The organism is Rhizobium sp. 05L419, assembly GCF_056397845.1.
Genome location: NZ_JBFTOF010000018.1, coordinates 1 through 57671, shown reverse-complemented (window position 1 = coordinate 57671; position 57671 = coordinate 1). Strand labels below are relative to the sequence as shown.

Sequence of the window (57671 nt, the reverse complement as noted above, 5' to 3'; positions counted from 1 at the left end):
CGCTTGTCATCTGTTTCGTCTGGACGGCCGGATTGCCGCTGGAAGCCAACGCCTCGCAGCGGCAGTCTCGTCAGGCGATGACCAGATCGACATGAATGTTGCCACGCGTGGCCTTCGAATAGGGGCAAATCTGGTGAGCGTCTTCCACAATCGAGCGCGCCAGATCCGGTGCAATGCCGGGCAGATTGATCGTGAGGCGCGCCTGCAGGAAATAGGCCCCGGCGGTGGCCCCAAGGTCGACTTCGGCATCAACCGAGAGGTCGGCAGGCAGCTCCACCTTCCGCGTCGCCGCCGCCTTGCCCATCGCTCCGATGAAGCAAGCCGACCATCCGGCCGCGAAAAGCTGCTCCGGATTTGTGCCGGCGCGATTGCTTCCGGGAGGCGTAAGCTTGATGTCGAGCTGACCGTCGGCACTGCGAGAAAAGCCGTCGCGGCCGCCGGTGGTGCGGGTCTTGCCGGTATAGAGAACCTTGTCGATACTTGTCATCGCAAACACTCCTTTGTTGCGTCGCTCAACGCGACATGACGGAGTGTGGTTTGCCCGGCTGAGGTATCCGGCATGTTTTCGAAACGGACAGAACTGTAACAAAACGTAGCCTCGCGCGGCAAAGACACCGTGCCGTACAAATATCGGTCAGCGAATGACGACCTCAGCGGCCAGGCCTCCGCCGGCGCGGTTGTAGAGCCTTATCGAGCCCCCGAGCGCCGCAGTCAGCTGCTGTGCGATGGCAAGCCCGAGGCCCGACCCGCCGGTCTCCCGGTTGCGGGATTGCTCGAGCCGGAAGAACGGCTGCATGGCGGCTTCCAGCTGCTCTTGCGGGATCCCAGGCCCACGGTCCAGCACCGTAATGACGACTGCGCTCTCGCCGTTGCGCTCGACGCTGATCTCGGCAGCGCCGGCGAACTTGAGTGCGTTGTCGACAAGGTTTGAGAGAATGCGACGAAGCGCGTACGGCTTGGTCGAAACCGTCCCCTGCACGACACCGACGACGGTCACGGCTTTTCCCGTGTCCTGATAGTCGTAGGAGAGACTTTCGATGAAGGAGGCAAGATCGATGCGGGAGAGCTTTTCGCCGTTGCCGTGAGCGCTTCTTGCATAGGCAATTCCGTCCTGCACCAACCGCTCGATTTCACCAAGGTCGTGCAACAGCTTGTCTTTCTCAGGACTGTCCTCGGACATGTCGGCGCGCAAACGCATCCGGGTGATAGGCGTCTGGAGATCATGCGAGATCGCCGCCAGAATCTGAACGCGCTCTTCGAGGTAATGAGCAATCCTGTCGCGCATCGCGTTGAAAGCCTTGGCCGCATGAGAGACTTCGCTCGGCCCGGCCTCGTTCATGATCGGCCCCTTGCTGCTCACATCAAGCGCATCGGCCGCAGCCGCAAGGTCGCCGAGCGGCCGGATTGCCTGCCGCACGGCAAACCACGCGCAGAGGACGAGAAGCAACATCTGGACGACGAAGACATAGGGAAGCCAGCCCGCGACCGGCATGACGCCGCGCGGCGTGATGTCGATCGTCAGCGGGCTTCCGTCACTCAATGTCAGATGCGCCTGCAACCTGGCAATGTCACCAGGTATCGCCTCGATGCGCAATGGAAAGCGATGACCGACCGCGTCTTCTATCATGGCGGCAATCTCCACGCCCCGGCTGGACGTGTCGGGAACGCCGAGCAGACCCGGCCCAAGGATGAAGCGGTAGTTGCCACGGCTGAGCCGGTCGAGCAGGCTTTCGCGGTCGCCCGCTGGCAGCCGGTCGAGAACCGCAATCGATGTCGCAATATCGTTTTCCAGAGTACCGAGCATGACGGCTTTGGCCGACATGTAGCGCTCCAGGTAGAGGACCCCGAAGGAAAGCCCGTAGGCGATTGCCAGCCCTGCGAGAAGGATCAGGAAGATCCGCGCGCGCAGGGTTTGTGGCCATAGCCGGCTGGGACGAAACTGATGCGCCGCATTCACGGGCGAAGCTCCGTTATTTCAACCGGCACGGAGAAGACATAGCCCTCACTGCGCACGGTCTTGATGTAGGTCGGCTCGCGCGCATCGTCACCGAGCCGCTGGCGAACGCGGCTTACGAGAAGATCGATCGAGCGGTCGAAGAGATCCGCATCGCGCCCCTGCGTCAGGTTCAACAGCTGGTCTCGATTGAGCACGCGCTGCGGATGATCGACGAAGACGCGCAGCAGCCGGTATTCGGCGCCGCTCAAGGCGATCGCTGTCCCCTGGCTATCGATAAGGTGGCGTGCGACCGTGTCCAGTTGCCAGTCGCCGAAGCTCAGCAATTGGCCGGCTTCGCTGATCTGAAGATTGGGGGGCAGCATGCGTGTGCGACGCAGCACCGCCTTGATGCGCGCCAGCAGTTCGCGTGCCGCAAAAGGCTTCGACAGATAGTCGTCTGCCCCCATCTCAAGTCCGAGAACCCGGTCGAGCTCATCGTTGCGGGCCGTCAGCATCAGGATCGGCGTTGCCTTGTGTTTGCCGGCCCTCAGCTCCCGGCACAGGACCAACCCGTCATCGCCAGGCATCATGACGTCGAGCACGATGAGATCGACGGCATTGCCCTCCAGGAAGCTCCGCATCTGGCGTCCATCGGCTGCAACGGTCGTCCTCAAGCCGTTCTTCGTGAGATAGCTCGAGATCAGTTCGCGGATTTCGCGGTCATCGTCGACAACCAGGATATGGTCGATGTGCTCCATTCGGGCTTCCAGTTTCTGTTTCGCAAGGGCGATTTGATCAACTACTCTTCCTTAGCCCCTGATCCAGCCGTCGCGAAGGGGGCAAATTTCCACCTTTCGGCGTTCTTGAAACTACAGCCGGTCGACGTCCAGGATCGCTTGCGCGAAGGCTTCCGGCGCCTCCTGCGGCAGGTTGTGGCCGATCCCGCCGTTGATCGTGCGATGCTCGTATCGCCCGGAGAATTTGCCGGCGTAGGCAGAAGGCTCGGGATGCGGTGCTCCGTTTTTGTCGCCTTCCATCGTGATCGTCGGAATGGTGATTATCGGCCCTTTTGCCAGGCGTTCTTCGAAAGCATCGTACTTTGCCTCGCCATCGACCAAGCCCAGGCGCCAGCGGTAGTTGTGGACGACAATATCGACGTGATCCGGATTGTCGAATGCCGCGGCCGAACGGTCGAACGTCGCATCGTCGAAATCCCAGGTCGGTGATGCCGTTTGCCAGATGAGCTTTGCAAAGTCGTGGCGATTGGCGGCGTAGCCCAAGCGCCCACGCTCGGTGGCGAAATAGAACTGATACCACCAGGCCTGCTCGGCCTTTGGCGGCAGGGGCTTCCTGTTGGCCTCCTGGCTGCCGATCAGGTATCCGCTGACCGACACCATCGCCTTGCAGCGCTCCGGCCAGAGGGCGGCCATGATATTGACGGTGCGAGCACCCCAATCATAGCCGGCGACGATCGCTTTCTCGATGCCCAATGCGTCCAGAAGGGCGATCATGTCGGCCGCAAGCGCCGACTGCTGGCCGCTTCGAGGCGTATCCTTGGATAGAAACCTGGTCGTGCCGTAGCCCCTCAGATAGGGGACGATCACGCGATAGCCGGCCGACGCAAGCATCGGCGCAACGTCGACGAAGCTATAGATGTCATAGGGCCAGCCGTGGAGCAGCAGAACCGGCGGGCCGTTTGCCGGGCCTGCCTCGGCATATCCGATATCAAGCACGCCTGCCTTGATCTGTTTGAACGCTTCGAAGGAGGCGTTCGGCCGCGTCTTGACGGCCGGTCGCTTTGCCGTGGGCGGCTGTGGCGCCTGGGCGCCGGCAGTGGTGGTGGCGCCCAGTTCGACCGCCGCAACGGCCATGGCGGCAACACCAAACAAACGGCGGCGTTGGTGGTTGATTTCCTCAGTCATCTCTGTCTCCAGTCAAATCGATCATGATCCCAAAGAGACCCGTCGCATGTATCCCGGATGTGTCCGGGGGGCTCGCATTTGCGTGACGATGTAGCTTCCGGCCAGTTGGATACATTGCGATACAAATACCCTGCCAAAGGCGACCATCAATCAGCTGAACCGAATTTCACGGGCTTTCCATCGGTTACGGGCGCTTTGTGCCACATTCCAGCGACCCCCCGGCCCCAATCCTACAATTCGGTACATTTGCCCTGGGAACCGGACACATCCGAGATACGTCACGCCGGCTAGATGCACCTCGCTTGCCCGGCAATCGCCGTCCAGAGCCTTCTCAATCGCTTTCAAAGGAAACGATGATGACGCTTCTTATCATTGCCTATCTAGGGGGTGCGCTGACGATCCTCAGCCCGTGCATCCTCCCCATCCTCCCCTTCGTCTTTGCGCGTGCCGGCCAGCCGTTCGTCAGAAGCACGCTGCCCATGCTCGTGGGCATGGCCGCCACTTTCGCGGTTGTCGCCACGCTCGCCGCAGTTGGCGGCAGCTGGGCTATCCGCGCCAACGAGTATGGCCGCATCTTTGCGATCGTCCTGCTTGCACTCTTCGGGCTAAGCCTTCTTGTCCCCCGCATCGCAAGCCTGCTTGCGCAGCCGAGCGTATCCTTCGGCAACAATCTTCTCAATGCCACGGGCGATCCGCGCAACGCGCCCACCGCAAGGAGCTCGCTTGTTCTCGGCATCGCGACCGGGCTGCTCTGGGCTCCCTGCGCCGGCCCGATCCTCGGCCTGGTGCTGACGGGTGCCGCGCTGCAGGGGGCCAATCTGCAAACCACATTCCTGCTGCTTGCCTATGCCGCCGGTGCTGCGACCTCGCTTGCCGTCGCCTTGCTTGTCGGTGCAAAGGTCATGACCCGCATGAAGGGGTTCATGGGTGCCAGCGAGCGCGTCCGGCAGTTTCTCGGCGCTGCGGTTCTGGCAGGCGTCGCCGTCATCGCGCTTGGCCTGGATACCGGTCTTTTGGCTCGGTTCTCCTATGCAAGCAGCACGTCCTTCGAGCAGGCGGTGCTGGACAGGTTTCAGGCAAAGCCAGCAGGGGCTGCACCGTCAGAGGTCGCCAGCAACGACGGCATCGTCACGGTCGACGCGAAGCTGCCGTTCCGCAGCGACCTTCCAGTGGAAGGCCGTGCGCCTTCGCTCGACGGAGCAGTCGAATGGCTGAACTCGGCACCGCTCACCACAGAGCAGCTCCGCGGGAAAGTGGTGCTCATCGATTTCTGGACCTATTCATGCATCAACTGCATCCGAACCACTCCCTACGTTCGCGCCTGGGCTGAAAAATACAGGGATCAGGGGCTTATCGTGATCGGCGTGCACTCCCCTGAGTTCGCCTTCGAGAAGAAGATCGACAATGTCAGGCAAGCGGTCGGCGAGTTCAAGATCGGCTATCCGGTCGCGATTGACAACGATTACCGCATCTGGCGGGCGTTCGACAACAGTTACTGGCCAGCCCACTACCTGATCGATGCCGAGGGGCAGATCCGCTACCACCACTTTGGCGAGGGAAACTACCCACAGACCGAGCAGGCTATCCAGGACCTTCTACGCGAGGCGGGCAGCAAGATGCCCGCAACCGCACCGACCATACCGGATGCAAAGGGAGTGGAAGCAGGTCCAGATCTCAGCAGCATCAGATCTGGAGAAACCTATCTCGGCTATCAGCAGGCCTCCAATTTCGCATCCCCTGAAAGGCTGCGGGCAGATGCCGCGCGCAACTATTCGATCCCCAATCTCAGCCTCAACGAATGGGGATTGTCAGGTACCTGGGTCGTCGGTCCTGAACAGGCCACGCTCGATCAACCAGGCGGCGGCATCGCCTACCGGTTCAGCGCCCGCGACCTGCATCTCGTTCTCGGCCCCGGCAGCAACGGCAAACCGATCCGCTTTCAAGTGACGATCGACGGCAAGGCGCCTGGAGCAGACCACGGTTCCGACACCGACACCGATGGGAAAGGCACGGTGACCACCACGAAGCTCTACCAGCTCGTTCGGCAGTCGAACGATGTCGCAGAACACAGCTTCGAAATCCGGTTCCTCGACCCCGGTGTGCAAGCCTACGCCTTCACATTCGGATGAGCTTTCCACCCGACACCATCGGAGGCCGTTGCCCGTGATCGAAAGGCGGCCGATAGGTTCAGGGTCAGCTGCTCCGGCGCCCTGCCCCGCCGGCCTTTAGCCGCGGGGCCGATCATTCGATTTTCTGCGGGATCACACGTGATGACCAGCGAGCGCCAGGCCAAGCCCGATGAGGATGGTGCCGCAGGTCTTCGGCACCACCGATCCCGGACCCCGTCCATCAGGCGCACAAGAGCCAGGGAGACGACGCCGACCGACGCTATGTCGGCCACGGAAAAGACGAGGTTGACGAAGAATCCCAAGAGCAGAAACTGCGCCCAGAGCGGCATGGCGGCCGCGGGGTCCACGAACTGGGGCAGAAAGGTCACGAAGAACAGCACCGTCTTCGGATTGAGAATTTCGACGACGATGCTGTCGCGCAAGCTGGTCGATCCCCGCTGGCCAGCTTCGTCGGAGTAGGCCTGGCTTGAGGACGAAGAAATACGACATGTGCCGTATTCGAGTGAGGCTTTCGTTGCGATAACCTTTTGATGGTTATAGAAATATTGCCTGGGCTTGCCGGCGGCGGCCCCGATTGGAAAACCGCCAGGACTGGTTGGCCAATTTTTTACAGCCGAGGTATTCGGTGGTGCCGAGGCCGCCGTTGCAGCACAGCATATGCAACCATTTGCAGTGACGAACTGGACCGTCAATGGTCATAGGCCAAAAATGCCCCAAACGTGGAAACTGAGGTACTCGCGCGCTTGACAAAATATCTGCGCCTGTATTTTATGCAGGCCTGCGGATTAGGCAATTCGCAATCACATGACTTTGATAGTCGCTGGGCAGTTTCGCCTCATGACGTCCCCATCCACGATGGGACAGCGTCGTGGGGTTTTTTGTTTTTAGGTTTCGCATGGACGATGCACTGAAGATCGGTATTCTGTTCTCGACCTCAGGACCCTATGCTTCCATGGGTCGTGATGCGCGCGACGGCGCGGAATTTGCGCTGGCGGAATTCGCTGAGGCAAGCGGGCGCACGATCGAGCCCGTCTTCTTCGATCCGCATGCGGATCTTTCGGCCTATCTCGAAGGCGCGCGCCACCTGTTGCGCTCGGGATGTCGCCATATCGTCGGGACGATCACGTCGGCTGCCCGCAAGGAGGTCATTCCGCTCGTTGAAAAACATGACGGTTTGCTCTGGTACATGTGTCCATATGAAGGATTCGAGGCCAATGAGAATGTCATCTATGTCGGCGGTTGCCCGAACCAGCATCTCATTCCGCTCTTCGACCATCTGATTCCCCGCTTCGGCGCCCGGCCCTATCTGGTGGGCGCCAATTATGTCTGGGGCTGGGAAATGAACCGGCTCGCGCGCGAACTCGTCAACAATGCGGGCGGCGAGGTACTCGGGGAGCGCTATCTGCCGCTCGAAGAGACGGCTGTCGATCGTATCGTCACCGATATCGAACAGCGACGTCCGAGTTTCATTCTGAACAATCTGATCGGCCCTTCGAGCTACGCCTTCCTGGGAGCGGTCAAGAAGCTTGGCGAGCGTGACCCCGCCTTCCGCGCCGACAACTGCCCTGTGGTCAGCTGCGACCTTATGGAATGCGAGCTCGACGATATCGCCGCTGGCGCGGCTCTCGGGCAGCTATGCGCCGCCTCTTACTTCGACAATCTCGACACGCCTGACAACCATGCTTTCAAGGCCCGCGTTGCTTCCCGTTTTGGCAGCGACCGGCGGGTATCCAGCGTTTTCGCCGGTGCCTACACGGCCGCGAAGCTTTGCGCCGATGCCATCGTTGCCGCCGCCGACGACGATCCCGTTGCGGTGCGTCAGTCGCTTTATAGTTCCGAGTGGCCGACGCTGTTTGGTCCCTTGTCGATCGATCGCGAAACCAATCACGCGGCGTTGCCGTTCCATCTCGGCCGGATCAATTCCGAAAACGGCTTCGATGTCGTCACCTCCCGTCCTCCGCTTGCCGCGGATCCCTATCTGACCGGGCGCAACAAGCCGGCTTCGCCGAGACTGCGGGTCGTGTCATGAGAGAGACCCCGAATTTTACCGGCTGGGACGCAACGGTCATCCACCGCGAGGACGGCAACACAGAAAAACTGATCCGCCAGCTTCGCCTTCTCGGCGTGCGCGCAAGGCTGCAGTGGGCGCCGCTTTCCGCCGCGGGCCTGCCCGACCTTGTGATCGTCGATGCCGATCAGGGCTTCGATGATCTTCTGCCTTGGCGTGACGCGCTACCGGCCTGTCCGGTCGTCGCCATGCTCGGCTCCGAAGCGCCGGGGCGCATCGCCTGGGCACTGGATCAGGGCGCGGGCGCGATCATTGCCAAGCCGATCGCCGCCTCCGCTGTCTATCCCGCTCTCGTCATGGCGGTCTCGATCCATCAGGAACGAAAGACCGTTGCTGAGCGATTGATGTTTCTGGAAGAGCGCGTACGACTTCGCCCGCTCGTCCACGCGGCCGTGGAGAGGCTGATGAATGTTCACAGCGTCAGCGAGGAGCGCGCCTACACGATCCTTCGCGATTGCGCCATGCGTCGCCGTCTGCCGATGGAGCAGCTTGCTGCGTTCATTCTCGGAGGGGCCGAGCCCCTGCCGGAGGCCGGCTGATGCGCGTGCTGAAAACCATGCTGCGCCAGCCTGCGGCCCTGTTGGGGCTTTCGGTCGTGATCCTCGTCATCGTTCTGGCAATCGCCGCACCGTGGATCGCCCCCTTCAATCCCGATGAGCAGATGTTCGATGGGCTTTCGCTTGAAGGAGCGCCGCTGCCACCGGGCGGCGAGTTCCTGCTGGGTACAGATACGCTCGGCCGCGATCTCCTCTCCCGCCTGCTCTTCGGGGCGAGAACATCGCTGGTCATTGGCCTGGTGGCAAACGGCATCGCCGTTACGATCGGCCTGTTCATCGGGATCGTGGCCGGTTACATGCGCGGTATCGCCAGCAGCGTGCTGATGCGCTTCACGGATCTGATGATGGCGTTTCCGGCACTTTTGCTCGCGATCGTCCTTGCCGCACTGTTGAAGCCCAGCCTTTGGATCGTGGCCATGGTGATCGCGCTCGTCAACTGGGTGCAGGTCGCCCGTATCGTTTACACCGAAACCCGTGGTCTCTCGGAGCGCGATTTCATCATGGCCGAACGCTCTTTGGGCGCCGGGCATCTGCGCGTGCTCTTCCTGCACATCCTGCCGCATCTGATCCCGACCGCGATCGTCTGGGGTACGCTCGGCATCGCGACGACAGTTCTTCTGGAGGCCACGCTCTCCTTTCTCGGCATAGGCGTCCAACCGCCACAGCCGTCCTGGGGCAATATCATCTTCGAAAGCCAGAGCTACTTTCAGGCAGCTCCATGGCTTGTCTTCTTCCCGGGCGCCATTATCCTGCTGACGGCCTTGTCGTTCAATCTGGTCGGCGATGCGCTGCGCGACCTCCTCGATCCGACGCAGCGAGGACGAGGCTGATGTTTCTCGTTCTCCGCCGCGTCGTTCAGGCTGCCCTCATCCTCCTCGGGGTTGCGGCCATTACTTTCGTGCTGCTCTATGCGCTGCCCGCCGATCCGGCCCGCATGATTGCCGGGCGCAGCGCCACGGCGCAGACGGTCGCCAATATCCGCCACGAACTCGGCCTCGACCAGCCGCTTCTGGTGCAGTTCTGGACATATCTGCACAATCTGCTGTCCGGCAATCTCGGCCGGTCCTATGCGCAGAAGACCGAGGTCTGGACGCTGATCGTCGCGCGCCTCCCAGCAACCCTCACACTGATGCTCGCCGGCATCCTCGTCGAGGTGCTGCTTGGCCTAACGCTCGGCACGATTGCTGCCGTGCGCCGCGGCGGCCTTATGGATCGCGTCGTCATGATGGCGTCCTTTGTGGGCGTCTCCGCCCCGCAATTCGTCGTTGCGCTCCTTCTGCTTTATGTCTTCGCCGTGACGCTCGGCTGGTTTCCGATGAGCGGTTACGGCACCCTTGCCCATGTCGTGCTGCCAGCAACCACCCTCGGCGTCCTTGGCGCCGGCTGGTATGCACGCATGGTGCGATCAGCGATGATCGATGTCCTCAATCAGGACTATGTCCGCACCGCCCGCGCCAAGGGCCTCTCCTCCAGACGCATCATATTCCGGCATGCCCTGCCCAACGCCATCCTGCCCATCATCGCCATGATCGGCATCGATATCGGCCAGTTCATGGGCGGCGTTGTCGTCGTCGAGGCCGTCTACGGCTGGCCTGGCATCGGTCAGCTTGCCTGGCAGGCGATCCAGCAAGTCGACATCCCGATCATCATGGGCGTCACGCTGGTGTCGGCACTTGCCATCGTCATCGGCAACCTGCTTGCAGACCTCATCGCACCGCTTATCGATCCGCGCATCCGCACACATTGACAGCAACCAAAGAAGGGGAACCTAGAATGTTCAAACGCTGGCTCCAACACACAACCATGGCAACGATGGTGGCGCTTGCGCCGCTATCGGTCATGGCGCAGGAAACGCCGAAGCAGGGCGGCGACATCGTCGTCACCTACAAGGACGATATCACCACGCTAGACCCGGCCATCGGCTACGACTGGGTCAACTGGTCGATGATCAAGAGCCTCTATTCGCGCCTGATGGACTACACGCCGGGCACGCCGGATCTTGTGCCGTCGCTCGCCGAGAGCTTCACCGTTTCGCCGGATGGCCTCACCTATACCTTCAAGCTCCGCAAGGGCGTAAAGTTTTCGCACGGCCGCGAAATTGTCGCCTCCGACGTCAAGTATTCGATCGAGCGCGCCGTCGATCCGAAAACGCAAGGTCCCGGCGCCGGCTTCTTCGGTGCCATCAAAGGCTTCGAAGATGTAACCGGCGGCAAGACAACATCTCTTGCCGGCATCGAGATGCCTGATGCTTCGACCGTCGTCTTCAACCTTTCCCGTCCGGACGCCACCTTCCTCCACGTTCTCGCCATCAACTTCGCCTCCGTCGTGCCGAAGGAAGCCGTCGAGGCAGCCGGCGGCGACTTTGGCAAGAAGCCCATCGGCTCCGGCCCGTTCATCCTGAAGGACTGGACAATCGGCCAGCAGCTCGTTTTCGAGCGCAACAAGGACTACTTCGTAAAGGACGTTCCGCACATCGACAGCTTCAAGGTCGAAGTCGGCCAGGAACCGCTTGTCGCTCTGCTTCGTCTGCAGAAGGGTGAAGTCGACATTGCCGGCGACGGCATTCCGCCGGCGAAGTTCCTCGAGATCAAGAACTCGGCCGATGGTGCGAAGATGATCGTCGATGGCGCGCAGTTGCACACCGGCTACATCACGCTCAACACCAAGATCAAGCCGTTCGACAACGTCAAGGTTCGCCAGGCGATGAACATGGCGATCAACAAGGATCGCGTCACCCGCATCCTGAACGGTCGCGCGACCCCTGCAAACCAACCGCTGCCGCCGCTGATGCCGGGCTACGACACGTCCTTTACCGGCTATGCCTATGATGTCGCCAAGGCCAAAGCCCTGCTTGCTGAAGCCGGTTATGCCGACGGTTTCGAGACCGTGCTCTATTCGACCAACACCGATCCGCAGCCGCGCATCGCCCAGGCGATCCAGCAGGATCTCGCGGCAATCGGCGTCAAGGCTGAAATCCGCGCGCTGGCGCAGGCAAATGTCATCGCCGCCGGCGGTACCGACGGCGAAGCGCCGATGATCTGGTCGGGCGGCATGGCCTGGATCGCCGATTTCCCGGATCCGTCCAACTTCTACGGTCCGATCCTCGGATGCTCGGGTGCGGTCGCGGGGGGCTGGAACTGGTCGTGGTATTGCAACGCCGATCTCGATAAGCGTGCCGTTGCCGCCGACTCCATGTCCGATCCGGCAAAAGCCGCAGAACGCACCGTCGCATGGGGCAAGGTCTTCACCGACATCATGGCCGATGCACCATGGGTTCCCGTGATCAACGAACGCCGCGTCGTGGCCAAGTCGCTGCGCATGGGCGGTTCCGACAACATCTACATCGATCCGACGCGCGTCATCAATTACGACGCGATCTACGTCAACCAATAAGCTCGACAGTAGCGAAGCCTTCCCGGCCAGTCCGGGAAGGCGAGAAAAGTCCAGGGAGATTTCCACATGTGCGTTGCCTGCACCCATACCATTCACCGCGCCCAGCACAATTTCGGCTGGAACAAGGATTTTGCCCCGGCCGTCGTTGCGAAGCCCGGAGAGACGATCCGTTTCGAATGCCTTGACTCGTCCGGCGGCCAGCTCGGGCGCGACGCGACGCTTGAAACGCTGAACAATCTCGATTTCGGCAAGATCAACCCGGTCTCCGGCCCGGTCTATGTCGAGGGGGCACAGCCGGGCGACGCGCTGAAGGTCACGATCCGCCGCTTCGAGCCATCGGGCCACGGCTGGACGGCCAATATTCCGGGCTTCGGCCTGCTTGCAGACCAGTTCAAGGATCCGGCGCTGCACGTCTGGTCGTACGATCCAAACAGTATGGCCCCTGCCCTCTACGGCCCGGGCGGCCGCGTGCCGCTGAAGCCCTTCGCCGGCACGATCGGTGTCGCACCCGCCGAGCCGGGCACCCATTCCGTGGTTCCCCCGCGCCGCGTCGGCGGCAACATGGATATCCGCGACCTGACATCAGGCGTGACGCTCTACCTCCCTGTCGAAGTCGAAGGTGCGCTCTTCTCGATCGGCGACACCCATGCCGCCCAGGGCGACGGGGAGGTTTGCGGCACGGCGATCGAAAGCCAGATGAACGTCGAGGCGACGATCGAGCTCGTCAAGGATGCCCGCCTGCAGACCCCGCGCTTCACGACAACCGAGCCCGTCACCCGCCACCTCGACGGCGCCGGCTATGAAGTCACGACGGGCATCGGCCCCGACCTTATGACCGGCGCCCGCGAAAGCCTGATGCGCATGATCGACCTACTTGGCGCCGAGCATGGCATGAGCGCAGTCGATGCGTATCTGCTCTGTTCGGTCTGCGGCGATCTCAGGATCAGCGAAATCGTCGATCAGCCGAACTGGGTGGTATCCTTCTACTTCCCGAGGATCGTATTCGCGTGACATTGTCTTCCGTCGCAACGCCAGTTCTTTCCATCGGCGACCTCAACGTCGACGCCTTGACGCCCGAGGGCCTCAAGCCGGTCCTGCGAGACGTGGGCTTCGCGCTGGCCAGCGGCGAGACGCTCTGCATTGCCGGGGAATCGGGCTCTGGAAAATCGGTGACCTCGCTCGCAATCATGGGCCTGCTGCCGAAGGCGTCATTGCGCGTCACCTCGGGCAACATTCTGCTTGGAGAACGCGATCTCCTGCAGCTTTCCAACCGTCAGATGCGCAGCGTACGCGGCGGCGATGTCGCAATGGTGTTTCAGGAGCCGATGACCTCGCTCAATCCTGTGATGTCGATCGGCGCACAGCTGACCGAGGCGATCCGCGAGCATCAGGGCGGCGAGAATGCCGACGCAGTCGCACTTCGGATGCTTGATGCAGTACAGATCACCGATCCCGCGGGCCGCCTCAAGCAGTTTCCGCACGAGCTTTCCGGCGGCATGCGCCAACGCGTGATGATTGCCATGGCATTGTCCTGCCGCCCGAAGGTGCTGATCGCCGACGAACCGACGACGGCACTCGACGTGACGGTTCAGGCACAGATCCTCAAGCTCATGCGTGAGTTGAAGGCGGAATTCGGGACCTCGATCATCCTCATCACGCATGACATGGGCGTGGTCGCCGAAATGGCCGACCGCGTGCTGATCATGCAGAGCGGCCGGATCATCGAAGAGGGACCCTCGCTCGAAATCTTCAATCGACCGCGAGAGAGCTATACCAGGCAATTGCTGGCAGCGGTTCCGAGACTGGGGGCGTTCGCGGGAACCGATGGTCCACCTCGCGTCACGCCAGGTGAGGCTAAGGCTCAAAAGCCGGGCCTTGTACCCGTTATGAACGTGCGCGACCTCAACGTCAGCTACGGCGCCCGGGCAAGCCGCTTCTTCAAGGGCAACCCGCCGGTTCATGCAGTCAGCGATGTCTCCTTCGAGATCAAACCCGGCCAGACCCTGGGTCTTGTCGGCGAAAGCGGATCGGGCAAATCGACGACCGGCAAGGCCGTGCTGGGCCTGATCCCATTTGCCGGCAGCGTTCTTATCGACGGGCAGGATATCGGCGGGCTCAGCCAGCGGGAGATGCGTCCGGTCCGCCGCTCTGCGCAGATGATCTTCCAGGACCCCTATGCATCCCYCGACAGCCGAATGGCGGTTGGTGCGGCGATTGGCGAACCGATGGTGATACATGGCATCGGGAGCAAGAGCGAACGGCAGGATCGCGTTGCCGAGCTGCTGCGTCGTGTCGGGCTGACACCGGACGCGGCAAGCCGCTACCCGCACGAGTTTTCGGGAGGCCAGCGCCAGCGCATCTGCATCGCACGGGCACTGGCCGTCGAGCCGAAGCTGATCGTTGCGGATGAAAGCGTCGCCGCTCTCGATGTCTCCGTGCGGGCCCGTGTTCTTGATCTCATGCTCGAGCTGCAGGAAACCATGGGCATCGCCTATCTCTTCATCTCGCATGACATGGCCGTTGTCGAACGCATGTCACACCACGTCGCAGTGATGCGCGGGGGCCGGATCATGGAGACGGGAACACGCCGGGAGATCTTTGAGAACCCGACCAGCGACTATACAAGGGCGCTGATCGCCGCAGTGCCGGTTCCCGATCCTGCTGCCCAGCGGGAACGGGTACATCGCATCGCCTGAGGGTGCGGAGCACCCGGCGCGCCTCCTTGTTCCAAATTGCACCAAGCAAATCCAGGCCTGCGCATCGGACACCAGCAAATTTCGCTGCCTGCGTGGATCAGCGGGACCCTGCCGCCATGATCATATCTGCGGCCTTCTCCGCGATCATGATGACCGGCGAATTGGTGTTACCGGAGACGATCGTCGGCATGATGGACGCATCGACGACGCGCAATCCAGCCAGACCGTGCACTCGCAGTGCCGCATCGACGACCGCGTGATTGTCGCTACCCATCTTACAGGTTCCGACAGGATGGAAGATCGTGGTCGCGATGTCACCGGCGCGGCCGATCAGCTCCTCGTCGCTCTGGAACGCCGTACCCGGCAACATTTCCTGCGGGTTGAATTTCGAGATCGCTTCGGTCTGCATCAGACTACGGGCATGGCGAATGGACTTTGCGGCGAGGATTCGATCCCCCGCCGTCGAGAGGTAGTTTGGCCTGATCTCGGGGGCTGCGGACAGGTCCGGACCCGTAACGTGGACCGTGCCCCTGCTTTCCGGCCGCAGGTTGCAGACGGAGACGGTGACCGCCGGATAGCGGTGAAGCGGTTCGCCCAGCTTGTCGGTGCTGAGTGGTTGCACATGATATTCGAGATCGGCCGTGGCAACCGCCGGATCGCTTTTTGCAAAGATGCCGAGCTGGCTCGGTGCCATCGAGAGCGGGCCTGAGCGGTGCAGTGCGTATTCAAGGCCCATGCCGGCGCGCGCAAAGAGATTGTGGTAAAGCTGGTTCAGCGTCTTTGCGCCCTCGATACGGAAGACGGTGCGGATCTGCAGGTGGTCCTGCAGGTTCTCGCCAACCCCCCGAAGTTCATGGACGACATCGATGCCAGCGGCCGACAGAAGGTCGTGCCGCCCGATACCCGAGAGTTCGAGAACCTTCGGCGAATTGATCGCGCCGGCCGAGAGGATGACCTCGCGGCCTGCATGGGCAACATGCGGCTGGCCGTTCAGTCGAAAGTGGACGCCGGTTGCGCGTCGTCCCTCAAATTGCAGCCGTTCCGTTTCCGCACCGGTCAGGACGCGCAGGTTGGATCGCTTCATTGCAGGGCGCAGGAACGCCTTGGTGGTGTTCCAGCGCACGCCGCCGCGCTGATTGACTTCGAAGTAGCCCGATCCCTCGTTGTCGCCGTCGTTGAAATCGTCTGTCTTGGGAATGCCGAGCTCTTCGGCTGCATCGCGAAACGCATCGAGGACCGGCCAGGAGAGCCGCTGCCGTTCCACTCGCCACTCGCCGCCTGCTCCGTGCATGCCGGACTTGCCGCGATAATTGTCCTCGGATTTGATGAAGTAGGGCAGCACCTCGTCCCAACCCCAGCCTCGGTTGCCCGCCTGCCGCCATCCGTCATAATCGGCAGCCTGCCCGCGCATGTAGATCATTCCGTTGATCGAGGAGCAGCCCCCGAGGACCTTTCCGCGCGGATAGGGAAGCGAACGGCCATTGAGCCCCGCCTCGGCGGCCGTCTTCATCATCCAGTCGGTGCGCGGATTGCCCATGCAGAAAAGATACCCGATGGGAATATGCACCCAATGATATCGGTCGCTGCCGCCTGCCTCGAGCAGCAGGACGCGGCTTGCCGGGTCCGCCGACAGCCGGTTGGCAAGCACGCACCCGGCCGACCCGGCTCCCACGATGATGAAATCGTAGGAACCGAAGTCGATAGCCGATTGATCTACAGTTCTGTTCACGCCGCTACTCCCGCCGCCTGCGTCTGCGCCGATGCCAGGCGCCGCCAGATTGGTGCCATGGCTTCGGCGACGTCGCGGTAAAGAGCATAGCGCCGCGCATAGTGGCCTTCCATGATCGCGTTCGGGGCATAGTGACGCTCCATCCGGACCATCGATGCAGCACCTTCGGCAAAATCCGCGAAGACGCCGGCGCCGGTTCCGGCCGTGATCGCCGCCCCGAGCGCGCCCGTTTCGCGCGAGCGCGCGATCGAAACCGGCACACCCAGAACGTCGGCAAAGATCTGCGGCCAGATCAGGCTTCGAGACCCTCCGCCCGACAGCACGGCTTCGTTGAAGACGGCCCCCGCTTGGCGTATCGTCTCAATGTGCTGACGATGGCCGAAGGCCACGCCTTCGAAGACCGCCCGCACCAGATGGCCCTTGGTATGCCAGCCGGCGACACCGTAGAAGCCGGCGCGCGCATTGCCGTCCTGCTGCGCGCCGTAAAGGAAGGGATGGTAGAGCGGATCGTCGGCCGCCGGCTCGATTGCCGCGACAAGATCTCCGCAGACGTCGAAGGGAGAGCGCCCGTCCGGCGCCTCAGGGAGGAGTTCGCGCACCAGCCATTCCAGGTTCGCAGCCGAGGTGGCGCTCGACTCGATCGCCATATAGCGCTCGCGGTCGAAGGTGGATGACATGAAGACCGGCCCAGCCAGCTGAGGCGCATCGATGATCACCTGATTGATGCTCCAGGTCCCGGCGATGATCGATGCCGCACCGGTCCGGGTCACCCCTGACCCGACAGCCGAGGCGACCACGTCGAACAGGCCACCGACCACTGGCGTACCGATCGCAAGTCCTGTCTGTGCTGCCGCGTCCTCGGTCACACGTCCGGCAATGTCGCAGCTTTCGATCAGGCGCGGCAATAGCGCGAGGCACTCGCCAAGACCATAGGCTTCCATCAGCTCGCGGTCGTAGCGCCGGTTGGCGACGTCCAGCAAGCCGCAGCCTGTCATGTCGGAAACGTCGCTGACGCTGACGCCGGTCAGGCGGTTGACGATGAAATCCTTGCAGAGGAAGACAGTGCCGATCTTGGCAAAGGTGTCCGGCCGATGACGTTTCAACCAGGCGAGCAATGTCGGCGTCTGCGATGGCCAGGGCCTTTGCTGCCCGATCGGGTAAGTGCGGTCGCCGACGCCCTGTGCCTGCCATTCCTCGACCAGCCCGGCCGCGCGTGTATCCAGCGACTGGATCGCCAGCAGCGGACGGCCGTCACGGTCAAGTGCGTACAGGCCGTTCCCGTGGCCGGCGCAGCCGACCGCAATGATCTCCTCGGCCTGGATGCCGGCCTGTTCGATACAGGTACGGATGACCCGGCGGGCATTCGTCCAGAGTTCGTCCAGGCCCCGCTCGACATGCCCGGGGCACGGCATGCGGCTATGTCCCTCCTCCGCCGCCGCGGCGATCTCGTTGCCGTCCCGATCAAAGATAACTGCCTTGATGACCGTGTTTCCGGCGTCGAGGCCCAATAGATATTCTGACATGCAGAACCCCTCCCAAGGTTCAGACCTTGATTCTTAGAGCATTTCCGCTTTTCTCCGAATCGCGAAAGCGCTCTAGCCTATTGTTTTCACGCAATTCCGACCGCTGGAATTGCTCTAGCCACGCTGATAGAGCTCGAAAGCGTCCTCCCCGCTCGCATCCCCATGCACGATCGCCATCAACCCGCGCACCACAGCACTTGGATTGGCGTGCTGATAGATGTTACGCCCGTAGACCATGCCAACGGCGCCCTGTCGCATCAAGGCTGCAGATTTGTCGAAGACGGCGCGAAGATCTTCCTTGCCGCCGCCGCGCACCAGTACCGGGCAACGCGCCGCTTCCACGACCCTGTGGAAATCCTCCGCATTGGTCGTCGGGTCGGCCTTGACGATATCGGCCCCCATCTCGCGGGCAAGCCGTGTCAGCGTGACGATCTTGTCGGCATCGCCATCGACCATATAGCCGCCCTTTTCCGTCACCGGCTGCATCACCAGGGGTTCGATCATGAGCGGCATGCCGTACTTGTCGCAGTCTGCCCGCACCCGCGAAATGTTCTGCACGCATTGGCGAAACAGGTCCGGCTCGTCGGGTAGCATGAAGAGATTGACCACGACGCAGGCTGCATCCATTTCGATGGCGCCGATCAGCGGCTCGGCCTCGTTCTGCAGCACCGCCCACATGTCGCGGTGACGGATGCGGTTGTAGGGATTGCCCATGTCGATACGCATCACCAGCGCCGGCTTGTCCTTGCCGGGCACATCCTGCAGCAGGTCCGCCTGGCCATAATTCATCTGGATTGCATCGGGGGCGGCATCTACAAGCGCCTTGACGACCGATGGCATGTCTTCGAGGCCATTGAGGAAGGACGGTTCGTTGCAGACCCCGTGATCGATCGCCACATCCAGGCAACGACCGCCACTAAACAGCCGGTTCATCCGGACTTTGCTGTTGTTTCGCATTTCATGCTCCTATGTTCGTTCCTTGCGGAAAGTGTGGTTTCGTCGACGCCATGGCGTTCGCGCAAAAGGGTGAGAAAACGACCGCGTTCCGCGGTGCGCTGGGCAGGCGTCCATCCCTTCTCCGCCGCGAGGAGGTCCAGCACCGCCTCCATCATCTGCAACGAGAGATTGCCGGAGATGGCAAGCGTGGTACGCCTCAAAAGCACATCGTCAAGGCGCTCGACGGCTTCGTTGCGGATCAGAAAAAGCAGTTCGCGTTGCGAATATCCGGGTTGCGGCAGCATTGCGTCGGGCTCCGCCGAGATAAAGAGCGCGATTGCCTCTGCCTCGGTGCCGTAACGCGCAAAAAGCTCCGCCATGCGCGCACCCGAAAGCCCTCTTTCGGCAGCGACCTCAGCAATCCAGGCCGCACGGTCCAGGGGAAATCGCCGGCCGCCGCCGATCGGCCGGTCGACTGTCGTAACGCAGCGCTGCCTGCCCAGCCGTTCCAGGGTGAGATCGGCTGCGAGCTCGCCGAACGAGCGAAAGGTCGTCCACTTGCCGCCGATCATGCACAGCACCGCCGGTCCGCCATCCGTTGCCTCGACAACAGTGCAGAAGTGGTCGCGCGGAATGCGCCCGGTAAAGCTGTCGGTGCTCGTCGGCAGCGGACGGACACCCGAGAACTGAAAGCTGACGTCCTCGGGCCGAACGGTGACGTCGGGAAGCACGAATGAGAGTGATTGCAGGATGTAGTCCCGCTCGTCTGTTTCGCAGCGTACCGTCTCCGGATCGTCGACACGAATATCCGTCGAACCGACCAGCACCTTGCCCAGATAGGGGAACAGAATGCAGATCCGCCCATCCTCGTTCTCGTAGTAGATCATGTGGTCTGCCAGAGCCTCGTAGAGAGCGGCATTCTCGATAATCAGATGAGAACCCTTGGTACCGCCCATCAGGGGCGCCGGCCGCGCTTGCGGCGCAAACAATGCACCATTGGTGATGTCGATCCATCCACCCGTCGCGTTGATGACGAGCGCAGGTTCGATTGTGGCCGAGCCCCCACCGATGTGGTCGTGGACGACAAACTGCCCTCCGCCGGTTGAACGGATATCGGCATAGTTCAACGCCCGCGCCTTCGACCCCGCCGCGATGCCGTCATCCAGAAGCTCGATGCCAAGGCGTTCCGGATGGCTGACCCATGCATCATGGTAGGTTGCCGAACTTTTGATATCCGGATTGAGCGCCGGCCACTTGGCAAGCGTCGCCCTCCGGCCGCGAAATTCGTGACGTGGCATCATGGCACGCTTGCGCGTCAGGAAATCATAGATGCTCAGCCCGACTTTGATCGCCAGGGCGCCCCGACGGCTCGGCCGGCGGCTCAGCCCGAAAAAACGAACAAGGCCGTTGCCCAGACCGGAAAAGATATCGAAGACCGGGACGGTCGTGGGAAGCGGTGCGACGTAGTGCGGCGCGTTGCGCAGAAGCCGGTCTCGCTCGGCGAGCGATTCCTGCACCAGCGCGAATTCGCCGTTTTCCAGGTAGCGCAAGCCGCCATGTACCATGCGCGAAAGCGCGGCACTGGCGCCGGAGCAATAGTCGGACTTCTCGACAAGAAGCACGCTGAGCCCCTGCAATGCCAGCTCCCGGAAGACGCTGATACCGTTGATGCCGCCACCGATAACGCACACGTCCACCTTCGGGCCTTGGCGAAGCCCGTCCAATGTCTCTTCACGATTCATGATGCAATCCGTTACCTGTCCATAGCAGTCAGCTTCGCCGAAATAGCGGCATTGACGGCCAGATGATCGTCCGCATCGAGCCGGATCGCGCCGGCTCGGGCATTGTCCAATGCCTGCGCAGGATTGCGCGCACCGCAAAGAGCGAAGGTGATGCCGGGCTGCGCAAGCGTCCAGGCGATGACTGTCTGCGCGATGCTGGCGGCATGCTTTTCTGCAACCGGCCTGATAGCGTCGGAAAAAGCCGTTGCCTTCTCGCGATTGGCCACGGAGAACCGGGGGTTTTCCCGCCGCTGGTCGTCGCCGGCAAAGACCCGGTCCGGGCCAATCGCTCCCGACAGCAGGCCGAGTGCGAGGGAGGAATAGCTTAGCGTCGAAATACCGCTTTTGGTCGTCAGCGGCAAAAGATCGGCCTCGATCTCATGGTCGATCATGCTGAAGCGTTCCTGGATGGCATCGAGACCGCCAACCGAAATATAGGCCTGGAGGTCAGCGAGGCTGACATTGCTGGCACCGATCGCACGGATCTTCCCGGACGCCTTCAGGTCTTCCAGCGCCCGCATCGTTTCCTCGACCGGGGTCGTGGGATCCTGCCAGTGAGTAATATAGAGATCGATGTAGTCTGTGCCGAGGCGCCGCAGGCTCTCTTCGATCTCGTGGAAGATGGCATCGCGGCCGAGATACCGGTGAACCGGCTTGTTGTCCTGATCGAAGAAATGCCGGCCCTTGTGGGTATGCCATACGAGACCGCACTTGGTGGCGATGACAGCCTTGTCACGACGTCCGGAGAGCGCCTTGCCGACGATCTCCTCGGAGCGTCCGAGCCCGTAGGCCGGGGCGGTGTCGATCAGCGTCACGCCGGCGTCGAGCGAAGCCTGGATTGCGGCGACCGATTGCGCCTCGTCCGTCCCGCCCCACATCCAGCCGCCGATGGCCCAGGTTCCGAGCCCGACCGCAGAGGCGGTGACGCCTGAGTTGCCGATGCCGCGCATCAACTGTTGCCCGCTCATTCCCGATATCCCTTGTCGTTTGCCAGCGCGAGAACCCGTGCGCCGGTTGCTTCATCCGTAACCAGCGTATCGAGGTGATGACCGCGCATCACACTCAGGATAGGTCCAGCTTTGTTTGGCCCGCTCGCCACACCGATTTTCGTCGGGATCGACGCGAACTCTTGAAGGGTCAGCGAGACCAAAGAGCGATTGAGGCTGTAGTCGCAAACCTGGCCGTGCTCATCGAGCAGATGGGCGAGAAGTTCGCACGAGGCGCCGGAGCGCTCGATTGCCACACGATCCGTGCTCGACGACGGGTGCAGGTCGTAATAGCTGGAGTCGTCCGACAGGATGGAGCCGATGCCGACGACGGCAATCTTGGCCTCACGCCCCCGCTTGAAGACGTCTTCGACCGAGCGCATGTTGATCAGCATTGCGCGTTCGGCCGCGCTGTCGGCAAAGAGCGGGGCGTGGATCTGGAACGAGCGTCCGCCGAGCCGTTCGGCCATCATCGTCGAGACGTGGTTCACATCGGTATAGTGCTTGCCCTGGACGCACCCCGTTGCCGGGATGACCTCGACGTCGAAGCGCCGTGGCGCCTGAAGGCCGGCGACGACGGCGCTGACGCCCTTGCCGCCCGTAATACAGATGGTGTCGCCATCTGCAATCTCCTCGAGGAGCAGGCGCGCGGCGGCCTCGCCGACGGATTGCAATGCAGTCTGCGGGTTGTCGGACACAGTGGGCACGACAATGGCGCGGCTGATGCCGCCGAGCGCAAGAAGCTGCTCCTCCATGTCCACCAGTGGCTCGACGGGAGACTTGATCTTGATCTCCACAAGGCCCAGCTGGCGGCCACGCTTGATCAATCTGTTCACGGTCGCGTGCGAGATGCCGAGCTGATCGGCGATCTGTGATTGCGTCAGCCCTTCCAGGAAATGCAGGACCAGGGCTTGGTGCATCTGGCGCGCGATGACGATTTCCTCGCGCGGCGCGGATAGGGATTTTGGTCTGACAATCGGCATGTCAAGCAGCCTTCCGCTTGTGGAGGAAATGGTCGATCGAAACGGCGGCAAGAAGAATGCAGCCCTTGATCATATCCTGCCAATAGACCGAGACATCAAGCAGGATCAGTGAGCTGGTAACCACCGAAAGCAGTGCCATACCGAGGATGGCGCCAAGGATCGTACCCGAACCGCCGCTCAGCGATGCGCCGCCGATGACCGCCGCCGCAATGATGTTCAGCTCCATGCCGACACCGAAAGTGGGGGTCGCTGCGCCGAAGCGCGACATGTAGATGACGCCGGCAACGCCCGACAGCGTGGTGCAGAGGACGGTGACCCAGAATTTCACCTGGTTCGTCTTGATCCCGGAATAGAGTGCCGCCTTCTCGTTGCTGCCCGTATAGAAGACCTTGCGGAAGGCCGTTGCACGGCGCAGCAGGAAGTCGAAGACCACCACCACACCGACGAAGATCAGGATCACATAGGGAATTCCATAGAGAGTGCCTTGTCCCACCGCCTTGAAGGCCGGCGGCAGTGTGAACAGCGAGAGCGGCGTTCCCTTCGTGATGATCAGGCAGACACCGCGCACGATGACCATCGCGGCAAGCGAGGTGATAAAGTGGTTGAGCCCGATGACCGTGACGAAGAAGCCCATGACGCAACCGATCAATGCGCTCGCGAGAATGCCAATCAACGAGGCGCTCCATGGGTCGAGCCCCAACAGGAACAGCGATCCGGACAATACCATCGAGAAGCATACAACCGATCCCACCGACAGGTCGATGCCTCCGACGATCAAAAGGATGGTCATGCCGACGACAACGATCCCCTCGACAGAGAAGGACATCAGCATCGCCCTGAAATTGCCGAGCGTCAGGAAATGCGGCGAGGCAAAGCTCATCAGGATGCAGAGCGCAAGTATGATCGCGATCAGACCTGCTTCCCGCATCGTCCCCAGTCTTTTCCAGGAAGGAGCGCGCTCCTTCGTCATCGCCAACGCATGATCTGTCATTGCCCTGTCTCCGGTCCCTGCTTTTTCTTCAGACGGCATGCTCTGATGCCTTCGATGCGTTGTGCTGTCGTGCGCCAATGCCGGATGCGAGCCTCATGATGGCTTCCTCGGTCATCGCATCGCCTTCGACTTCGCCGGCAACCTTGCCTTCGCGGATGACGATCGCCCGGTCACAGAGACCGAGAAGCTCGGGAAGTTCGGAGGAGATGACAACGATGCCGATGCCGGACCGCGCAAGGTCGCGCAACAGGCGGTGAATTTCCGATTTTGCGCCGACGTCGATGCCCCGCGTCGGCTCGTCCATGAGGATGACCTTCGGATCGACCGCCAGTTGCTTGGCAATGGCGACCTTCTGCTGGTTGCCGCCCGAGAGCGACGAGACGGGCATGTCGATGCCGCCCATGCGAACACCAAGACGGCGCGCCAGCTCGCTTGCCCGCTCTGCCTCAGCCTTGGCATTCAACAGCCCGAACCGACCGGTCAGCTTCTTGAGATCGAGAACCGCGATATTCTGGGCGATCGACAGGTCGAGAAAGACGCCGGAACCCTTGCGGTCCTCGGACAGGTAAACCACGCCGGCCCGCACCGCCTCAGCATAGGACGAGACGCGAAGCGCGTTGCCCTTCAGCAGGACTTCACCTTCGGTGGCATGACGCAACCCACAGATGCCTTCGGCGATTTCCGTGCGACCTGAGCCGATCAGGCCGCCGATCCCGAGAATTTCGCCCTTGCGGAGTTCAAAGCTGACGCCCTGGAAACGTGCACCGTCGCCGAGATCGCGAACGGAGAGAATGGCTTCGCTCGCACGCTCGGCTGCCGGTTGTTTCTCGGGATAAAGCTGGGTGATTTCGCGGCCGACCATGCGGCGCACAACGTCGTCGGGCGCAAGATCAGACACAGTCTCCGTTGATACATAGCGTCCGTCTCTAAAGACCGTGACGCGATCGCAGAGGCTGAAAATCTCCGCCATGCGGTGGCTGATGTAGACGATCGAGATCCCGTGGGCCTTCAGATCGTTGATGATGGCGAACAGCACCTGTGCTTCCGCCTCCGTCAGCGCCGCCGTCGGCTCGTCGAAGATCAGGACGCGGCAGTCGAGCGTCAGCGCCTTGGCGATCTCCACCAGCTGCTGGCTGGAAATTGGAAGGTCTGCGACTTTCCGGCGGACGTCGATTGGCGCCAGGCGGTTCATGACAGCCTGCGCGTCCCGTTCCAGCCTTGCAAAATTCATGAATGGCGACCGCCGGCGGTTCGTTGTCGCCATGAACATGTTCTCGGCGACCGTCGCATCCGGGCAGAGCGCGATCTCCTGGTGGACCAACCCGATGCCGAGCGACTGGGCAACGGCGGGAGACGCGATCTTGACGGGCACGCCGTCGACCAGAATCTCGCCTTCGTTCGGCTGCAGCACGCCCGCGATGATGTTCATCAGCGTCGATTTGCCGGCGCCGTTTTCGCCGCAGAGCGCATGCACTTCGCCTTTTCCAAGACTGAAGCTTACATCCGTCAGCGCCTTGATGGCGCCAAAGCGCTTGCTGATATTGCGTATCTCAAGGACCGGCGCCTGCACCATAATCCCCTCCATTTTCAAGYGTCTCATCGGTTGTCCGGGTGTCTCAGTGTCTCACCCCGGACAACCGCATTGCAAAGCTTACTCCTCGATGCCCTTCGTACCCCGGCGCTTGAGGTACTTGTCCCAGTAGAAGTCATCGGCATTGGCAGCCGTCACGATCGACAGGCCGTTATCGACGAAGGGAATGCTCATCGGGTTAAAGCCCGAACGCTTGGCGTCGTTCATCGGGTCGATCAGTTCCGGATGCTTGGCTAGCCACAGCATCATGAAGCCCATGTAGCCCTGCATGCCCTGGTTCGGATTGATGGAACCGAACACTTCGCCGGCCTTTATCATGTCGAGGATGTTGGCGTTGACGTCAGCGCACATGACAAGGATCTTGCCGCCGCTTTCCTTGTTGGCCTGAGCCGCACCAATCGCCGAGTTGGCTTCCGGCATGAATACGGCGTTGAGGTTGGGGTGCGCCTGGACCAAGCTCATCAGACCTTGATAAGCCTTGTTCGGGTCCTGGTTGGACGCTGCCCGGCCGACGAGCTTCATGTCCGGGTACTTTTCTTCCATCCGTGCGATGAAAGCCGAGATGCGCTTGTCGTGATTATCCTGTCCCGGATTTTCCAGAACCGCGTATTCGCCCTTGCCGCCAAGCTTCTCGGCAATGGCGTCGGCGGCGTAGGTGCCCTCGCGGGTGTTGTCCGACGTGATGAAGGAGATACGCTTGGACAACGGCGAGTCCGCCGCGAAAGTGACGACGGCCGTGCCCTGATCGATCGCGCGATTGATGGGCTCAATGAAAGGGTCCGAGTTCATCGGATGAACGAGGATGCCTGCCGGGTTTTGTGCGAGCGCCTGGTCGAAGGTGGCGATCTGCTTGTTGACGTCATATTCCGGCGTGCCGGTATAGGCGGTTTCGCAGCCGAGCTGCTGGCCTGCCTGCTTGAACATCTCATAGACCGGGAACCAGTATTCCACGCCCGAGACCATGACGTTCATCACATATTTTTCGCCGGGCTTGCAACGAAACGGATTTTCCGTTTCTGCGGCCGTTGCCGGCGAGATCATTGCTGCGGCGGCCAAAACGGCCAATGCGGTTGTGCTTAGAAAATTGCGCAAAGTTCCTCCTCGAGGCCGAAGCCCCCTCCCAACAGACTGATGGCGCGGATCGCGCCTTGATCGTGAAACCGGCTTCCTCCTCGAACTCCGGTGAGCACAACTAACCTCCGCAAAAGACCGTTGTCAATATAATTCACACCATGAAATATATTTCATGCGAGCGACTCTTCTTGTTAAATTGATTGCCGCGCTGCCACCTGGCAAAGCAATACAGATATCGACGTACCACCCTGCGGCAATGATTGCGGTTGCGATGCAGCTTGGTTGCCGCGCAGAGGCTAATATTAACGAGCCGTTAACCATATCCATCGTTTACAATCATTAACGGCCTCTCATGGTCATTGATTCGAGAGCTCGACGCGAAATTTGCGTTGGATGCGGGGAAGACGATTGCGGCGGTCGAAAACATGCGTGTGCTAAGATTGATAGCCTTTGCTGGGCTAGCCGGTCTTGCTGCCGGTTGCTCATCCACCGGCAACGTCAGGCTGCCGAATGCTGCCGAGACAGTGGCAAGCGAGCAGGCGCTGGCCTTGCCGCCGCCCGGCGGTCCGTCCATCGTCAGCGTCGTCGAGCACAAGCGCGGCAACGGCGTGGAACAGACGATTTCGCTGTTCACCTCGTCATCGGTACCCGGCCAGAATTTTCTGAAAGTGCAGTTTTTCGGGGGGAACGGCGCCAATCCCGGCGCCGGCAACGCGCCGTACAGAATGTTCAGCGAAAGCGGGCTATCACGGGAGATGTTCGCAGCCGTCCCCGGCGTCCCCTTGGTCAGGTCTGCGACGTTTCTGCAAAACAGCTACGGTCCGTTCGGTTACGCTTCCGGAAGAAGCCGTGCAGGAGATACCTGCATCTATGCCTGGCAGCAAATCCGCTCCAGCCGCTCTGCGCTGACGCAGGCACGCAATTTCGGGATGATTCAGGTTCGCCTTCGCCTGTGCGACGCGCGAGCAACGGAGCGCCAGCTTCTCGGCATCGTCTACGGCTACACCGTTGTCGGAACGTTCAACGGTGAGATCTGGAATCCTTTCGGCACGACGCTGACTACCGATCCGACGCTCGGGCGTCCGGGCAACCCGATCTATCCGGACGACGGCGGATATCGCAATTCGCCGATGGCAATCGGCTATGAGCCGGCGCCGGTTGCGCTTCGCCCGGCACCAGTTCGCCAGGCGGCTGCCAGAGTGCGGGCGCCGGCAGCTTTGCCCCCAGCCCTCGGCCCGCGTGTGCCGGGACCGGACATCTCGGAAGGTGAACCGCCAGCCGATGCCGGGAGCACCTCCGTTGTGATGGCGGCGCCTGCACCATTGCATCCGATGACGGCAAGCGGCGTAGCGGTGCCCTCGCCGGACTGCATAGGCGACGTGGCCATGACGGCCGCCTGCCAGAGATAGATGACGACAGGCCGGATTGCCGCAAAGTGTCCGGATCAATGCCTTCGAAGGGACGCCGATGCATAAAGCCCGAAGCATCTTGATATGGGCCGTGGTTTCGCTCTGCGTGATCGTACTGATCACCTTGCCTGTCAGTCTGCAGACACAGCTTATCGCCAGCATCACCGTCGTCGCCTTCATGGCGGTCATCAAGGGATTGAAGGGCGAAGGCATCTGGCGCTTGATCGCGCTCGCCTTCGGCACATCGATCGTGTTGCGCTACGTCTACTGGCGCACGACCAGTACGCTGCCGCCGCTCAACCAGCCTGAGAACTTCATTCCCGGGCTGCTGCTCTACCTCGCGGAAATGTACAGTGTGGCAATGTTGGCGCTCAGCCTGTTTATCGTGGCGACGCCGCTCCCGCCGCGCGCATCGCGCGCATCGAAACTGGATCGCTTTCCGCATGTCGACGTCTTCGTTCCCTCCTACAACGAGGACTCCCACCTTCTCGCCAATACGCTGTCGGCGGCCAAGGCGATGGACTACCCCGCCGACAAGTTGCACGTTTGGCTTCTCGACGACGGCGGGACGCTGCAGAAGCGCAACTCCAACAAGCTGCTCGAGGCGCAGGTCGCCGTCGCCCGCCACAACGAGCTGAAGCAGCTGTGCGAGGACATTGGCGTCCGCTATCTGACGCGAGACCGCAACGAGCACGCAAAGGCCGGCAATCTCAACAACGGCATGAAACACTCCTCCGGCGAGCTGATCGCTGTCTTCGACGCGGACCATGCGCCGGCACGCGACTTCCTCCTTGAGACTGTCGGCTACTTCGACGACGATCCGAAACTCTTCCTCGTCCAGACGCCGCACTTCTTCATCAACCCGGATCCGCTCGAGCGCAACCTGCGCACCTTCGACAAAATGCCGAGCGAGAACGAAATGTTCTACGGCATCATCCAGCGCGGTCTCGACAAATGGAATGCCGCCTTCTTCTGCGGATCAGCCGCCGTTCTCAGCCGCAAAGCGCTGGAATCGCAAAACGGCTTCAGCGGCATCAGCATCACCGAGGACTGCGAGACCGCTCTGGCTCTTCACGGCGCCGGCTGGAACAGCATCTATGTCGACAAGCCGCTGATCGCCGGACTTCAGCCCGCGACATTTGCCAGCTTCATCGGCCAGCGCAGCCGGTGGGCACAGGGCATGATGCAGATCCTGCGCTTCCGCTTTCCGCTCCTGAAGCGCGGGCTGACCATCCCGCAACGCCTTTGCTATATGTCTTCGACGCTGTTCTGGCTCTTCCCCTTTCCGCGCACGGTGTTCCTGTTTGCGCCGCTTTTCTACCTGTTCTTCGATCTCGAGATCTTCACTGCCTCAGGCGGCGAATTCCTCGCCTATACGCTCGCCTACATGCTCGTGAACCTGATGATGCAGAACTACCTCTACGGCTCGTTCCGCTGGCCGTGGATCTCCGAACTCTATGAATATGTACAGACCGTGCATCTGCTGCCGGCCGTCATCTCGGTGATGCTTAACCCGCGCAAACCGACCTTCAAGGTGACCGCGAAGGACGAATCGATCGCTGTCAGCCGACTGTCGGAAATCAGTCGGCCGTTCTTCGTCATCTTCGCCGTGCAGATCGTGGCACTCGCCGTGACCATCTTCCGCATCTATACCGAACCCTACAAGGCCGACGTCACGCTGGTCGTCGGCGGATGGAACGTCATCAACCTGATCATGGCCGGTTGCGCGCTCGGCGTCGTTTCCGAACGCGGCGAGCGGGCATCGTCGCGACGCGTTCGCGTCAACCGCCGCTGCGAGTTCGGCATCAACGGCAAATGGCATCTGGCTTCCATCGAGGACGTTTCCGTGCACGGCGCCCGCTTGCACGTCTTCGAAAAGCAGCTCGATGCTGCCCTGGTCGGCGGAGAAGGCGAAATCCGCTTCCAGCCCTATAGCGGTGCAGAGACGGAAACCCTGCCGCTGATCGTACGCAACATTCAGGCATCCGACGGCCTTTTGGCCGTGGGCTGCCAGTATGTCCCCAAGAGCGCGCTTGATCATCGTCTGATTGCCGATCTGATGTTTGCCAATTCCGCGCAATGGACACAGTTCCAGGAGGGGCGGCGCCGCAATCCCGGGCTTATCCGCGGGACGATCTGGTTTGTCGGCCTATCGCTCTACCAGACGAGCCGCGGCCTGGTATACTTCTTCCGCAGCATGCGGCCGGAGCGCGAAGAGCAGCGGCAAGCCGCAAAGGCAAACAGCTGATGAAGAAGGTCGTCTGCGCACTTGCCATTTGTGTCGGCGCATCGGCTTTCGCCTATGCCCAGACGGCACCGTTCGACATGTCCGGGGAACGCTCGACGGAGACGCGAGCGGTCGTTCCGCGTTTGACACTTCCTGCGACGCCTCCACCGACAGCACAGGCACCGATGGCACCGGTGGCGCCTGCGGCCCCGTCCGCGCCGGCAATGCCCGGCGCGACGCCCCCACCTCTGGCGCCGTTTTCGATGGACCCGGCTGCGACACCCGAGCCTCAAACCTCAGCGCCCGCTCAGCCGATACAGCCAACTGCACCGCCGGTTTCGTCCCGTCCGCTACAGCAAACCGCATCGGGACTGCCGGCGAACCCTGCGGCAGGCGACCTCACGCGCCGGTACGTCATACCGTTTCCGAAGCTTGGACTTGACGGCGAATATGACCGCAGGTCGTGGTCGGTATATCTGACGCCCGAGCAGGCCGCGGCCCCCGCTACGTTCAATTTCGCCTACCAGAATGCCATTGTCGTTGCCCCCGAGGCGTCCCAGCTCACGATTCTCCTCAACAACAGGATTATCGGCGAGCAGCCGGTCGGCTCGCCGGACGGCCCCACGAACGTTTCTTTCCCCGTACCGGCGCGGCTTCTGCAGCCGGGCGCAAATCTGTTGACAATCGAGGCAACGCATCGCCACCGCACCGATTGCACCGTCCAGTCAACCTACGAGCTCTGGTCGGACATCGCTCCCTCCGAGACTTTCTTGAAATTTGCCGGTCAGGAAGCCGCCAAGTTCTCAAGCACCGATGCTATCCGTGCCGTGGGCGTCGATGGCGCCGGACGGACGGAGTTCAATTTTGCGGTGCCGGCGCTTGAGCAGCCGGGCACGACGAAGCCGCTTTTGCGGTTGGCGCAGGGCCTTTCCGTCTTGAGCGGCATGCCCAACCAGACCTTCTCGTTCACGACGGACACCCTCCCCTCCTCCAGTCCCGGGAAAATGACCGTCGTCGTGGGAACGCCGAGCGAACTGCAACCTTTGTTTGCCGTGCCGCCGGCGGCACAGACAGCGCCTCTGGCGACGTTCGCGACCGATCCGCGAACCGGCGCGCCGGTCCTGCTTGTGACCGGCCCCTCGTGGCCAGCCATCTCTACGGCGATCGAGACGATCGTGTCGACGACCGACCGAGCCCCGACGATCCGCCGCGACGCACTGTCCACCCAGAGATGGAGCGCGCCGGATGCGCCGTTGATCTTTTCCGAAAGGACGCTGCCCTTTTCCCAGCTGGGCGTGAAGTCCACGGAGTTTTCGGGACGCCGTTTTCGAACAAGCTTCAATGTCGCGGTGCCGGCGGATTTCTACGCCAACGCCTATGGCGAGGCGACGGTCCTGCTGGACGCGGCCTACACGCAGACGGTCCTGCCGGGCAGCCACCTCGATATCTATGTCAACGGCAACATCGCCTCCACCGTGCCGATCACCTCGACCGGCGGCGGCATCTTCCGGCACCTGCCCATTCGGGTCACGATGCGGCATTTCAAGCCGGGTCTCAATACCGTGTCGCTCGAAGCGATCCTGCTGACAAAGGAGGACGAGCTCTGTGTTCCCGGCACCACGGCAGGCGCCGGACCGCGTTTCGCTCTTTTCGATACCAGCGAATTCCACATGCCCGACTTCGCCCGCGTTGGCCAGCGGCCCAATCTCGCCGCACTGGCGGGAACCGGCTATCCCTATAGCCGCGCCGCGCAGCCGACGCCGCTTTTTATCGACCGGGTGGATGCGGACACTCTTTCGGCAACGGCCACATTGCTGGGCCAGATGGCACTCGTCGCGGGACGTCCAATCGACATAGAGCCTGCTGCATCACCGGCCGCGATCGGAGAGCGCGATGCCATCTTCATCGGTTCGATCTCGCAGATGCCGCAGGGGGTCCTGTCACAGCTGAATATCGCGACCACCAGCCAGGCCACTTGGCGGCCGCTCGCCGCCACGCAGACCACCCCGACCGAAACCAATGTGATGTTCGACCAATGGCGTTCCAAGGTCAGCGGCGGCGTCTGGCGCGGTCAGATCACATCGTTCCAGGAATGGCTCCGCAGGAACTTCGACATCTCGTTGAGCTCCCTGCAGTTCATTCCGGGGGCAGAAGAGCTGTTTACGCCGTCGAACGCCAACAGCTTCATGCTTGCCCAGGGAACGAGCACTTCGGGCAACTCGACCTGGACGATTGCCGCCGCGCCATCGGCTAGGGACCTTCGAGACGGGGCCAACGCCGTGACGGCGCTGGCGAACTGGCCGCAGATTGCCGGCCATGTCACCACCTATTCCGCGGCCACCGGCAAGATCGAAACGGTGGCGGTCAGCCGTTTCGACTTCATCGGTGCGGAACAGGGGACAATCGCCAACTACCGCCTGATCGCGGCAAATTGGCTGTCGACCAATATTCTATCCTATGCCGTCCTGCTGGTCGGTCTTTCGCTGCTGATCGGCGTGACGACGGCGAGCATGCTCGCAAGACTGGGCAGGCACAAATGAGCAAGTGGCGAACCATGCTTGCGGCGGCGGGGCTTGCCCTGCTCGCCTTGTGTCAGCCAACAGCTGCACAAGCAGCCGCGATCGATGCACAGGCATGGGGCGCCTACAAGGCAAAGTTCCTGGACGCAAGCGGTCGCATCATCGACGACGGCAACGGCGGCATCAGCCACAGCGAAGGGCAAGGATACGGGATGCTGTTGGCATATCTTGCCGACAGCCCATCCGATTTCGAGCAGATCTGGTACTTCACCCGCACCGAACTGCTCTTGCGCGACGATGGCCTTGCCGTCTGGAAATGGGACCCCGCCGCCACCCCGCATGCGACCGACACCAACAATGCGTCCGACGGCGACCTGCTGATTGCCTACGCGCTCGCGCTCGCGGGCTCGGCCTGGAACAATCAGTCCTATCTGGAGGCCGCAGCGAAGATTGCTGACGCGCTGCTGGCCCACGCCATCGTAAAAACCGGCGGGCGCACCGTCCTCTTGCCCGGCGTCGAGGGGTTCAATGCGCCTGAAAGGGCAGATGGCCCGGTGATCAATCCATCGTACTGGGTCTATGAGGCGATCCCCGTCATGGCCGTGCTGGCGCCGTCCGACGCATGGCACGCATTGTCGGATGACGGCTTGTCGCTGCTGCGGTCGATGCAGTTCGGCCCGCGCAAGCTACCGGCCGATTGGGTGAGCCTCGATCATCAGCCGCGGCCTGCCGAAGGGTTCGATGCCGAGTTCGGATACAACGCAATTCGTATTCCGCTTTACCTTGCCCGGGCAGGAGTTTCGGACAAGGCGCTGCTGCTACGATTGCAGTCGGGAATGACGGCCTCAGACGGTGCGCCAGCGACGATCGATCTGAAAACCGGCAAGCCGATGCAGTCGCTTCCGGACGCTGGTTATCGAATTGTTAACGATGTTGTGGCCTGTGTAACAGATGGAACGAAGCTTCCCGCATCGTCCCGGCAGTTCGCGCCGTCGCTCTACTATCCGTCCACCCTTCAGCTTCTGGGGTTGGCCTTTGTCGGGGAGAAACATCCGGAGTGTCTTTGAAATCCTCTCTCGTTGCAGTGTCGGTTGCGATCGCGGTGGCAGGTCTTGTCACCGCGCTGAAGGACCGCGCGGCTCTGCAGGAGGCGCTGGGGTTCGGCACTCCAAACCGTTCCACGCCACAGGTGATGTTGATGGGGCGGATCACGGGCCCCGACCCCTTGCCCAAAAGGCCGCAATTCGACATGCAGTCCGTCGCAGACCGCATTCAGGCCGTTGCGGCTGCCCCTGCGGCGCTCGGCGAACAATCTCCAAATGAACCGGCGTCCTCGTCGCCAGCTACTGTTGCGCAGGCAGCGCAGACGCCGGCGCAACCGGCCGCCGCCCAGCCCGCTCCGCAGCCGAAGGTGGATGAAAGCGCACTCCGCTATTTTGCCAGCAGGGGCGACAAGGCGCGGCTTCAGGCGGAAATCTCGCGTCTGCAGGCGCTCTATCCGAACTGGGTGCCGCCGGCCGATCCGCTGGCCATCCCCCAGGGCGGCGACAAACAACTCGAATCCATGTGGCAGCTCTATTCGGAAGGGCGCTACGCGGAACTGCGAAAGGCAATCGCCGATCGTCAGGCGACCGATAGCGCCTGGCAACCGCCGGCAGATCTGCTCGACCGCCTCGATGTGGCGGAAGCGCGGTCGCGGCTGGTGAATGCCTCGAACCTCAGGCAGTATGCCACGGTCGTGCAGATCGGGGCCGACACGCCGAGCCTGCTCACCTGCAGCGACATCGACGTGCTATGGCGCGTTGCCGAGGCCTTCGCCCGGACCGAGCGTGCCGAGCGCGCACAGGACGCCTATGCCTACATCCTGAAAAACTGCACGAACCCACAGGAGCGCCTGGCAACGATACAGAAGGCTTCCGGATTGCTGCCATACGGGCCGATGCAGGTTCTGCTGGCGCTCGAGCGTCCCGATGGCAACGGCGGCCGCGAGTTCGACAGCATTCGCAACGACCTCGCCCGAAGTTTCGTTGCCGCCGGCAACGGAAATCCGGATCTTGCAATCGCGCCGGACTACATCGCCCAGGTGCAGCATCTGGCCGAAACGCAAGGCCTCGCCTCCGACAATCTGCTGCTTGGCTGGTACAATCTCCGTCGCGAAAACCATACGGACGCGGAAAAGTGGTTTCGTGCGGCGCGCGCCAAAGAGGACTCGGCCAGCGCCTCCCAGGGGCTGGCGCTGGCGCTGATCGCGCAAAAGAAACAGCAGGAAGCAGAAGACGTCATGTACAAATGGCGTGCCGCTTCCCCGGACGCAACGGCCACCTATCTGGCGGCGACCGCCAATCTGATGGCGCTGCAGCCGCCGGCAAACATCGGCGAGGACGTGCTCGGCCGCATGGCCGCTGAAGTGATCGCCCAGAAGTATGTGCCGACGGCGCAGCAGTTCGGCTGGTATGCACGCTCCCTCAACCAGCCGCAGACCGCAGCGCGGTGGTTCGAGACGGCCTTGCGCTGGAAGCCGGACGACGAACCGTCGGCCTATGGGCTCGCCATCACCCGTGAGCAGCTCAACGACGGCAAGGGCGTCGCGGAGGTTCAGCGCCTCTGGGCGGGACGATCGACGCGCATAGCAAGGCTCGGAGAAACGGCCGCGCTCACACCTCCGACGCAGAATGCACTCCCATCGCCCGGCAGCGCGGCACAGCTGCAGGCACAGAGCTCATCTGCGCAGGTCATCGCATCCCCAACGGCAAGTGAGACGACGGCCGCGCGAAGCGGGTACGCGCCACGATCGGCTGAACCGACGCAGGCGGCCATGCAAACCGTACCCGTGCGACGCGGCGCCCGCCAGCCGCGCGGATGCTCGACGACGATTAACGCCCAGCTGCTGGACCCCGCAAGCGCGCTTACCCGTGGCTGGTGCCTGATGGATCTGAACCGGCCGATGGAGGCTGCCGAGGCTTTCGAGGCAGCGCTTGCCAGTCCCACCCGCAGGGTTCGCGAGGATGCGGCCTACGGGCAGAGCCTCGCCTACCTGCGCGCCGGACTTTCCAACCACGCCGCGGTTGCCGCAACGAAAGCGCCGCAAAGCCGCCAGCGCGCCGCTGAGCTCCAGGTCGCCATCCTTTCCGATCGTGCCCTTGCCGCCTTCGGAGCGAAGCGCTACCGCGAGACGCTTGTTTATCTCGACCAGCGTGCGCAGTTGCAACAGGAGCGCATCGATCTCATGGTTCTTCGTGGATACTGCTACCTGAACCTTCAGATGTATGGCGACGCCGAGCGTATCTTCAACGCGGCAGCGGCCACCGGAAGCAAGGACGCAAATCGCGGTCTTGCCGATCTGAAGAGTGCCACCCATCCGGACTCCAAGAACTAGGCTACTTGCTACGAAGAGGGTGTTCGCCTTGCGAGGTATGATTGGCCTCGGCTTGTGATGTGTGATGCTGTGGGCGCAGACTTCGGATCCGTGACGGTCTGCCGTTCAAGGTGGCCGGAAACAGCCAGCCTCGCAACAACGAAAATGCCCGCCGCGAGACCAGCGGCGGGCATCTGCACTTCGGCTCGGAGAGAGTGTGAGCCTTAGATGTTGGCAAGCAACTCGTTGACGCGCGATTCCATGTCGGCGAGAGCTGCGTCGACTTCCTTCTGGCCGGTGATGGCAGCGCTCATTTCCTGACCGATGATGTCCTGGATCGCGAACTGGCGCTGGACGGTCGACGGCAGCGGCGTGCCGAGGGTGGCAATGGCAGAGATCGTGTCACGATGCGGTAGGGCCTTGAATTCGGCCGACGCCAGCACGGCTTTGACTGCCGGCAGGTGGCCGGTGCGCGACCAGTCGAAGTCGTTGTCGTGGAAGAACTTCAGGAACTTGCCGATGGCAGCCGTTTCTTCAGGCGAGCGGTCCTTTTGCGACACAGCCCAGCTATGACCGTCGGCATACTGTGCCTTCTTGCCGCCGAAGAGCTGCGGGTAGGGATAAACGGCGTAGCCGCCCTTATTCAATGCCGTACCGGCGGTCTCCGACGAAGCCGTATAGTCCCCGATCACCCACGTCCCGTTCAGGTGGACGCCGCCTTCGCCGGAGAGGAAAGCGTTGATGCCGGCAGCGTAATCCAGGTCCTTTGTCGTATCGCCGTTGTCATAGATCGCCTTGTACATCTCGAGCACCTTCTTGGCCTCGGGCGTATTCAGCTTCACCTGTTTCGGATTGGCAAAGAAGGCGGAATCCTGCTGGAAGAGGTAGGTGTAGAGATTGCGGGTATAGAGCGCGACCTCGTTTGCAAGATTCTGCACGAAGTAGGGCTTGCCGGTCTTTTCCTTGAACTGCTTGGCCTGCGCCAGAAGCTCCTCGGCGCTGGTTGGCAGCTTGGGCGTGCCGTCGGCGTTGACGAGATCGGCCTTTTTGAAGAGGTCCATGTTGATGTGATAGAGCATGGTCCAGTTGTCGATCGGCAGGCCGTAGATCTTGCCTTCCTTGGTCACGCCGCCGAGGCTGGCGTCGGTGAAGTCGGTAGACGCGACGCCGACCGATTTCAGCACGTCGTCAAGCGGCATGATCAGGCCCTTCGACTGGTAGTCGGCAAGCACCGACTGGTGGATGGTGACGATGTCAGGCGGATCGCCGGCGGCAAACTGCGCTGTCAGCTGGTCGTAACCCGGCCACTCGACGGTCGTCACGGTGGCATGGACGTCGGGATTATCGGCGTTGAACTTGTTGATCAGCGAGGTGATGATACCGCATTCGCCGACAGCTTTGCCGACGTCGGTGTTGGTGCCGAAATCCGCGTCGCAGGCGCCGAAGAAGCGCTGGACGGTGAGTTCCGTTGCCGCAAAGGCTGGCGTCGCACCGGCAAGGGCGATCACCGAGGCCGCCGCCAGCATGTATTTCCTCAAGGTATGCGTCATTCCAACTCCTCCTCTTCGGGTCTTTGACCCTGGCTTCAGCCCCCTCCCCGGGAGCCGGTTGCGACGACATCGTCCGGAAGCTCAGCGCACGGCGGCGCCCGAGACTGCGGTCACGATGTATTTCTGGAAAAACAGGTAGAGAATGAGGATCGGCGCACCGGCAAAGACTGCTTGCGACATGAGGAATCCGAGACCCTCCGATTGCGCGAAGTTGGTCTGCGTCGAGGCGATCCCGATCGTCAGCGTATACATTTCCTTTTTCGTGCCCGAGATCAGCGGCCAGAAGTAATCGTTCCAGGCGCTAAGGAAGGTGAAGATGCCAAGCGTTGCCTGTGCGGGTATCGTCAGAGGCAGCAACACCTTCCAGAAGATCTTGAAGCGGCTGGCGTTGTCGAGCAGCGCTGCCTCATCGAGCTCCTTGGGGATGGCGCGGAAGTACTGCGTCATCAGGAACACGCCAAACGGAGCGGACAGGCCGGGCAGGATCAGACCATGATAGGTGTTGTGAAACTTCAGCCAGCTGAAGAGCTGGTGACGCGCGATCAGGACCGCCTGTTCGGGTACCGCAAGGCCGAGCAGCACGATGATGAAAAGCGCGTTGCGGAACGGGAAATTCAGTCTTGCGAAGCCGTAGCCGGCGAGCGACGAGAGGACCAACGTCATGATCGTCAGGCCGCCTGAGACGATGACGCTGTTCAGGATCCAGCGGAAGACCGACGAGGTCGCCAGGATATTGATGTAGTTGTTAATCGTGTAGGGCGCATGGAAGACGGAGTTCATATCCGCCATCAGTTCCTTGTTGTCCTTCAACGAGAGCCCGATCACCCAGACTACCGGCGCCATCATGATCAGCGCGCAGAGAACGGCAAGGAGCAGGATCACGCGATCGCCGGTCGAACGGCCGACCATGTTGCCACCGGAAGCGCTCATCCTTCTTCTCCTTTGCGGCGCGAGATGAAGTACTGTGCCATGGCGGCAATCAGGATCAGGACGAAGAGAACTTCCGAGGCTGCAGCACCGAGCCCCAGGTCCCATTTGGTAAAGGCGGCTTCGTAGATGTAGAAGACGATCGGCTTGGAGACGTTGTTCGGACCGCCGAGCGTCATCAGCTTGGACTGGCCGAACAGCTGGAACTGCAGCACGACCTGAATGATCAGGACGAGGACGAAGGTTCGCCGGATCGATGGCAAGGTGATGTGCCAGAGCGTGCGCCAGCGGCTGGCATTGTCGAGTGCTGCCGCCTCGTAGATCTCTGCCGGGACCTGTTGCAAGGCCGAGAGGAAGAGCATCATCGGAAGACCGATGCACCACCAGATGGTGGCGATTGCTATGCCGATCATCGCGAGCTTCGGATCGGAAAGGAAGGCCGGCGAGGTTGCGCCGAACCAGCCATAGACGGTGGCGAGCAAACCAAAATTGCCGATGAAGACGATGCGCCAGATCAGCGTGACGATCGTCACCGACAGCACCGACGAAGAGAAATAGATCGTGCGCAGCACTGTCGCCGTCTTCGTCTTCCGGTTCAGCGCCAGTGCCAGCAAAAGCCCGAGGACGGCCAGCGCCGGCACCGTCAGGAAGACGAAATAGAAGGTGTTTCCAACCACCTGTATGAAGATCTTGTCGCGAAAGAGACGCAGGTAGTTGTCGATGCCGACGAAGCGTCCGGTACCGAAGGCGTCGGCCTTGTGCAGGCTGAGCCATATGCCCCAGAACAGCGGCACGACGAGCAGGGTGACGAAGAAAAACAGGTAGGGCGCGACGAAGAGCGCGTTGCGCCAGAGCGGCGCATTGATGTTCTGCCCCGTTTGCCGCGCGGTGGCTTTCGCCGCCGAGCGGGTGCCGGACAAGGTCGCCTCAGCCATGTCCCGGCTCCTCATTGTGCCAGGCGCTGCCTTCTGCATCGAAGAGATGAGCGCGTGTGCCGTCGAGCGTAAGCCCCACCTCGTCGCCGATCGCGACGCGGCTGTTGCCGATATCCTCGGCCACGACCGTGCTGCCGTCCTTGAGGCGCGTATAGAGAAGCGTGCGGTCGCCGAGGCGCTCGAGCACTTCAACCTTGCCTGTCGTCGTTGCCGGAACGCCGTTTGCGAGTTTCACCGCCTCGGCGCGGATGCCGAGCGAGTGCTCGCTGCCTTTGACGCCGGCGGCGCGGATTGCCGTCTGCAGTTCGGTGCCGTCGGGAAGCCTGGTGCTGATGAAGCCGTTCTGCTGCGATAGGCCGACACTCAGGAAATTCATGGTCGGCGAGCCGACGAAGGTGGCGACGAAGCGGCTGGCGGGACGGGAATAGATCTCCATCGGAGAGCCTATTTGCTCGATCTTGCGGTTGTTCATGACGACGATACGGTCGGCAAGCGTCATCGCCTCGATCTGGTCGTGGGTGACGAAGATCATCGTCGATTTGACGCGATTGCGGAGCTGGGCGAGCTCGACGCGGGTGCGAACGCGCAACGCCGCATCGAGGTTCGACAGCGGCTCGTCGAAGAGAAAGGCCTTCGGCTCCTTGACGATGGCACGGCCGATGGCGACGCGCTGCCGCTGGCCGCCGGAGAGCTGGCCGGGTTTGCGCTCCAGGAGATGGCCGATCTCGAGCATGCGGGCGGCTTCTGCTACGCGGGCGGAAATGACGTCGGCGGGAATGTTGATGTTGCGCAAGCCGAACGCCATGTTGTCGGCAACCGTCATGTGCGGATAGAGCGCATAGCTCTGGAACACCATGGCGATGTCGCGCTGTCCGGGCGGCAGCGTGTCGATGCGCTCGCCATTGATCGAGATGGTTCCTTCATCGACGCTTTCCAGGCCGGCGATCATCCGAAGCAGGGTCGACTTCCCGCAACCTGACGGCCCCAGGAACACCATGAACTCGTTGGCTTTGATCGACAGCGAAAGGCCGTCGAGCACGGTCATCGAACCGTATCGCTTGCTGACATTGTGGATTTCGATATAGGCCGTCATCCGACTGCTCCTATGCTGCAGTCAGAACCCGAAAAGTCGATATGAACACGTGGCTGGCCTATCTCGACCGAGAGAGCGCTCGCTTTGACAAACGGGCTCTCTTCAGTCAGTGATAGTGCCAAAACAGAAGCGGTCGCTTCCATCTTTTCCTCCCAGTGGCACGTCAAAACCGGTGCGCTGACGTTAAATCATACAATTGTGATGTCAACATATCTTTTGATATGTATCATGATATCTGATTTGAAAATCACGCCTGCAGCCGGATCATCCGGTAGGAGAGCGGCGCGATTTTTGCGCTGAGCTTTCCACCCGCAAATGACGCGCCATCAGCCCTCCGGGGTACGACATTGTCGGGCTTTTCGGCGGTGTTGGTTATGGTGAGATCGGCATGGGCAATCACCTGGTCGTCGATGATCCTGAGCGTCCCGAATTCCAGCAGGCTGGCGTCGAGATCGAGCGCTTCCGTGCCGTGGCGATTGACGATGAAGAAGGTGACCGCCCTGCTGTCCGCATCGTGGACGGCGGAGACGTCGAGATAGGGCACATCGCCGAGGTCGTCGACCTTGTAGCTCGGGCTGTCCACCATCAGCTTCAGCGCCGTGCCGCGACCGAAGACCGAAGCAAAATAGTAGGGATAGAAGATGGTCTGGCGCCATGCAGCGCCCTCCGGGGCGGTCATGATCGGCGCAATGACGTTGACGAGCTGAGCCAGGCAGGCGATCTTGACGACATCGGCCCGGTTGATGAAGGTGTTGAGGATGCAGCCGACCTGCAACACGTCCTCGAAATTGTAGTCGTCCTCGAGCAGGGCCGGGGCATGCGGCCAGCCGTTGGCGCCGGCCAGCGTCGCCTTGTCGCGCTCCTTGGAATGATACCAGACGTTCCATTCGTCGAAGGAGATGTAGACGTCCTTTGTCGAGCGCTTTTTCGCCTTGATGTAGTCGATGACGCCGGCGACCGTGCCGATGTAGTTGTCGAGCTCGATGCTGCGGGCGAGATAATTCGCCGTGTTCTTGGCGCGATTCTCGAAATACATGTGCAGCGAGATGTAATCGACCTCGTTGTAGGTGTGGTCGAGAACGGTTGCCTCCCATTCCGGGTAGGTCGGCATGTGTGCGTTGGACGAGCCACAGACGACGAGTTCGAGCGAGCTGTCGAAGGCGCGCATCGCCTTGGCTGTCTCATGCGCCAGGCGGCCGTATTCGTCCGCCGTCTTGTGGCCGATCTGCCAGGGGCCGTCCATCTCGTTGCCGAGGCACCAGAGCTTTACGTCCCATGGCTCGGCGCGGCCGTTGGCAACCCGCTTGTCGCTCCATTCGCTGCCGCCGGGGTGGTTGACGTATTCGAGGAAGTTGCGGGCTTCGTCCAGCCCGCGCGAGCCGAGATTGACGGCGAGCATCATCTCGGTGTTGGCAGACACGCACCAATCGGCGAATTCATGCATGCCGACCTGGTTGCTCTCGGAGGTATGCCAGGCAAGATCGAGACGCGTCGGGCGGCTCTCCTTCGGGCCGATGCCGTCTTCCCAGTTATAGGCCGAGACGAAGTTGCCGCCGGGATAGCGCACGATCGGAACATTGAGTTCCTTGACGAGATCGATGACATCCTTGCGCATGCCGTTCTCGTCGGCGGTGGCATGATCGGGTTCGTAGATGCCGGTATAGACGGCACGGCCGAGGTGCTCGATGAACGAGCCATAGAGACGCGGGTCGATTTCCGAAATCGTGTACTTGCTGTGCGCTGTAACCGCAGCCTTCATGACGTCCTCCACTATATCGCATTTTGTGATTTATATCACAATTTGAGATGAATAAAGCGGAAGCCCCGGTCGTGGTCAAGGGTAAAATTCAGAAAACCGGATATAGTCAGCGGGTTTTCAGACGCAGCAGGATATCCTGGTCGTAATTGCCGAAGCCGCGACCGAATATATTGATGCCGCCGGGATGCTTGGCGTCGTCGCGCACGCCGATCCGCAGGCGGATCGAATGATGTTCGTCGAGCTTCAGGTCCGCGAGCGTGACATCGGAGATGCGCAACCCGTCGACGAAAGCGCCGTCGTCATTGATGCGGAAATTCTTGAGCTTGCCATATTGCGAGCCCTTCAGTTTCCACCAGTCGGGCGTGAAAACCCCACGTTTGTCGCCGAAATCGCCCGGAGATGTCCATGTTCCAATGTCCGTTCCGTTGACCGTAAGCGTGATGTCGGAGGGCCAGTCGGCGCTGGTGCCGGGCACTTCCGAGCTCAGTTCCATGACGAACTCGATCTCGCGGACGCTGGTGTTGGTCAGCCGCGCATTGTTGGGAAACTGGTACTCCACATGGCCGCGCGTGAACCAGATCAGCGCCGTTTTCATGCGGTCCGGATCGAAAAAAGTATTGGGAACATCGAGCAGTCCAATGATGCCGTCGACCGAACAGAGGCCGCACGGCGCCGTCACCTCGAAGCTCGTATAGAGCCCAAGCGGCATCGACACCTCGATCGCATCCGGTTCGGTTTCCTTGATTTCATTCTTGAAGACAACCAGGATCTCGTCATAGACGCTATGGCAGACCTTCTGGTTACCCTTGCGGGCCTTCTGCGTCTCCGTGCGGATCAGCCCCGCCTCCTCCAGCATCTGCACGTTGGTCGAGACGCTGGATTGCGGCAGGTCAAGGATTTCAGCAATCTCGTTGACATTCAGCGGCCCCTTTTCGTGCAGCAGTTTCAACACGGAAACCCTTGCCGGCGATGCCAACCCCTTGAGAATAGGCATGCCCTCTTCGGGGTCGACGACAAGAAAGTTGCGGCTCATAGGGTTCCGATCGGGCAAGATAAGGATGCGTATCTATGTTCTATATCAACAATTTTGATTTATTCAATCGACTGCCCGGCAAACCGGCGACAAGTGGATTGGCGCCTCTGAAACGTCCGTCTGCCGGTGTTTCGAGACAAATGGCTCCTAAACCGCGGTCCTGATCGTAAAAGGGGGAACGCACCACGATATTCAAAGGTCATCAACACGCCGTCACCATGACCTGCGAGATAGGCGCAACAAACGATGGATGTAACAGGGCTTCTGACTGCCCGACCTGTCTAATTCGAAAACAGCCAGAACCCGATCGGAGAGCCAATCCGCTTTTGTTCGGGGCAACAGGATCGTTTGATGTGCCTATGATGTTGGAGGTTGAATACAGCCCGTTGCGGCTGAACTACGCAACAGATGCAGCAGCCTTGGCTGGCCGCCTACGAATGGCCACCGCACTGTCGACACCGCTGATGCCGTGCTCGGAACCGCGCAGGATTGGCCCGGATACCAACAGCCGCAGTTAGATGGTGACATTCAGCAAATTGGTTTAAGTTCATACCCCTCCGCCTGTAGAACGCACGATGAACGCCGGCCTAAGATATCGTAGGCTTATCGCTATCAACAGCAGATGAGTAATCGGGAGGATGTGCCAAACGGTCCACCATCCGTTGAATGCTGAATATGCGACAAGCGAAGCAGATGCGATTGGAGCAATGAAGATGCTGGCAAGAAAAATCCAGCTCAAGATAGCGGTGAGGCAGATGTAGGTGATCTTACCCATAAATATCGACATGGTTCATTCTGATATACACAATTGGCGATTCGGTCATGTCGTCGCAGATTACCCAAGGGTTCACCATGAACAAAGCTGGCTCAGCCGCTGCACCAATTTTGGAACGACAAATAGAGCGGTTGCTCCGAAGAATGGCCGATCTTGAGGCCGCCGGCGATTATCTTTATCAGGAGACGGATGCTCCCGACCTGGGAAAAATTTGGCCGGGCTTCGGTCGTGCCGTTGCCCGGGGCTTGATACGCGAAACGGCGATCTCTGACCGCAATGTATACGGCTGCGCTTATCATCTTACTGATAAGGGCAGGCTGGCCATCGGTGGACAGAAAGAGCCTCACTTGGCTGGCAAGTTTACTGCTTGGGTCAAACAATTGATCAGTTAGACGCCCTCGCCTCAAACTGTTGCCGGTTGGTGACGGTGGCGACCCTCATTCTCCTACCGAGCGATTAGAAGGGGTCAGGATCGACCCCTTCTCTTAGCGCCGGGACACCAGTTGGAAGAACAGGTGCGCTGCATTCGCCTCGAAGGGGAGATAGCCGAGCTCGTCGATGATCAGCAATTTTGCGAATGGAGGGTAACAGTGTAACAGTTCAGCGTCCACGGCTTGCAGATATGGTCCGCGGGGCTTGGATTTTCGTTTCAGTCGGCGAGCGAGATTGGAGCATGAAACACACAGAACATCTGCCACGTCTCCTGCAAACCGTCCTTAGGCAACAGGATCGGCGGCGAGTGGGGGCAGTTCAGCTCAGGTATGGTAAGCATTGCGCTTGCCTGYAGCACCTTCGACGTCAGCGAGGCCTACTACCTGCTATCCGTCAGTGGGCAACCAGCACCTTCGATTGGCACGGCGGCGGCGTCAGGCAGGTTCGGCGGTCAGCTCGATCTCGATCCGGAACGGCTTGTCTTCGTCGACGAAGATGTCGCGGCTGCGCGGCAGTTCACAGCGTGGTGACGCCGGCATGCATAGCTTGCGGCTTACACTATGCGAGGCGTATACGCGCCTGGTTGAGGCCCCATCCGAAAGCAGCTCCCATGGCGGCGCCCACAGCTTTTATAGCAACATCTTCAAGGCGAGCGTGCCTAGTGTGAGATAAGAGTTGCAGCAGCTCAATGGCTCCGGCCCCAACAACCAATGGCATGGCCAATCGCATGCCTCTATTGGGATATCCAACGACAAAGAGCACGCTCACAAGCGCAAATGCCAACGCTCGATCAACATTTACCGGCAATACGTCGTGCGGTCTTAGCCCAATTGGCGAAACAGTAGCGAAAACTATGCCGGCTAGAATAATCCAAGCTGCGAATTTCAAAATTCGATCAGTCATCATTCCACAACGTATGCACAATTGTTGCGACGCAGCAATCCAAGAAGAGAGTTCAATCCAGCGTATAAGGAACGGAACGGAAGACGATGAAGTTATCGCAGCGGACGCTCAGACGGGAATTCAATTCAGTCCGACGCGGCCACGGCCATCTCACCAGCGATGGTTTAAGGAAATAGTTCGGCGCATATGGCAGTACCTGGTACGTCCGCGGAGGGTCTTCCAGAATCTCTAGCAAAAGAGGCCGCCCCCCGGTCAAGGAGAGGCGGTTTTCTATTGGCATGGTGCGATACTGAAACAACTGTTTGCGAACGCGAGAGAACCAACCCCATGATGATGGGGCCGCGGGGTACCAGCCCTTGCGCGCACGGTGGTTTGAACTATTGTTCATTGCGAAATAAAATCCCGAGGATGCAAATTGCTCGATCGTCGCTCGCTTCTGAAGAACACCGCGGCTATCGCCGCTTATGCTGCAATGCCCGTATCCACACGAGCGGCAGAGCAACAGACCCTCCGCAGCGCAGCCCTCTCTAGAGGTTTGCTGTATGGGACAGCGGTCGGGGCGAAGCTTCTCAACAGCGATCCGCTCTACCGCGATTTGGTGGCTAAGCAAGCTGGCATTCTCGTTTGCGAATCCGAGTCGAAGCGGAAAGTTCTTCAGCCGACGCAGGATACCTTTAATTTCGGGCCAGCGGACACCATTTGGCGTTTCGCCGCAACGAACGGACAGAAGATGCGCGGCCACACGTTGATCTGGCACGACTACAATCCAGATTGGGTTGTGGATGCACTTGCGCGAAAACCGAGTGAACGCATCATCACAGACTACATTTCGACAGTCGCAAGACGATACCGCGGCAGAACGCATTCGTGGGACGTCGTAAACGAAGTGATTAACATCGAGGAGAAATACCCAGATTTCATGCGGCGGAGCTCTCCCTGGTACCAAGCCTTCGGTGAGAGTTACATAGATATCGCGTTCCATGCCGCAAAAGAAGCTGATCCGGACGCAATTCTGTTTTTAAATGAACTAAACCCAGAGGCGGACGAACGGTGGAGCGCTAACATCCGAAGAGGCACTTTGGATCTGATTGACCGACTTCTTAGGCGAAACGTACCGATTGAAGCTGTTGGTATTCAAGCGCATTTGAAGGTGTTTCGTACAAGCTACAACGACGATGTTTTCTCGAAGTTCCTGGATGAAATTATCGCACGCGGCCTCATGGTGATGATTACCGAATTGGATATTACGGATATCGATGGTCCGGCCGACCCCGAGGTTAGAGATGAGGCTGTTGCCTCTCTTGCCAAGAGGTTTCTTGATGTTGCATTCAGCAAGGAACAATCATTGGGATGCCTTACCTGGGGGATAACCGACCGATATTCCTGGCTTAACAGCCATTGGAAATATAAGCACCCCGATGGCCGAATTTCTCGATCGCTGCCGTTCGACACCAACTACAGTCCCAAAGCTATGTTTAGCGCCATGGTGTCGGCGTACTCCGCCGCCCCGACGCGATCCTGAGGCCCAAGCCCCGATATGTGCGACCTTGTTGCGGAAGCCGAGACCCGGAGGGTTGTGACTGTGACGCCAACGGGCGGCGATCTACGAAGAGCTGGGYAAACCATTAGTGGACGAGCTCTTGTTGGCCTCCCCGGAGCAAAAACAATCCTTCTTCGGAAGATCGTCTAGCCTTGGCGCGATCGCAAGATAGGCTGCCATGGCATCCACGCGGTCCTAGAGAGCCAAACGGTGTCCCCCCGGAGACGAGCGACATAGCGCGTGTGGACGATGACAATGGCGATGACAACAAAGATCCAGCTTTGTTTGTCCGGAGAGAAGAACTGACTTTCAGACAGGTTCTGAAGCATTCCAAACATCCAGATCGAAAAAAGCATTGGGTTGAGGAGCGCGTCACCAGGCATTGACGTTGCGAAGCGTACGAACGGCACGATTAACAGCGCTACCAGCGCAAGACCTAATCCTAGAACGCCCGTCGTCAAAAGGATTTCTATGTAGCCGCTATGGGAATGTCCAATCTGGGTTATGAACAGCGTTTTAGCAGTTTTGTAGATGGGCGAGTCAAGTCCAATTGCCCAGAAAGAGCCATATCCCGACCCAAGGATCGGATGATCTTGGATGTAGGGAAGCACCGATTGCCAGATTTCGACGCGCCCAGACAAGTTCGCCGGGTTCGTAAAGAACGCGTATAGCTCATCACTTAGCGTGTAGAGCACCACACTCATGCTTAAAACTGCCGTTGCCATCACTAAAACGAAGACCGAAGGCGCCCTTCGCAAAAGCAGAAACCGATAGACTAGGCCGGTTGTGAGCACCAAAGCGAACCACCCGAGCGAAGTCTTAGACTTCGTCATCACCAAAAAAAACACAGCCATGCCGAACAGTAGCCAGTCTAAAAGACGCCTGCGATTTATCGCGTGATGAAAGAAGAAAACGGACGAGTGTATCATCACTGCACCCGCAACGTTTTTGTGCATCATTGCACCTCGCCAAGCCCCAACTAGCGACGTGTCCATCTCGTCGTCAGGGTGAACTGCAAATGACAAGATCGGAATGCTATGAAAAATGGCAGCCAACGAGGAGCAGACCACGAGACCAGCGAGGAACGCGTAGACAGTCTGAATGGTTTTCTTCGCCCCTAGCGACTCGACGCAGAAACCAACAGCAACAAGGATGATATACATCCCGAGTGCGCGACGAAACGAAATGCCGGGAGCAATTGCCCATGTAAAGCTTATCAGACACCAGGCGCAAGCAAGATTATATGCGAGCGGAATTGGCATCGCAGGCAACCCGCCTGACCTAAAGATTGTATATCCTGAAACCCCGAAAAAAATTGCGAAATAGGTCAGTTGTCGAAAGACACTGCCCGATGCACCCGCGATAACGGCCTCGCCAAGAACATCTCTGGAAACAAGAGTCGATGCCGCCGCATCGTACCTCAGCTCGACGATGACCGAAAACAATACTGCAACCAGGCAGAATCCGTAGAATAGATCTTCTCGTGTCCAGCTTTCCAGAAGCCTAGATATGAGGCCGCGCCTGTGACGGGGATGAGCGAAACCGAACCTACTGCCAACCACCGACATTCATGAGCCTTGATTTACTAAACGAGAACCGTCTTAACCCGCTTACAAGATCGTTCGGCGCGTGCATAGTGCCACTGTTATCCTGCGGAGTAGCAATGCTTAGATATTTATTGGCGTCGTTGCCGAAACTATACAGAAAAGCAGCCGGCCACTACGAGTGACACTGGCATTGCAATGCATCTGGAGAGCTTCCACGCTTTCACGGTCTGGAGGGGCGCTGCATGGGTACATGAAGCGACGGCGCCTCCCCGATGGTTTCTTGGGAGCATCCGGCCATGACGCGGAGCGAGGAAGAGTGCCGTCTTGGCCCGATGTTTATGGAGAGAGAGTGACATCGATATCTCTGTAGCTGACTGGCTTACTGCTTCGCCGCGCCCACCGCCATCAGCAACTGCAACCGCGATCGTCTCTTTGTGAACATCCAATCCGACATATGTGATAGCTTCGTAAGCGCACAATTCCCCGCACCTGTTCACTGAACAGCGAATGAAGGATTCTGTGTCCACAAGGGAGACTGTGGACACAATGACATTGGATATTTTGAAGGGCTCAGGGGGGCTTCGGGCTGTGAAGGTTCTTTCCAACGGGAAGCGGCGTTTCGATCCCGTCGAGAAAGACCGGCTGATCGACGCTGCAATGAAGCCCGGGGTATCGGTTGCCCGTCTGGCACTGGCGCACGGCGTCAACGCCAATCAGTTACGCAACTGGGTGAAGCTTCGCCGAGATCGGCAGGCCCAGGGTGGTTTGACGGTTGTTGCAGGACAGGAAACGTCGGCCTTTGTTCCGGTGGTTGCAGCGTTGCCGATTTCGCGGCAGCCCGACATGCCGGCCCGGCCATCATCGGCAGGAATGCGGCTGATTGCGTCTTTGCCAAATGGTGTGCGGCTTGAGCTTGAGGATGTGGATGAGCGGGCCCTTTCCGCGATGATCGAAGTTTTGGGGCGGTGCAATGTTCCGGCTGGCTGACGATCTTCGCGTTTATCTTCACCGGGACCCGATCGACTTTCGTGCGGGGATCAACAGCCTGGCGATCCTGGTCGAGCAGTCGATGGACCTGAGCCCGTTCGAGCGTGCTGTCTTCGTCTTTTGCAACCGCCGGCGCACTCGGATGAAGCTCCTGTTCTTCGAGCGGTCAGGGTTCGTGCTTGTATTGAAAGCTTTGTCCGAAGACCGGTTTCGCTGGCCCCGCCGCGAGGCACCGGTCGTGACGCTCGATACCGAACAATTGCGCTGGCTGCTTGACGGCATCGATCTCGACGCGATGGTGCGCCATCCTGTTCGGCAATATGAGTTTGTCGGCTGAAGGCTGTTGACGAAGCGGGGCGGCTCAGATTCAAAGCTACGATGACACGAGCCGGCACCCCGACCGTTGCGGAACTGATGGCGCTTCTGGCGGCGAATGCTGCCGAGAACGCCGCGCTGCGGGCTGAGAGAGACGCCCTTGAGCAGCGTGTCTTCAAGCTCGAGGAAGAACTGGCGCTTGCACAACTGCATCGTTTTGCGCCGCGCAGCGAAAAGCATATGGACCGCGTCTTCAATGAAGCCGAGAACGCCGCTCTCGAGGCCGATGCTGATGAGGGCTTGGCCGACTGTGACGAGACCGACGCCACTGAGCTTCCCGACACGGGATTGCCAGAGGTGGAAAAGTCCGAAGGCCGCAAGCGCGGGCGTAAACCTCTTCCGGCAAATTTGCCCCGCCAACGCGTTGAATATGGCCTTGCCGACGATCAGAAGACCTGTCCGTGCTGCCGCCATCCATTGCATAGGATGGGCGAACTCGTCACCGAGCAGCTGCATATCGAGGTGAAGGCCACGGTGCTGCAGAATGCCCGGGCCAAGTATGCTTGCCGCAACTGCGAGCGCACCGATATCAGCACTCCCGTTATCATCGCGCCGATGCCCGCACAGCCCTTGCCGGGCAGTATTGCCACGGCCTCGACGCTGGCCTTTGCTCTTGTTCATAAATATGTCGACGGCACACCGCTCTATCGCCTGGCACAGGCCTTCGAGCGCGCTGGCGTCCCTGTCAGCCGTGGCGCTCTTGGCCATTGGGTGATCGGCTCCAGCGAAAAGCACCTCGTTCGCATCTACGATGCACTGAAGCAGCGGCTCTTGTCGCAGAACGTCATTCACGGTGACGAGACCACGGTGCAGGTGCTGAAGGAAAAGGACAGGAAAGCAACTGACGAGTCCTACATCTGGGCCTATCGCAGCGGAAAGGATAGTGTCGAGCCGGTTGTGCTGCTTGAATATCAGCCCGGTCGCGGGCAGGTGCATCCGCAGACTTTCCTTGGTGACTATCGCGGCATCCTGATGAGCGACGGCTATCAGGGCTGGCGCACCCTGAAGGGCGCAACGCATGTCGGGTGTATGGCTCACGCCAGGCGACGCTTCGTCAACGCCTTCAAGGCCGGGAAGAAACAAAGCGGGCCGCCGGCGCAGGCATTGAAGTTCTTCGACCAGCTCTATCGGATTGAAAGGCAGGCGCGGGACGAAAAGCCGGATGACGGCGAAACGCAGGCCGATTGCATCCGGCGCTTGCGCCAGAAGCATAGCGTTCCAGTCCTTGATGCCCTGAAGGAGTGGCTCGACAGGATGGCCCCCAAGGTCGTGCCCGACACCAAGCTCGGCGATGCGATCTCTTATACGCGAAACCAGTGGCAATATCTGACCCGCTACACTGAAGACGGCAGGATGCCGATCGACAACAATTTATTGGAACGCGATATCAGAGTTTTTGCCACTGGAAGGAAAAGCTGGCTATTTTGCGACACTGTCGACGGGGCCAAGGCAAGCGCCGTCATCTACAGCCTTATGCTGACCTGTCGCGCCTGTGGCGTCGAGCCATTCGCCTGGTTGCGACACGTCTTCACCGAATTGCCGCAGCGTCCGGACGGCACAAATATCGACGATCTGCTCCCATTTAACTTCGCCAAATCCACTGCCGTATAAGCCGCTGCGGGCCTCACAATCCACTGCGTCAACGCGCAGCGAAATGAGCGCTTACATAGCTTCGTCCATGGCCCGTCTCCTATGCATGAGGCTCTGTGCGAGGTTAACTTACGCAACCCTCGATACCTGCATATTGTGAGACGGGTCACCCGGTCCCAGGGCGAACATTTAGTCTAGTTGGAATTTGTCGACGTCTCATAGACCAACCTATTCTTCCCAGATTTAATAACACGCCAATCAGCTAGCCTTCGGTAGAACTTGTCGCTCAGGCATATCTGCAAAAAAACCACGGCAGCAAGGCTAGCGGGGTATGAACGATAGAGAAGAGCCCGGCAAAACAAGGTGATGGCCAGAAAAGGTCTTTGAGGGTAGATGCTCTTGGCATAGTGCCATCCGCGGTAGCCGTGATAGGCTTTGCTGGGGATCTCGCTCCGTATATCTTCAAGCCATTCAAGCTTTCCCACTGAAGATCGTCCGAGTGACAGACGGTCCTCGCGGTAACCATCAAACCATACCACCGTGGGCTCATCAATCATGAAAAATTTGCAGCCAGCAATGTCGAGCCGTATCGCAAAATCGGTGTCATCGCCAAAAACGGCATCTTCCCGATATCTGATACGGCGCGCGATTTCCGTTGAAAGAGCTAAGCCGCTTGTCTGCACAAATCCACGGTCGCATATCAGGTATAGTGCCATGTTTTCGTAAGGAGCCACCCCCCGCGGCGGCTTAACGAATGAGTTGCCGTTCCCGCGGTCGACGATCACTGGCGAGTAAACCGCGTAGCCTTCCCTGGACATAAGCGCGTTGTTCATACTCTGTAGATGCTGCGGCATGAATAGATCGTCGGAGTCCAGAAAGGCTACGAATGTTCCGCGAGCCGAATCTACCCCTGCATTGCGCGCAGCACTTGCTCCGGCGTTCGACTGACGGATGAACCTGACGCGAGGATCGGTTACAGCGGCCATTGTCTCGGCTATATCGTCATCTGAGCCATCATCAATGATGATAATCTCGAAATCCTGGAACGTCTGGCAGAATACTGACTGCAACGTCCTCAGCAATAAATGGGCTCTATTGTAAACCGGAATTACAACTGAAAACCGCGGCATCGATTGTTCGCTCACGCTTCGCGCCTTGTAAAACCAATAACAAAATCTGAAAATCTTCTATAGGAGTGAACGGGAAGTACAATCTGCAACATCACCACCATAGCCAATTTTGGCCCATAGCAACCGTTGATCAATGCCGTGAAATAATACGTCAGCGCAAGAACGGGCTGTCGCGGTGCCAAGCCCTTTGCGACATGCCATCCTCGATAGCCCAGATATGCTTTCCGCGAGATCAAAGGCTTCATTTCTTCGAGCCAACCAATGACCCTATTGCCCTTTCTCGATGCAGACACGCGCTTAGGATCTTCAACATCGTTCCAGATCACGGTTGGCGTTTCCAGCATCTGAAATTTACAACCAGCCCGAAACAGACGGACGGCAAAATCGGTATCTTGCCCAAAAGGCAGGCCGGTCCGATAGCGAACCTTTTTCGCAACGGCACTTGGGACGACTAAACCACTTGTCTGAACGAAACCGCGATCCCTCATGACATAGTCTGACATATCTTCCTCTGGACCAATCGAACGTGGCGGTTTTACAAAGGTTTTGCCTGCACCACGGTCGACAATGACAGGTGAGTACACCGACAGATTCAGAGTTGTGTCGTCCGACAGCGCGCGGTGCATAGCCTCCAAATGCGTCGGCAAAAATCGATCATCCGAGTCAAGAAATGCAATGTACTTGCCTACAGCGAGGTCAATCCCCTTGTTTCTGGCAGCACTCCCACCGGAGTTCGGCTGGCTAACAAGTCGAATTCGGGAGTCCCTCACCCTCTCGACCGCTTCCTGTGGAGAGTCTTCAGACCCGTCATCGACAACGATAACTTCGTAGTCGCCAAAGGTCTGGTCTATTATCGACCGCAATGTGCCGCCAATGCAGTCGGCACGGTTGTACAGAGGTATCACAACTGAAAAAAAAGGTTGCTTAGTCATGCTTGTCTCCGTGCTGGATTATTTTCACAAATGATCGCATCTGCGAAACCGTGATAGCCGCCAAACGAGAGCGGGATTGAGTCAAACGATCTGCCGACCCGCTTTGATACCGATCATTCCCAACATAGCATCACACCACAGGCGGTTCAGAAACCAGCTGAGCAATAGGTAGGTCACTCCACCTGTTGAGAGGCCAATAAAAAGACGGACTAGCGTATTCTCCCACGGGTAGGCGGCAACCCACGCTGCCATGGCAGTCAGGATCGTGACTATGAGCGGGGTGATCCATTGCTCGTTATACTCAATGAACCCTGCACCGGTGATCGGCTTCACCACGAAACGCCAAATGGCCAGCGTAAAAATCACGTAGAAAATCGTAAGCGCGAGAGCGACGCCGTTCGTTCCCCACATGCTGCCGAGATAAATTGTTGGCACGATCGTCACGGCTACCGTTAGGCTCTGTACAAGCGCTAGCCGCGCATTTCCAGTGCCGTAAAGCAGACTACCAACGGGATTTCCAAGCGCCCGGAACATGCCCCAAACTGCCATAATTCCAAGCAAATCAGCTGACTGAGCCCAATTGGGTCCAAAAACCAACTCAATGACCTCGTGCCGGAAAACGGCAATGGCAGCGTATATTGGAAAGTTGATAGCCGATGTCGTCCGAATTGTTGCAAGGTAGACTTTGCGAAGCATAGTTTTATCGTTCTGAGCTTTGGCAATAAGTGGCGTGCCAACCCGTGTCACAATTGGGTTGGTTGCGAACATCACTTTCAAACAAAGCTCTCGCGGAACGGTATAAAAGCCCAGCGCCGCTCCCCCTAGTATGCGTCCCACAATCATCACATCGGCCTGAAGGGCGGCTGTGTTTGCCAGGCTTGTTGCGAGTAGGTACAGACCAGCTCGAAGATTTGCCGATGCCTCTCGTATCCGAAAGTGCATACCCGGTAGCCAGCCATCACGCACAAAGAGAAAATAGAGCGCGCTGTTTCCCGCCGCTAAGGCAATGACGCCTAGAACGAGTGAGTATACGCCACCACCTAAATAGGCAGTCACTATCGCTAGCACTGTGCTGACGGTTGCGGAAGCTAGTTCGACCATTGCAATTGGTCGAAAAGCAAGCCGCTTCTCCGCTAGCACTTTAACTTGCTGGCCGATTGCGAGAAGAAAAAACGAACTACCCGCAAGCGTCAGCGGTACTTCCAATCCTGGCGCGCCATAGAAGCGAGCAACCCAGGGGCTTGCCAACCAAACCAACGCTGAAAGGAGCGCGCCCATTAGCACGTTTAGCCAATAAAGCGTCGATAGGACCTCCTTTGAGATCTCTCGAGTATAGATGATTGTCGTACTTACACCGAGGTCGGCAAACAGCTGAATGAATGCGGTGACGCTCAGGATCATCGCCATCATGCCGAAATCCTGCGGTGAAATCAGACGCGCTAGTACAATGAGCTGGAGCGTCTGCAGCACGACCCGGCCCACGGTGACAAAAGTGGTCCAACGAACTGCGGAGAAGGCTTCGGCCTTTACGGTCATTACAAGCCCTCCGGAATGCCATACGATCGTACCACATTCGCAATCTGTGCGTCATTTCCGGCGTTATCGCCGCGGTTGGTGTTCTGCAAAGCGACGCCCTGCGATCCGGACCATTCGTAAAATCTGATCCAGCCGTCCACCTTGCGAACCGACGCTCCGTTCAGCCGAACCATCCAGTTGAGCCATACGTCATCCGTCGTTGGGCAGAGCTTCTGAATCGTCTCTACGTTGCGCGCGTGAGCATGAAGAATGCCAGGCGGATAAAGAACGCCACCGACACCGGTAAAAAACACGTCAGGCGCACTGCGCGCCGGCCGTATGTTGAAATGCCAGCTATCGTAGGGTTGAAAGCCTGTCTCGCTCCGCTTCATAACGTGCGCCCGGTGGCAGAGCACCTCAGGCACACCGACCTTGTACTCACTTACCAGCCCAGCCAGCCAGTACGGCGGATAGTAGACGTCATCGTCGGCCGTGACGATGATGGAATCGCCGTACTGTTGAAGTGCAGGGATAATTTTCTTGTAAGACCGCAAATTTTCGGTTGCCTGGATCGTGAGCCCCGCGCCCTCAAGCGCCCGAATTGAGGGCGGCAACGCTAAGATGTCCTCATGCGCAATCCATAGGACAACGCCGTCAGGCGAAACGTCCTGTGTGAGGATCGTCTTGAGGGTCAGTTCAAGTACATCGTACCGCTTGGGATACGATGTCAGTGATACGATCAGCCGATTGGGCAGTCCATGGTGGGCGCCCCGCTTACGGTGGCGCCAACGCCAATTGGCCCAAGCCTCAAGGCCCTTCATAAAGGCCGGCTTCGCAAGAGATTTGAGATGCGTCAGCAAGATCAGTTCGTCCTTCCGAGCCTGCGGGCAAATGCACCCATGAGGAGGCTTTTTGCGTCACACGGCTGCATTAACGACCACCTCCATCCTTGGTGGCAATTTAACCGCCCGAACGCTCATCACGATGCCGCAAGTCATTATGATCTGGCCCATCAACACACCCAAGGTCGCGTACACAGGGCCAATCATCACCAGCAATGCAAGGACGGCCGCAACAGTAACCACGCAGGCTTTCATGCTCGCGTCGGCGAGTTCGCGAAACCGCCCCTCCGCCTGAAGAAAGACGTTCAATGGCGTCTGCCCGCATTGCACAAGACAAATCACTGTCCATACGGCGAATGCGACAAGCACGAGGTTGGCATCGAGGCCCGGCTTAAACGCCAGCCCAGGAAAATAATTCAATACGATTGCGATCGCAGCGATTGTCAGGACCCAGATGAGGAAGAGGACCGCCATGAAACGCATGGCAAACTTGAACGCCGATGCCCTGTTGCCTGCAGAAAAAGCGCGTGCCATGGCGGGGCGCTCGATCTGCGTGAGAGAGACCATGCAAACGCCGATCGGCCGGAGAAAAAGCATAGCGGCCGCGATTGGCGCGAATGCTGCGGGTCCCGCGATAGAGGCGACGAGATAAGAGTGGGCATTGTTGGTCGCCTCTGTCGTCACCAACCCGACAACAGCCCAGCGGGATTGATCGCGCCAGATGGGTTTGTATGCCGTGATGGACGCCCGCCAGTCGATGCGGAGATGCTTCAACAAGAAGGAGACCCCGAACGGCGCCATCCCGGCCATGCCGGCGGCGGCAAAGATCATCGCAGCAAGCAGAAGCGTCACGCCATTGAACCAGGCCAGCGCCAAGCCGATCAAAAGCGTGGCAGAGTAAATAACATCTGAGGCTGCAGCCTTGATGGGGCGATGTGTGGCGTAAGCATCCGTCCTGCCGAACCACCGGATCGTGAACAGACCGCTTGCCGCCGCAAAACATAGCGCAACCGGCCAACTAGCGCTCCCTATCCAAAGCGATGCGGCCGCTGCCACGACGCTGTTGCACAGTGCCAGCGCCGCATTCACCGAAAAGAAGCTGTCGGTGGAAACACTGTCGGTCGTCCCCTGACTGACGAGGACGGTGTAGGGTGCCGCAACCACCGAGTTGCACATGCCAGAACCGAACTGCATGAGCGTTAGCATGAACGCCACTAGACCGAATTCGCCCGAACCCAGACTATGAAGGATGGCAAGCTGAATTAGAAGATGGCTGGCCGATACCGCTGCGGTGGCGAACGTCGCCAGTCCGTAGTTTCCAAGCAGCGAGAGTATGTTTTTCGTTCTCATGAACAAGTCCACGCCCAATGGATCATTGAAGCCTCATGCTGCAAAACGCTGGGCAAGCAAAAATGCTTCGTGAGTGTCATCGAAAATCAAAAGAAACCTCCAATCACCGGTTAGCTCTTCCGTCCAATACAGGCATAGGAGAAGCCGTGCTTTGTCACTTCGGCCGCAGGGTAAACGTTGCGCAGGTCGATAACCGCTGGCGTTTTGACAACCTGTTTCAGCCGCTTGAAGTCAAGTGCACGGAATTCCTCCCACTCCGTGACAATAACCAGTGCGTCGGCGTTCTCTGCAATTTCATAGGGATCCTCGCCGAAGGTGACGGGACCAAGAAGACCTTTCGCCGCGTTCATACCCTCCGGATCGTAGGCGTATACCGTGGCGCCGCCGTCGAGCAGCGCCTGGATGATGGTGATCGAGGGGGCGTCGCGCATGTCGTCGGTGTTCGGCTTGAAGGTCAGGCCGAGAATGGCRATCTTCTTGCCGCGCACGKTGCCGYCGCAGGCGGCGATGACCTTGCGGCCCATGGCGCGCTTGCGGTTGTCGTTGATCGCCACGGTCGTCTCGATCAGGCGGACCGGGCTGTCGAAATCCTGGGCGGTCTTGACGAGCGCCAGCGTGTCCTTCGGAAAACAGGAGCCGCCGTAGCCGTAG

Annotated in this window: 45 protein-coding genes and 2 pseudogenes; 19 read left to right on the top strand and 28 right to left on the bottom strand. The window is 59.9% G+C overall.

Annotated features, from left to right (window positions below; genetic code table 11):
• Window positions 1–70: 70 nt before the first annotated feature.
• From AC1DMK_RS20940 to AC1DMK_RS20925, 4 genes are all read right to left on the bottom strand, one after another.
• The gene (locus AC1DMK_RS20940; protein WP_037058322.1) at window positions 71–487 is read right to left on the bottom strand and encodes an organic hydroperoxide resistance protein; all 417 of its coding nucleotides are present in this window, start codon (window positions 485–487) and stop codon (window positions 71–73) included.
• 147 nt (window positions 488–634) lie between these two features.
• Window positions 635–1957, bottom strand: coding sequence for an ATP-binding protein (locus AC1DMK_RS20935; protein WP_477861661.1), 1323 nt, complete (start codon window positions 1955–1957; stop codon window positions 635–637).
• Window positions 1954–2694 carry a response regulator gene (locus AC1DMK_RS20930; RefSeq protein WP_037058319.1) on the bottom strand — a complete coding sequence of 247 codons (741 nt, stop codon included), beginning with the start codon at window positions 2692–2694 and terminating at the stop codon, window positions 1954–1956. The genes AC1DMK_RS20935 and AC1DMK_RS20930 overlap by 4 nt, the downstream gene beginning before the upstream one ends.
• Window positions 2695–2805: 111 nt before the next feature.
• Window positions 2806–3858 (bottom strand): alpha/beta fold hydrolase, encoded by a 1053-nt coding sequence (locus tag AC1DMK_RS20925; protein ID WP_477861659.1) that lies wholly within the window; start codon window positions 3856–3858, stop codon window positions 2806–2808.
• Between the two features lie 356 nt (window positions 3859–4214).
• Between AC1DMK_RS20925 and AC1DMK_RS20920 the strand changes: the two genes are divergently transcribed.
• Complete coding sequence (locus AC1DMK_RS20920; RefSeq protein ID WP_477861656.1) at window positions 4215–5987, top strand: cytochrome c biogenesis protein DipZ; 1773 nt, start codon at window positions 4215–4217, stop codon at window positions 5985–5987.
• A 132-nt stretch (window positions 5988–6119) separates the two neighbouring features.
• Here AC1DMK_RS20920 and AC1DMK_RS20915 read toward each other — a convergent pair.
• Window positions 6120–6403, bottom strand: a pseudogene (locus tag AC1DMK_RS20915) (LysE family transporter); the annotation flags it as partial.
• Window positions 6404–6882: 479 nt separating this feature from the next.
• Between AC1DMK_RS20915 and AC1DMK_RS20910 the strand changes: the two are divergent.
• From AC1DMK_RS20910 to AC1DMK_RS20880, 7 genes are all read left to right on the top strand, one after another.
• Window positions 6883–8016: a transporter substrate-binding protein gene (locus AC1DMK_RS20910; protein ID WP_477861654.1), complete on the top strand. Its 1134-nt coding sequence runs from the start codon at window positions 6883–6885 to the stop codon at window positions 8014–8016.
• Window positions 8013–8594: an ANTAR domain-containing protein gene (locus AC1DMK_RS20905; RefSeq protein WP_037058314.1), complete on the top strand. Its 582-nt coding sequence runs from the start codon at window positions 8013–8015 to the stop codon at window positions 8592–8594. Before AC1DMK_RS20910 ends, AC1DMK_RS20905 begins: the two co-directional genes overlap by 4 nt.
• On the top strand, window positions 8594–9442 hold the full coding sequence (locus tag AC1DMK_RS20900; protein ID WP_477861652.1) for an ABC transporter permease: 849 nt from the start codon (window positions 8594–8596) through the stop codon (window positions 9440–9442). The genes AC1DMK_RS20905 and AC1DMK_RS20900 overlap by 1 nt, the downstream gene beginning before the upstream one ends.
• Window positions 9439–10359: an ABC transporter permease gene (locus AC1DMK_RS20895; RefSeq protein ID WP_477861779.1), complete on the top strand. Its 921-nt coding sequence runs from the start codon at window positions 9439–9441 to the stop codon at window positions 10357–10359. Before AC1DMK_RS20900 ends, AC1DMK_RS20895 begins: the two co-directional genes overlap by 4 nt.
• Window positions 10360–10385: 26 nt before the next feature.
• Window positions 10386–12005 (top strand): ABC transporter substrate-binding protein, encoded by a 1620-nt coding sequence (locus AC1DMK_RS20890; protein ID WP_477861650.1) that lies wholly within the window; start codon window positions 10386–10388, stop codon window positions 12003–12005.
• Window positions 12006–12071: 66 nt separating this feature from the next.
• Window positions 12072–13016, top strand: a complete 945-nt coding sequence (locus AC1DMK_RS20885) for an acetamidase/formamidase family protein (protein ID WP_477861648.1) — start codon at window positions 12072–12074, stop codon at window positions 13014–13016.
• Window positions 13013–14701: an ABC transporter ATP-binding protein gene (locus AC1DMK_RS20880; RefSeq protein ID WP_477861646.1), complete on the top strand. Its 1689-nt coding sequence runs from the start codon at window positions 13013–13015 to the stop codon at window positions 14699–14701. Before AC1DMK_RS20885 ends, AC1DMK_RS20880 begins: the two co-directional genes overlap by 4 nt.
• Window positions 14702–14798: 97 nt before the next feature.
• On the opposite strand, the gene AC1DMK_RS20875 is transcribed toward AC1DMK_RS20880, so the two are convergent.
• The 9 genes from AC1DMK_RS20875 to AC1DMK_RS20835 all read right to left on the bottom strand — a co-directional run bounded on the left by AC1DMK_RS20875 (window position 14799) and on the right by AC1DMK_RS20835 (window position 26313).
• Window positions 14799–16430 (bottom strand): GMC family oxidoreductase, encoded by a 1632-nt coding sequence (locus tag AC1DMK_RS20875; RefSeq protein ID WP_477861644.1) that lies wholly within the window; start codon window positions 16428–16430, stop codon window positions 14799–14801.
• Window positions 16427–17953, bottom strand: a complete 1527-nt coding sequence (locus AC1DMK_RS20870) for an FGGY-family carbohydrate kinase (RefSeq protein WP_477861642.1) — start codon at window positions 17951–17953, stop codon at window positions 16427–16429. Before AC1DMK_RS20870 ends, AC1DMK_RS20875 begins: the two co-directional genes overlap by 4 nt.
• A gap of 114 nt (window positions 17954–18067) precedes the next feature.
• The gene (locus tag AC1DMK_RS20865; protein WP_477861640.1) at window positions 18068–18910 is read right to left on the bottom strand and encodes a class I fructose-bisphosphate aldolase; all 843 of its coding nucleotides are present in this window, start codon (window positions 18908–18910) and stop codon (window positions 18068–18070) included.
• Window positions 18883–20631 (bottom strand): glycerol-3-phosphate dehydrogenase/oxidase, encoded by a 1749-nt coding sequence (locus AC1DMK_RS20860; protein ID WP_477861638.1) that lies wholly within the window; start codon window positions 20629–20631, stop codon window positions 18883–18885. Before AC1DMK_RS20860 ends, AC1DMK_RS20865 begins: the two co-directional genes overlap by 28 nt.
• Before the next feature lie 11 nt (window positions 20632–20642).
• Window positions 20643–21638 (bottom strand): aldo/keto reductase, encoded by a 996-nt coding sequence (locus AC1DMK_RS20855; protein WP_477861636.1) that lies wholly within the window; start codon window positions 21636–21638, stop codon window positions 20643–20645.
• Complete coding sequence (locus tag AC1DMK_RS20850; RefSeq protein WP_477861634.1) at window positions 21635–22639, bottom strand: sugar-binding transcriptional regulator; 1005 nt, start codon at window positions 22637–22639, stop codon at window positions 21635–21637. Before AC1DMK_RS20850 ends, AC1DMK_RS20855 begins: the two co-directional genes overlap by 4 nt.
• Before the next feature lies 1 nt (window position 22640).
• Entirely contained in the window at window positions 22641–23630 is a 990-nt protein-coding gene (locus AC1DMK_RS20845) for an ABC transporter permease (protein ID WP_477861632.1), read from the bottom strand.
• Window positions 23631–23658: 28 nt separating this feature from the next.
• A complete protein-coding gene (locus AC1DMK_RS20840; RefSeq protein ID WP_477861777.1) occupies window positions 23659–25203 on the bottom strand; it encodes a sugar ABC transporter ATP-binding protein in 1545 nt (514 codons plus the stop codon).
• Between the two features lie 78 nt (window positions 25204–25281).
• Window positions 25282–26313, bottom strand: coding sequence for a substrate-binding domain-containing protein (locus tag AC1DMK_RS20835; protein ID WP_477861630.1), 1032 nt, complete (start codon window positions 26311–26313; stop codon window positions 25282–25284).
• Window positions 26314–26720: 407 nt separating this feature from the next.
• Between AC1DMK_RS20835 and bcsN the strand changes: the two genes are divergently transcribed.
• The 5 genes from bcsN to AC1DMK_RS20810 are packed head-to-tail and all read left to right on the top strand — an operon-like array spanning window position 26721 to window position 35826.
• Window positions 26721–27704, top strand: a complete 984-nt coding sequence (gene bcsN, locus AC1DMK_RS20830; protein WP_477861775.1) for a cellulose biosynthesis protein BcsN — start codon at window positions 26721–26723, stop codon at window positions 27702–27704.
• 58 nt (window positions 27705–27762) lie between these two features.
• Entirely contained in the window at window positions 27763–29952 is a 2190-nt protein-coding gene (bcsA, locus tag AC1DMK_RS20825; protein WP_477861628.1) for a UDP-forming cellulose synthase catalytic subunit, read from the top strand.
• Entirely contained in the window at window positions 29952–32471 is a 2520-nt protein-coding gene (locus tag AC1DMK_RS20820; RefSeq protein WP_477861626.1) for a cellulose biosynthesis cyclic di-GMP-binding regulatory protein BcsB, read from the top strand. The genes bcsA and AC1DMK_RS20820 overlap by 1 nt, the downstream gene beginning before the upstream one ends.
• Window positions 32468–33517: a family 8 glycosyl hydrolase gene (locus AC1DMK_RS20815; RefSeq protein WP_477861624.1), complete on the top strand. Its 1050-nt coding sequence runs from the start codon at window positions 32468–32470 to the stop codon at window positions 33515–33517. The genes AC1DMK_RS20820 and AC1DMK_RS20815 overlap by 4 nt, the downstream gene beginning before the upstream one ends.
• A complete protein-coding gene (locus AC1DMK_RS20810) occupies window positions 33514–35826 on the top strand; it encodes a cellulose synthase (RefSeq protein ID WP_477861773.1) in 2313 nt (770 codons plus the stop codon). Before AC1DMK_RS20815 ends, AC1DMK_RS20810 begins: the two co-directional genes overlap by 4 nt.
• 203 nt (window positions 35827–36029) lie before the next feature.
• On the opposite strand, the gene AC1DMK_RS20805 is transcribed toward AC1DMK_RS20810, so the two are convergent.
• From AC1DMK_RS20805 to AC1DMK_RS20780, 6 genes are all read right to left on the bottom strand, one after another.
• Complete coding sequence (locus AC1DMK_RS20805; protein ID WP_477861622.1) at window positions 36030–37355, bottom strand: extracellular solute-binding protein; 1326 nt, start codon at window positions 37353–37355, stop codon at window positions 36030–36032.
• 81 nt (window positions 37356–37436) lie between these two features.
• Window positions 37437–38285: a carbohydrate ABC transporter permease gene (locus AC1DMK_RS20800; protein WP_477861620.1), complete on the bottom strand. Its 849-nt coding sequence runs from the start codon at window positions 38283–38285 to the stop codon at window positions 37437–37439.
• A complete protein-coding gene (locus tag AC1DMK_RS20795) occupies window positions 38282–39217 on the bottom strand; it encodes a carbohydrate ABC transporter permease (RefSeq protein WP_477861619.1) in 936 nt (311 codons plus the stop codon). The genes AC1DMK_RS20800 and AC1DMK_RS20795 overlap by 4 nt, the downstream gene beginning before the upstream one ends.
• Window positions 39210–40310 carry an ABC transporter ATP-binding protein gene (locus AC1DMK_RS20790; protein WP_477861617.1) on the bottom strand — a complete coding sequence of 367 codons (1101 nt, stop codon included), beginning with the start codon at window positions 40308–40310 and terminating at the stop codon, window positions 39210–39212. Before AC1DMK_RS20790 ends, AC1DMK_RS20795 begins: the two co-directional genes overlap by 8 nt.
• A gap of 247 nt (window positions 40311–40557) precedes the next feature.
• Window positions 40558–42069, bottom strand: a complete 1512-nt coding sequence (gene arfA, locus AC1DMK_RS20785) for an arabinosylfuranosidase ArfA (RefSeq protein ID WP_477861615.1) — start codon at window positions 42067–42069, stop codon at window positions 40558–40560.
• Window positions 42070–42175: 106 nt separating this feature from the next.
• Window positions 42176–43102 (bottom strand): helix-turn-helix domain-containing protein, encoded by a 927-nt coding sequence (locus AC1DMK_RS20780; RefSeq protein WP_037058280.1) that lies wholly within the window; start codon window positions 43100–43102, stop codon window positions 42176–42178.
• Window positions 43103–43924: 822 nt separating this feature from the next.
• Here AC1DMK_RS20780 and AC1DMK_RS20775 point away from each other — a divergent pair.
• On the top strand, window positions 43925–44269 hold the full coding sequence (locus tag AC1DMK_RS20775; RefSeq protein ID WP_477861613.1) for a hypothetical protein: 345 nt from the start codon (window positions 43925–43927) through the stop codon (window positions 44267–44269).
• 96 nt (window positions 44270–44365) lie between these two features.
• On the opposite strand, the pseudogene AC1DMK_RS20770 reads toward AC1DMK_RS20775, so the two are convergent.
• Window positions 44366–44575: pseudogene (locus AC1DMK_RS20770) on the bottom strand (ATP-binding protein); the annotation flags it as partial.
• A gap of 63 nt (window positions 44576–44638) precedes the next feature.
• Here AC1DMK_RS20770 and AC1DMK_RS20765 point away from each other — a divergent pair.
• Together AC1DMK_RS20765 and AC1DMK_RS20760 are read left to right on the top strand one after the other, a co-directional pair.
• The gene (locus AC1DMK_RS20765; protein WP_477861611.1) at window positions 44639–44839 is read left to right on the top strand and encodes a hypothetical protein; all 201 of its coding nucleotides are present in this window, start codon (window positions 44639–44641) and stop codon (window positions 44837–44839) included.
• Between the two features lie 788 nt (window positions 44840–45627).
• Entirely contained in the window at window positions 45628–46734 is a 1107-nt protein-coding gene (locus AC1DMK_RS20760; protein WP_477861609.1) for an endo-1,4-beta-xylanase, read from the top strand.
• 164 nt (window positions 46735–46898) lie between these two features.
• On the opposite strand, the gene AC1DMK_RS20755 is transcribed toward AC1DMK_RS20760, so the two are convergent.
• Window positions 46899–48197, bottom strand: coding sequence for an O-antigen ligase family protein (locus tag AC1DMK_RS20755; protein WP_477861607.1), 1299 nt, complete (start codon window positions 48195–48197; stop codon window positions 46899–46901).
• Window positions 48198–48845: 648 nt separating this feature from the next.
• Between AC1DMK_RS20755 and tnpA the strand changes: the two genes are divergently transcribed.
• From tnpA to tnpC, 3 genes are read left to right on the top strand one after another with little or no spacing between them, the layout of a single operon-like run.
• Window positions 48846–49286 carry an IS66-like element accessory protein TnpA gene (gene tnpA, locus AC1DMK_RS20750; RefSeq protein WP_477861605.1) on the top strand — a complete coding sequence of 147 codons (441 nt, stop codon included), beginning with the start codon at window positions 48846–48848 and terminating at the stop codon, window positions 49284–49286.
• On the top strand, window positions 49270–49623 hold the full coding sequence (gene tnpB / locus AC1DMK_RS20745; RefSeq protein ID WP_477861603.1) for an IS66 family insertion sequence element accessory protein TnpB: 354 nt from the start codon (window positions 49270–49272) through the stop codon (window positions 49621–49623). Before tnpA ends, tnpB begins: the two co-directional genes overlap by 17 nt.
• A gap of 41 nt (window positions 49624–49664) precedes the next feature.
• Window positions 49665–51272 carry an IS66 family transposase gene (gene tnpC, locus AC1DMK_RS20740; RefSeq protein WP_477861602.1) on the top strand — a complete coding sequence of 536 codons (1608 nt, stop codon included), beginning with the start codon at window positions 49665–49667 and terminating at the stop codon, window positions 51270–51272.
• A gap of 173 nt (window positions 51273–51445) precedes the next feature.
• On the opposite strand, the gene AC1DMK_RS20735 is transcribed toward tnpC, so the two are convergent.
• From AC1DMK_RS20735 to AC1DMK_RS20710, 6 genes are all read right to left on the bottom strand, one after another.
• Window positions 51446–52396 (bottom strand): glycosyltransferase family 2 protein, encoded by a 951-nt coding sequence (locus AC1DMK_RS20735; RefSeq protein ID WP_477861600.1) that lies wholly within the window; start codon window positions 52394–52396, stop codon window positions 51446–51448.
• Window positions 52393–53313 carry a glycosyltransferase family 2 protein gene (locus tag AC1DMK_RS20730; protein ID WP_477861598.1) on the bottom strand — a complete coding sequence of 307 codons (921 nt, stop codon included), beginning with the start codon at window positions 53311–53313 and terminating at the stop codon, window positions 52393–52395. The genes AC1DMK_RS20735 and AC1DMK_RS20730 overlap by 4 nt, the downstream gene beginning before the upstream one ends.
• Window positions 53314–53394: 81 nt before the next feature.
• On the bottom strand, window positions 53395–54849 hold the full coding sequence (locus AC1DMK_RS20725) for an MOP flippase family protein (protein ID WP_477861596.1): 1455 nt from the start codon (window positions 54847–54849) through the stop codon (window positions 53395–53397).
• Window positions 54849–55688 carry a hypothetical protein gene (locus AC1DMK_RS20720; RefSeq protein ID WP_477861594.1) on the bottom strand — a complete coding sequence of 280 codons (840 nt, stop codon included), beginning with the start codon at window positions 55686–55688 and terminating at the stop codon, window positions 54849–54851. Before AC1DMK_RS20720 ends, AC1DMK_RS20725 begins: the two co-directional genes overlap by 1 nt.
• A gap of 57 nt (window positions 55689–55745) precedes the next feature.
• On the bottom strand, window positions 55746–57020 hold the full coding sequence (locus tag AC1DMK_RS20715; protein ID WP_477861592.1) for a polysaccharide biosynthesis protein: 1275 nt from the start codon (window positions 57018–57020) through the stop codon (window positions 55746–55748).
• 110 nt (window positions 57021–57130) lie between these two features.
• Window positions 57131–57671 (bottom strand): UDP binding domain-containing protein (locus tag AC1DMK_RS20710; protein ID WP_477861590.1); only part of this gene is annotated, 541 nt, incomplete at its 5' end.

Bases quoted from the DNA above. Each gene is read 5' to 3' on its own strand.
- AC1DMK_RS20940 (WP_037058322.1), bottom strand. From the start codon at position 487: ATGACAAGTATCGACAAGGTTCTCTATACCGGCAAGACCCGCACCACC.
- AC1DMK_RS20930 (WP_037058319.1), bottom strand. From the start codon at position 2,694: ATGGAGCACATCGACCATATCCTGGTTGTCGACGATGACCGCGAAATC.
- AC1DMK_RS20925 (WP_477861659.1), bottom strand. From the start codon at position 3,858: ATGACTGAGGAAATCAACCACCAACGCCGCCGTTTGTTTGGTGTTGCC.
- AC1DMK_RS20920 (WP_477861656.1), top strand. From the start codon at position 4,215: ATGACGCTTCTTATCATTGCCTATCTAGGGGGTGCGCTGACGATCCTC.
- AC1DMK_RS20910 (WP_477861654.1), top strand. From the start codon at position 6,883: ATGGACGATGCACTGAAGATCGGTATTCTGTTCTCGACCTCAGGACCC.
- AC1DMK_RS20905 (WP_037058314.1), top strand. From the start codon at position 8,013: ATGAGAGAGACCCCGAATTTTACCGGCTGGGACGCAACGGTCATCCAC.
- AC1DMK_RS20900 (WP_477861652.1), top strand. From the start codon at position 8,594: ATGCGCGTGCTGAAAACCATGCTGCGCCAGCCTGCGGCCCTGTTGGGG.
- AC1DMK_RS20890 (WP_477861650.1), top strand. From the start codon at position 10,386: ATGTTCAAACGCTGGCTCCAACACACAACCATGGCAACGATGGTGGCG.
- AC1DMK_RS20885 (WP_477861648.1), top strand. From the start codon at position 12,072: ATGTGCGTTGCCTGCACCCATACCATTCACCGCGCCCAGCACAATTTC.
- AC1DMK_RS20870 (WP_477861642.1), bottom strand. From the start codon at position 17,953: ATGTCAGAATATCTATTGGGCCTCGACGCCGGAAACACGGTCATCAAG.
- AC1DMK_RS20865 (WP_477861640.1), bottom strand. From the start codon at position 18,910: ATGCGAAACAACAGCAAAGTCCGGATGAACCGGCTGTTTAGTGGCGGT.
- AC1DMK_RS20860 (WP_477861638.1), bottom strand. From the start codon at position 20,631: ATGAATCGTGAAGAGACATTGGACGGGCTTCGCCAAGGCCCGAAGGTG.
- AC1DMK_RS20855 (WP_477861636.1), bottom strand. From the start codon at position 21,638: ATGAGCGGGCAACAGTTGATGCGCGGCATCGGCAACTCAGGCGTCACC.
- AC1DMK_RS20850 (WP_477861634.1), bottom strand. From the start codon at position 22,639: ATGCCGATTGTCAGACCAAAATCCCTATCCGCGCCGCGCGAGGAAATC.
- AC1DMK_RS20845 (WP_477861632.1), bottom strand. From the start codon at position 23,630: ATGACAGATCATGCGTTGGCGATGACGAAGGAGCGCGCTCCTTCCTGG.
- AC1DMK_RS20840 (WP_477861777.1), bottom strand. From the start codon at position 25,203: ATGGTGCAGGCGCCGGTCCTTGAGATACGCAATATCAGCAAGCGCTTT.
- bcsN (WP_477861775.1), top strand. From the start codon at position 26,721: ATGCGTGTGCTAAGATTGATAGCCTTTGCTGGGCTAGCCGGTCTTGCT.
- bcsA (WP_477861628.1), top strand. From the start codon at position 27,763: ATGCATAAAGCCCGAAGCATCTTGATATGGGCCGTGGTTTCGCTCTGC.
- AC1DMK_RS20820 (WP_477861626.1), top strand. From the start codon at position 29,952: ATGAAGAAGGTCGTCTGCGCACTTGCCATTTGTGTCGGCGCATCGGCT.
- AC1DMK_RS20815 (WP_477861624.1), top strand. From the start codon at position 32,468: ATGAGCAAGTGGCGAACCATGCTTGCGGCGGCGGGGCTTGCCCTGCTC.
- AC1DMK_RS20805 (WP_477861622.1), bottom strand. From the start codon at position 37,355: ATGACGCATACCTTGAGGAAATACATGCTGGCGGCGGCCTCGGTGATC.
- AC1DMK_RS20800 (WP_477861620.1), bottom strand. From the start codon at position 38,285: ATGAGCGCTTCCGGTGGCAACATGGTCGGCCGTTCGACCGGCGATCGC.
- AC1DMK_RS20795 (WP_477861619.1), bottom strand. From the start codon at position 39,217: ATGGCTGAGGCGACCTTGTCCGGCACCCGCTCGGCGGCGAAAGCCACC.
- AC1DMK_RS20790 (WP_477861617.1), bottom strand. From the start codon at position 40,310: ATGACGGCCTATATCGAAATCCACAATGTCAGCAAGCGATACGGTTCG.
- arfA (WP_477861615.1), bottom strand. From the start codon at position 42,069: ATGAAGGCTGCGGTTACAGCGCACAGCAAGTACACGATTTCGGAAATC.
- AC1DMK_RS20780 (WP_037058280.1), bottom strand. From the start codon at position 43,102: ATGAGCCGCAACTTTCTTGTCGTCGACCCCGAAGAGGGCATGCCTATT.
- AC1DMK_RS20775 (WP_477861613.1), top strand. From the start codon at position 43,925: ATGTCGTCGCAGATTACCCAAGGGTTCACCATGAACAAAGCTGGCTCA.
- tnpA (WP_477861605.1), top strand. From the start codon at position 48,846: ATGACATTGGATATTTTGAAGGGCTCAGGGGGGCTTCGGGCTGTGAAG.
- tnpB (WP_477861603.1), top strand. From the start codon at position 49,270: ATGTTCCGGCTGGCTGACGATCTTCGCGTTTATCTTCACCGGGACCCG.
- tnpC (WP_477861602.1), top strand. From the start codon at position 49,665: ATGACACGAGCCGGCACCCCGACCGTTGCGGAACTGATGGCGCTTCTG.
- AC1DMK_RS20730 (WP_477861598.1), bottom strand. From the start codon at position 53,313: ATGACTAAGCAACCTTTTTTTTCAGTTGTGATACCTCTGTACAACCGT.
- AC1DMK_RS20725 (WP_477861596.1), bottom strand. From the start codon at position 54,849: ATGACCGTAAAGGCCGAAGCCTTCTCCGCAGTTCGTTGGACCACTTTT.
- AC1DMK_RS20715 (WP_477861592.1), bottom strand. From the start codon at position 57,020: ATGAGAACGAAAAACATACTCTCGCTGCTTGGAAACTACGGACTGGCG.